The following is a 56,923-nucleotide window of genomic DNA, read 5'->3' on the forward strand; positions in this document are numbered from 1 at the left end:
ACGACAACGGCAAGGGCCTGTGGAGCGCCGAGCTCTATCACGGCGACGCCATGCACGTGTCGGACCTGGACCCCACCCATCCAGGCCTCGAGAAGTTCGGGGTCCACGAGAGCCCGGGCAAGAACGGCGGCATCGGCGCGGCCATGCTCGACGCCCGCACCGGCAAGGTGCTGTGGACCACGCCGACCCAGACCGACACCGGGCGCGGCCTGACCGCCGACATCGATCCGCGCTTCCCCGGCGAAGAGGCCTGGGGCAGCAACCAGGACACCCTCTACACCGCCCAGGGCAAGCCCATCGAAGGGGTCAAGCACCCCCGCCAGATGAACTTCGCCGTCTGGTGGGACGGCGACGACCTGCGCGAACTGCTGGACAAGAACCAGATCAGCAAGTGGGACTGGAAGACCAGCGAGGCCAAGCCCCTGCTGGTCGCCGAGGGCATGATCTCCAACAACGGCACCAAGGCCACCCCGACCCTGTCGGCCGACATCCTGGGCGACTGGCGAGAGGAAGTGATCTGGCGGGCCGAGGACAACCGCTCGCTGCGGATCTATGCCACGCCCTACGCCACGGAGCGCCGCCTGGTCACCCTGATGCACGATCCGCAGTATCGGGTGTCGATCGCCTGGCAGAACACGGCCTACAACCAGCCGCCGCACACCAGCTTCTATCTGGGCGAAGGCATGAAGACCCCGCCGCGCGCCGCCATCCGGACGAAGTGAGACCTCCGATGAAAGCCCCTCTCCTCTCCGCCCTGGCCTTGGCGCTCATGGTGCTGGCGCCGTCCGCCCAGGCCCAGGACGCCGTGACCGCGCCCAAGCCCGGCGCGACCGAACCGCCGCGCGAATGGGTCGACAAGGACACCGGCCACCGCGTGATCCGCCTGTCGGACAAGCCCGGCAGCGGCAGCCTCTATTTCAACTTCAACGGCTACACCCCCGACGGGTCGATGCTGATGATCAGCACGCCGGACGGCGTCTCGGCGGTCGACCTGAAGACCCATGCCCTCAAGCCGATCATCGAGGGCAAGGGCCGGCTGTTGTTCGTCGGCCGCAAGACCGGCCAGGTCTATTTCCAGCGCACCGCCGAAGACGGGACCGCGACGGTCGAGGCGGTCGATCCCAAGACGAAGAAGGCCCGCGTGGTCGCCAGGCTGCCCAAGGGCGTCGGCATCCAGACCATCAACGCCGACGAGACCCTGCTGGCCGGGGTGGCCAACCGCACCGACGTACCGATCCCGCCGAACCTCGCCGACGCCCTGCCCAAGAACCCCGACGACGTGAAAAGCGCCGACGGCCGCGAGCTCTCCTACGCCGAGGGCCGCGAGGTGCAGCTGAACGCCCGTCTGGACAGCCGCATCCCGATGGAGATCTTCACGATCGACACGGCGACCGGCGAGCGCAAGGTCGTGCACCAGGCGACCGACTGGCTGAACCACCTGCAGTTCTCGCCCACCGACCCGCACCTGCTGATGTTCTGCCACGAGGGTCCCTGGCACAAGGTCGACCGCCTGTGGCTGGTCCGCACTGACAAGACGGGCGACACGCCCGTCAAGATCCACACCCGGACCATGAACATGGAGATCGCCGGCCACGAGTGGTTCAGCGCCGACGGCAAGACCGTCTGGTACGACCTGCAGACCCCGCGCGGCGAGGACTTCTGGGTGGCCGGCTACGAGATCGCCACCGGCAAGCGCACCTGGCTGCACCTGGAGCGCAACGCCTGGTCGGTGCACTTCAACACCGCCCCGGACGGCAAGCTGTTCGTCGGCGACGGCGGCGACAGCGAGATGGTCGCCCACGCCCCCGACGGCAAATGGCTGTGGCTGATGCACCCTCGCGCCATCCCGGACGTGGCCGGCATCCACGCCCCAGGCTCGGAGACCCTGATCCAGCCGGGCGTGCTGGACGCCGAGCACCTGGTCAACATGAAGGCCCACGACTACCGCCTGGAGCCGAACGTCAACTTCACGCCGGACGGCAAGTGGGTGGTGTTCCGCTCGAACATGCACGGGGCCAACCACGTGTATGCGGTGGAGGTGGCGAAGGCGGCCCGATAGGCCGCGCCACTTGCCCCCTTCGGGCCTTCGGCCCTCCTTCCCCCATAGGGGGAAGAGGACCCGCGTTTGCGTCCTCCGCCCCCTACGGGGGCGGACAGACCGCGAAGCGGTCAGGTGGGGGCAAGTCGGTGCGCTACCGCCCCCTCAGCCGCCCCGCGATCCAGCGATCCACCGCCTCCGTATAAGCCCCCGGCAATCCCAGCGTCCGGTTGACGTCGGCATGGGTCAGAGCCTGGGGCAACACCGGCATATCCCGCCCGGACGCCCGAGCCTTGGCCGCGAACCGTTTGGCGTCGTCGCAGGGGTCGTCGGGCCGCTTGGTCGAGCAGACCAGCATCATCGGCACGGCATTGGGCGTCCACTGGTCCATCGGCGAGGCCTTGGCCCAATAGGCCGGATCGGGCCCGAACGCCTGGTCGTAGAACCGGGGATGCCGCCCGGCCATGGTCGCCGAGATCTGCATGGCGGCCGAGTCCAGCACCACCGTCCCCGCCCAAGGCTTGCCCACCATCTCGGGTCGCGACGAGACCAGCGCCACCAGGTGCGCGCCGGCCGAGTGACCCATCAGGACGATCTGCCCCGGATCGCCGCCCCAGCCCTCGGCATGGCCCTGCACCCATTGCACGGCCTCGGCCACGTCCTCGCCCTGCTCGTAGGCCATCGCCCCCGGCAGCATGCGGTAGTTCACGCTGACCACGATCCAGCCCTTGGTCAGCCAGTGCTTGAGCTTGTTCTCGACCGAGCCGGTATTGGCCTTGTCGCCGATCATCCAGGCCCCGCCGTGCACCATGATCAGGATCGGCGCGCCCTTCGGATTGGGCGGCAGATAGACGTCCAGGCGCTGGGCCGGGTCGGTCCCGTAGGCGTCGGTCCGCTTGCGGGCGCCGGGCTGGATGGCCTGCAGGTCGATCGGGCGCTCTTCCTCGGCCTTCTTCTCGGCCAGGCGCTGGCGCAGCTTGCCGCGCATGCCCAGGCCCAGCTGGGCGGCCTCCACGGCCGGGGCGCCGGCCAGCAGCGCGGCCATCAGGGCGATCAGCGCGGTCTTGCGTCGGTTGGATGTCATGTCGGGCTCTCGGTCGGGTCATCAATAACGGCGAAACGCCCGCCGCGCCTCTCCGCATCGGGGGAGGAGGGAGACGCGCGGCGGGCCGGGACGGATTCGATCAGGGACGGGTTACCGTGCCGCTGACCGAACGCGTCGAGCCGTCGTAGCCGGTGCGCGAATGGTCGTAGCTGACCGTGCCGTCGCCGTTGTTGACGACATCGGTCGAGCGGCTGGCCGAGGCGCCGTTGTTGAACGTGCGGGTCGCGCCCGAGCTGAACGCACCGTCGCCCCAGGTCGCGCCGCGCGTGCTGGCCACGCCCCGGCCGGAATTGGTCTGGGTTCCGCGCGACACCGAGACGGCGCCAGGCTGGCGGCTGACGTTGCGACTGTGGACATAGCCGTGGCCGCGCGCGCCCTGGACGCTGACGAAACGGCCGTGCTGGCCGGCCTGGGCCGGGACGGCGATCATGGCGGTCAGCACCGCCAGGGACGAGAGGCCGGTGGCCAGAATGGAAGTTTTACGCATGATGGCTCCATGGATATGGGTCGGTGTCCCTCGACGCCGTCACCTGACCACGCCCCGGCGCCCTGGCGTTTGCGCGCGTCCGACGAACTGTATCGAAGTGTAAACGGCCCCCGAGGCGGCTTTCGCCCGGCCCCGGCTTGAGGCATCTGCTGGACCATGGCCGACAACACCCTGATCGCGGTCGTGGAAGACGACGCCGAAATCCGAGACCTGACCCTGGGGCTGCTGCGCCGCGAGGGCTACGAGGTCGCGGGCTGCGAGAACGCCGAGGCCTTCGACCGCCTGGCCGCCCGCCGCCGGGTGGACCTGGTGCTGATGGACATCATGATGCCGGGCGAGGACGGCCTGTCGGTCTGCCGTCGCCTGCGGGCGGCCGGCGACACCGCCATACTGATGGTCACCGCCAAGGGCGACGACATCGACCGGGTCATCGGTCTGGAGATCGGCGCCGACGACTACCTGCCCAAGCCCTACAATCCGCGCGAGCTGCTGGCGCGGGTGAAGGCGATCCTGCGCCGCACGCGGGAGGTCCACCGCGTGGCCGCCGCCCCGCCCGGCGAGATCCTGGGCTTTTCCGGCTGGCGGCTCGACACGGCCAGCCGCGACCTGACCGACCCGTCGGGCCAGGCCGTGGTCCTGACCGGCGGAGAGCACGACCTGCTGATGGCCTTCCTGCGCCATCCTCAGCGGGTGCTGAGCCGCGACCAGTTGCTGGACTGGACCCGGGGCCGCAGCGCCGAGCCGTTCGACCGCGCCATCGACGTGCTGCTGAGCCGCCTGCGCCGCAAACTGGGCGACGAGGGCCTAATCAAGACCGTACGCGGCGGCGGCTATCTGTTCAGCGCCCCGGCCGAGCGGCTGTCGTCATGATGCTGGCCGACAATCTCTCCACCCGGATGACGGCAATCCTGCTGGCCGGGCTGGCGGCTATGCTGCTGATCGGGGCGGTGCTGCTGGTCTGGCCGCAGGGCAAGGGCGAGGGCGGGGTGCGGTTCTATCAGCTGCCGCGTCCGGCCGAGGCCCGGGCCATCGTCGAGGCCGTGGAGGCCAGCCCGCCGGTCGCCCGCGCCAAGGTGGTGGCGGCGCTGGACACCGGGGTGATCCGCACCAGCCTCGCCCCCGACTATCCGCCCGTGCCGCTGCGCGCCCGGGTCGCCGACGGCCGCGATCCCGGCTTCAAGGCCTACCGCCAGGCCCTGGGCGGCCGCGACCTGCGCATCGACATCCGGCGCGGCGGGCGGCTGAAGGACGGCGCCCTGCCCGGCCGCCACGCCTTGAAGCTGTCGGTGCGCCTGGCTGACGGCGAGGTGCTGGTCCTGCATCGCCGCGCCCCCGAGGTGGCCCGCCGGTTCTTCGGCCGGGTGTCGCTGGCTTTCGCCTCGCTGCTGGTCGTCACCCTGCTGATGCTGACCCTGGCGGTGCGCCAGACCACCCGTCCGGTCAGCCTGCTAGCCCGCGAGGTGGCCCGGTTCGGCGACGACCTGGACGCCAAGGCCCTCCCCCTGCGCGGCCCCCGCGAATTGCGCCAGCTGTCGGCCGCCTTCAACACCCTGCAGGGGCGGATCCGGGGCCTGATGGACGAGCGCACGCGGATGCTGGCCGCCATCGCCCACGACCTGCGCACCTATCTCACCCGCCTGACCCTGCGGGCCGAGTTCATCGCCGACGAAGCCCAGCGCGCCAAGGCCGCCCGCGACCTCTCCGAGATGTCCCAACTGCTGGACGACACCCTGCTGTTCGCCCGCCAGGACGCCGGGCGCGGCGACGGGGCGCGGCCGATCGACCTGCGCCGCGAGCTGGAGACCCTGGCCGCCCTGCGCCGCGAGATGGGACAGTCGGTGACCCTTTCTTCCCAGGCGGCCGGCGTGGCCTGGGTCTCGCCCCTGGCCCTGCGCCGGATGGTCGACAACCTGGTCGACAACGCCGCGCGCTACGGCGGCCACGTCACCCTCGACGCTCGCCCCTTGGGCCGCCGGGTCGAGATCATGGTGCTGGACGACGGCCCGGGCCTGCCGGTCGGAGCGCTGGAGACCTTGACAGCCCCCTTCGAACGCGGCGAGGCCTCGCGCAACCGCGCCACCGGCGGGGCGGGACTGGGCCTGTCCATCGTCCAGGCCCTGGCCAAGGCGCAGGGCGGGAGCTTGGTCCTGGCGAACCGGCCGGAGGGGGGCCTGGCGGCGACCATCGAGTTGCCGGGTCATGCCCCAGGCGCCTGACCGCCGGGCAACTCAATCGACACGTTTCGCCGAAACCGTCACAACCTTGTAGAGAACAATGTTATATGAGTAGCGCCAAAGGGGGCCTGCTCATGATGATCCAATCTCTGATCGACGACGCCGAACTGCGCGCCGAACTGGTCGCGAGCAAGTCCGCGCCGGCGCCGGAACTGACCCAGGAACAGGTTGTCGACCAGATCGTCCACCGCGCGCGATCCGGCGCCGGCGTCGACTTCGACGTGCTCGAGGCGCTGATCGGAAACAACGACCTGGTCGAGGTCAATTATCTGGAACGCGGGCTGATGGCCGCCCGCGCCGTGTGCCGGATCAACGTGCCGGCCGCGCGGGGCGACGGCGGCGAGTGGGGCTCGGGCTTCCTGGTCGGCCCGCGCCTGCTGCTGACCAACAACCACGTCATTCCCGACAAGGACGCCGCCTCGCGCGCCACCGCCGAGTTCGGCTACGAGCTGAACGGCGAGGGCCGCCTTCGCCGCACCACGCGCTTTCGCCTGGCGCCCCAGGACGGCTTCATCGCCAGCCCGCCCGGCGCCCTGGACTACACCCTGGTGGCCATCGCCGAGATCGACGAGGACGGCCTGACCCCGCTGGCCAACCTGGGCTACCTGCGGCTGGATCCGAAGATCAACAAGACCGAGGTCGGGCAGTACGTCACGATCATCCAGCACCCCGACGCCAAGACCAAGCGGATCGCCCTGCGGGAAAACCGGGTCGTCAAGCTGGGCGACGCGGTCTACCCCGACCGCGACAACTTCCTCTGGTACTCGTCCGACACCGCGCCGGGCTCGTCGGGCGCGCCGGTGACCAACGACGCCTGGCAGGTGGTGTGCCTGCACCACGCCGGCATTCCCGAGCGCGATATCCAGGGCGGGGTAGAGCAGTGGCGTCTGGCGAGCGGCGACTGGGCGCCCGCCGAACTGGCCGTTCGCCTGCCCTCCGACAAGATCCGCTGGATCGCCAACGAAGGCGTGCGCGTCTCCAAGCTGGTCGCCGACGTGGAGCGGCAGACCCTGGATCCGGCCATGGCGCCGATCCGCCCGCTGATCGCCGCTTTCGTCGACGACGCCGTCGGCCGCCAGCCCTTCCCCGGCACGATCGCCGGCCAGAGCCTGATCGGCCCTCCGATCATCGGGGGTGCGCCGACCACGCCGGCCACGCCGACGATCCTGGCGCTCGGCGTCGCCGAAGCCGCCCGCAAGCCGGCCATCCACCGCCGTCCGGCCAACTATTTCGACGGACGGGAAGGCTATGTCGACAGCTTCCTCGGCACGAAGGTTCGCCTGCCCGAACTGGGGTCCGACGCCCTGCGCCACGGCGAACCGGCCCTGCCGGCCGGCGGTCGCGACGAGGTCCTGCGCTACCTGCACTTCTCGCTGGTGCTCAACAGCGCCCCCGAACGGCGGATGGCGTTCTTCACGGCGGTCAATATCGACGGCGCCAAGTGGGGCGGCCTGAAGCGCGGCAGCGACACCTGGTACTACGATCCGCGCCTGCCCGAGGAGCTGCAGGTCGGTGACGAGCTCTACGGCAACGAGCCGGGCGCGTCGAAGAACTACTTCGATCGCGGCCATCTGGTGCGGCGTCTGGATCCGGTCTGGGGCACCGAGCTGGAAGCGGCCCAGGCCGACGAGGACACCTTCTACTGGACCAACTGCTCGCCGCAGTACTTCGGCTTCAACCAGGGCAGCGACCTCTGGCAGGGCCTGGAGAACTTCCTGCTCTACAATACCGACGAGGAGAACGTCAGGGCCTCGGTCTTCTCGGGACCGATCTTCCGCGACGACGACGAGCGGCACCGGGGCATCAAGATTCCGCAGGAATTCTGGAAGGTGATCGTCGTCGCCGACCAGACCGGCAAGCTCTATTCCAGCGGCTATGTCGTCAGCCAGAAGAAGTACGCGCTCAACATCCCGTTCGAGAAGCTGCCGGTCGGTCCCAACAGCACCGTGGACAGCCAGAACTTCCAGGTGCCGGTCAGCCGCATCCAGGCCGACACCGGCTTGGTCTTCGATCCCGTGGTGCTGGCCGCGGACGTCTATACCGGCCCGGACAACGGTCGCACCCTGAGGGGCCTGACGGACATCCAGCATCCGAGGCGGTAGCCGCCCGCGCCCTCACGGCCTGCGATAAAGCTCCGCCTCGATGATCCCCAGCCGGCCGCCGGTCGCCACCTTCTCGGCGCCGGTATCCAGCCCCGCGCGGGCGCCGGTGATCTCGACGATCTTGCCGAAGGCGTCGCGGTCGACCGTGGGGCCGGTCAGGGCGATGCGCAGGCGGGTACCCTTCACCGGCTTCAGCGGCAGGGTCACATAGCCCAGGCTCTTGGTCGGCTCGCCCTCCCACACCGTGACGCCGTCCACGGTCACCCGCAGCGGGTACGAGCGCAGGCGCCAGCCGATCAGTTTCAGCACCAGCTCGTCGACGACCTGGGACTTGGCGAGGCGGTATTCGATCCAGGCGTTCTCCAGCTTGCCGTCGCTGGCCCAGTGGGTGGTCTCGTCGTCGTCGCGGGTCAGGCGCGCCTCGACCGCGCTGGAGCCTGCCAGGATCTCGACCGGGTCGAGCGCCACCCGGCGAACCTTGAACGACGGCGTCGTGGGCGTGGGACCGCGCGACAGGTTTACCGGCAGCGGCGTCTCGACCGCCGGCGGCGGGGCGACGTCGAGGGTCAGGCTGGCGGCCTTCAGGCCCTCGGCCCTGGCCGTGACGGTCACCTTGCCGGCCGCCAGGGTCGAGCGCAGGGCCACGCGGTTGATCCCGCCCTCGACCGGCAGGGTCCTGGATCCGATGAAGTTGTCGTCGCCGCGATTGGTCCCCTCGTAGTGGGTGACCGCGTCCTTGCCGGCAGCCTGGGTTATGATGTTCACCGCCGGCCCCGTGACCTCGACCGGCTTCTTGCCGGTGGAGTCGCCCTGGGCGATGCCGCCGCGCCAGTCGGCCGGGCCGTCGACATCGAAGCTGACCGTGTCGAGCGCCGTCGGCACGCGGCGGCCCTGGGCGTCCACCGCCTCGACGTCGACCAGGGCGATGTCGGACGCGTCGGCGCGCCAGCCTTGCGGCCCCACGTGCGGCGTCAGGCGCAGGGCCACGGCGGGGCCGGTGGTGACGACCTCGGCGGTCGAGACCACCTTGCCGGCCGCATCGCGGCCGATCGCCCGCAAGGTTCCTGGCGCCCAGGCCACCTTGGCGAAGGTGAAGAGGAAGCCGTTCGACTTCACGCCCCGGCCTAGCGACTTGCCGTCCAGGGTCAGCTCGACGCTGTCGGCGGTGGAGACCACCAGCACGTCCTTCATCGTGCCCGGCGCGTAGTTCCAGTGGCCGACGATATGGCTGCGCGGATGCTCGACATCGACCCAGCCGTCCCACATCGCCTGGTGGACGAAGAAGGCGTCCTTGGGCAGGCGCATGGCGTCCACCTCGCCGCTGCGGCGATAGTTGTTGTCGCCCCGGAAGTGGGTGTTGCTGTCAGTGAAGTTGATGTTCACCCCGCCCGAGCTGACCCGCGCGCCGCCGCCCGGCCGCTCCCGCCAGTAGTCGTACCAGCGGCGCACGGCCTCGGCCGAATTGCTGTCCTGGTTGCGGTTGTAGTCGGGGCTGTCCTTGTGGAACGGCGGAGTCAGTTCGTCCTGGAACTTCCGCGCCGCCTCGTCGCGCATGTACTCCATGGCCCAGACGGGCTTGCCGGCGCTCTTGTTGATGTAAAGCATCTCGCCGCCGTACTCGGCGACCTTGCTGGCCAGCATCTCGCGCGAGCCGACGGCGCGGCCGCCATGCGGGTCGAACTGGTCGCGCACGGCCTTCATGTCGGCCATGTGTTCTTCGGAAATCCCCTTGTTGCCGCTCTCGTAGAACAGCACCGAGGGGTTGTTGCGGAAGGCCACGATGCTGTCGCGCATCAGCTCGACCCGCTGTTCCCACCGGCGACCGCTGGTGTCGCCCTCGGCGTCGCCGGCCGGCAGGGCCTGGAGCAGGCCCACGCGGTCGGACGACGCCACGTCCTGGGCGGCGGGCGTCACGTGCATCCAGCGCACCAGATTGCCACCGCTCCGCACCATCAGGCCGTTGGAGAAATCGCTGATCCAGGGCGGCACGTCGGTCCCGAGCGCCGGCCATTCGTTGGTGCTGCGCTGGGCGTAGCCGTGCACCTGGATGACCCGGTCGTTCAGCCAGATCATGCCGTCCTTGAAGGCGGTCTTGCGGAAGCCCGTGCGGGTGGCGACCTGGTCGACCACCGCGCCGTTCTCCACCAGGTCGGTCTTGACCGTGTAGAGATAGCCGTAGCCCCAGCTCCAGAAGTTCAGGCCTTTCAGCCGGGCCTGGGCCGTGACGGTGCGGGTCTCGCCCGGGGCCAGGGTCACGGTCGGGCCCGTGAACGTTCCGGCGGGCTTGCTGTCGACGTCGGTCAGGCTGACGCGATAGGCGAAGGTGCGCGGTCGGGCGGAGTCGTTGCGCACCTCGGACTCGGCGTGGACGGTGGCGGCGCGGCCCTTGATGTCGAAGCCGTCGGCCCAGACATAGACGCCCGTCGTGCCCAGGCTGGAATAGAGCGGCAGGGTCTGGTGCAGGCTGTCGGTGACGTGCAGCCGGACCGACTGGTTGATGCCGCCGTAGTTGGCGTGGAAGTTCTTGTTGTTCCACTGAAACGGCGCGCCGGTCGCGCGCTCCTTGTAGGTCCAGCTGCTGTCGACCCGCACGGCCACCACGTTCTGGAACGGCGCGGGTTTGACGTAGGCCGTGGCGTCGGCGCCGAAGCCCGAGACGCCGTTCTCGTGGGCCGCCACCTTCACGCCGTTGACGAAGACGTCGGCCGCCTGGCGCACGCCGGTGAACTCCAGGATCGTCCGGCTATCGGGCGCGGCGTCGGCCGGCAGCACGAAGGTCTTGCGATACCAGGTCACGCCGTCGCGCTGGTCGGCGCTGGCCACCTTGAAGGCCTCGTCCTCGTTGAAGGCGCGCGGCAGGGTGACGGGCTTCCAGGCGGCGTCGTCGAAGGCGGACTGTTCGGCGCCGGCCAGATCGCCCACGGCCATGCGCCAGCCGTCGTTGAAGGGCTTGTCGACACGGGGCGCGGCGCTCGCGACGCCGCCCAAGACCAAGGCCGCGCACAGCCCATTCAGGATCGCCCGTCGCATCGTCGCCCTCCGAAATTGGCCAGGCCAATTTAGGCCTTTCGCCACCTGTGGCTTGACATCGTGCCCATGTCAACGCATTCTCACAATATCGGACAGTATCTCATATTTTGAGAAATTGATCGTGAGGCCGACCCCGGTCCGCCTCCCCCACACACGTCAACTCGCCCGCCTCTTCCCCCCATCCGGGCCAGCGGAGCGCCTCCGGCGCTCCGCTATTTCTTTGCTCGAAGAGTGGGGAGCGCCACGAGGCGCTCCGCTATTTCTTTGCCTAACGCCCCAGGCAGCGCGGACCGCCGAGGATCGGCTGAACGCCCGTCGTCTGCGGATGCACATAGGCCGAGACCGGCAGCCCCAGGAACGACAGCCGCCCGGCCACCAGCGACGCGGCCAGGCGCGCCCCGCCCTCGTTGATGTGGGTGGTGTCGCTATTGCCCTGCGGGTAGCGGGCGACGTGGTCCTCGGGCGTATAGATCAGATAGAAGCCGCGCGAACCGGCCTCGCCCCGCACCTGCTGGGCGCCCATCATGTCGGCGTCCAGGTCGATCAGCGGCGTCTGGGTAGCCTTGGCCACGGCGCGCACCGCCTCGGCGTAGGGACCGTGGGTCTCCTGCACCTTGTCGTCCAGGAAGACGTGCTTGGCGATGGGCGTCATCAGCACCGGCTGGGCGCCCTTGGCCCGTACATCGGCGACAAAGCGGGTCAGGTTGGCGGTGTAGGCGCCCTTGGGATCGGTGAAGCGGACGATCTTCACCCGATCGGCGTCGTTGTGGCCGAACTGGATCAGCACCGTGTCGCCGGGCTGGAGCTTGGCCAGCAGGCCATCCCACAGACCTTCCTCGATGAAGGTCTTGGTCGAGCGGCCGCCGCGCGCCAGGTTCACCACCTCCACGCGTGGATCCAGCGAGCACTTCAACACCATGCCCCAGCCCATCTGCGGATAGGCAGACGCGCCGTAGTTGGCGGCGGTGGAATCGCTGGCGATCAGGATGCGGGCGACCGGCGCGGCCACCGGCGGCGGGGCCGGAACATCGGTCAGGTCGGGCGACGGCGCGCCCGGAGCGCTCTGGAGCGCCAGGGCCGCGAGGAAGGCCAGCGCGCTCATCGTGTCACCTCGGCCAGGATGGAGCGGTCGATCTGGTCCAGGGTGTTGACCCCGGTCAGGGCCATGGCCACGCGCATTTCCTTCTCGATCAGGTCCAGCAGTTGGCTCACGCCCGGCCCGCCGCGCGCGGCCAGGGCGTAGACCCACGCCCGGCCCAGCAGCACGCCCTTGGCGCCCAGGGCCAGCATCCGCACCACGTCCAGGCCCGAGCGCACGCCGCTGTCGGCCAGCACGGTCAGGCGGTCGCCCATGGCCTCGGCGATGGCGGGCAAGGCACGGGCCGAGGACAGCACCCCATCCAGTTGCCGGCCGCCGTGGTTGGAGACCACGATGCCCTCGGCCCCGATGTCGGCGGCGGCCTTGGCGTCCTCGGGATCGAGCACGCCCTTGATGATCAGCGGGCCTTTCCACTGGTCGCGGATCCAGTCGAGGTCCTTCCACTGGATGGAGGGATCGAAGTTCGCCCCCAGCCAGCCCATGAAGTCCTCAAGGCCCGAGTTCTTGCCCAGCACCGGCGCGACATTGCCCAGGGTGTGGGGCCGGCCCATCAGGCCGACGTCCCAGGCCCACGAGGGCTTCAGCGCCGCCTGCACTAGCCGGCGCGCGGCGGCGTTGGGACCGCTCATGCCCGAATGGGCGTCGCGGTAGCGGGCGCCGGGCACGGGCATGTCGACGGTGAACACCAGGGCCGTGGCCCCCGCGTCGGCCGCCTTGGCCAGCAGGTCACGCATGAAGCCCCGGTCGCGCAGCACGTAGAGCTGGAACCAGATCGGCGCGGGGCTGGCCTTGGACACTTCGTTCACGTCGCAGACCGAGACGGTGGACAGGCAGAACGGCACGCCCTTGGCGGCCGCCGCCTTCGCCGCCTGGCACTCGCCGCGCCGCGCGTACATGCCCGTCAGACCCACCGGCGCCAGGGCCACCGGCAGGGCCTGGTAGTGGCCGAACAGGGTCGTGGAGGTGTCGACCTTGGAGACGTCCTTCAGCACCCGCTGACGCAGGGAGAGGTCGGCGAGGTCGGAGACGTTGCGGGCCAGGGTCCGCTCGGCATAGGCGCCGCCGTCGATATAGTCGAACAGGAAGCGGGGCAGCTTGCGCCGCGCCGCCTCGCGGAAGTCCGTCGTCGATGAAACGATCATTGGGAGACGATCATCGGACTACTGCAGGTTCACGAACGCGCCGCCGTCGACCAGCAGGGCCGCGCCGGTCACGTACTTGGCCAGGTCCGAGGCCAGGAACACGATCGGCCCGGCCAGGTCGTCGGGCTCGCCCAGGCGACCCAGCGGAATGCGGCCGGACATGTATTCGCGCTTGGCGACGTCGGCCAGGTCTTCCTTGTTGATGGCGGTCTCGATGGTGCCCGGCAGCACCGAGTTGCAGCGGATGCCGTACTTGCCCAGCGCGATGGCGGTCGACTGCATCAGGCTGTGCACCCCGGCCTTGGTGGGGGTGTAGTGGGTCTGCATGCCGCCGCCGACCAGGGCGCTGATCGAGCTGACGGCGATGATCGCGCCGCCGTGGCCCTGCTTGACCATCTGGTTGGCCGCCGCCTGCACCATGTAATAGGCGCCGTGCAGATTGACCTTCATGGTCCGCTCCAGAACTTCGGGCGGCATGTCGAGGAAGGCGTGGAAGGGGCAGATGCCGGCGTTGTTGACGAAGACGTCGACCTTGCCGAACGCATCGACGGCCGCCTGGACGAAAGCGGCGGCGGTCTCGACCTCGGCCACGTCGCCCTTCACGGCGATGGCGCGGCGGCCCAGGGCCTCGATCTGGGCGACGGCGTCGGCCGCGCCCGCTTCGTCGGAGTGGTAGTTGATGGCCACGTCCGCGCCGTGCTGCGCGGCGCCGATGGCGGCGGCCTTGCCGATCCCGCCCGAGGCGCCGGTCACCAGCACCACCTTGTCCTTCAGAAGCATCGTTCCTCCACTCCGTACTCTTAAGGCGCCTACCGCTTGGCGGGCGTCCTCTTCTCGTTCCAGCCCAGCTCGACGCCGATGGCGTTGGCGCAGTCGCGCACCGTCGCCGTCAGGTCCGCCATGCGGGCGTCGTCCATGTATTGCGCCGCGCCGGACACGCTGATGGCCGCGACGATCCCGCCGCTGGGCCCGCGGATCGGCGCCGCCACGCAGCGGATGCGGTCCTCGTTCTCTTCCAAGTCGAAGGCCACGCCCTTCTTGGCGTAGTCGTGCATCCAGGCGATCCACTGCTCCTCGTCGGGGCCGTGCGCCGAGCGCGGGCCTTCCTTGCGATAGAGCTCGCGCCAGCGCGCCTCGGTGTCGTCCAGCACCAGGGCCTTGCCCAGGCCCGTCGAGCGGATCGGCTGGCGGTCGCCCACGCGCGAAGAGATATTGATGCGGCGGCGGCCGGTCAGCTTGTCCAGATAGTGGGCGCGGTCGTCTTCCAGGACGCCCAGGTGGACGGTGTCCTCCAGCTCTTCCCACAGCTTTTCCAGGTGGGGACGCGCCACGCGCGGCAGGTCCATCTGCTGGCCGGCCAGGTAGCCCAACTCCAGCAACTTGGAGCCCAGGCTGTAGCCCTCGCGCGGGGTCTGGGCCAGCAGCCGGCGCTCGACCAGGGCGGTGGCCAGGCGGTGCGTGGTGCTGCGGGTCAATCCCAGCTTGGCGGCCAGGCCCGGAAGGCCGATCGTGCCGGAGTCGGCGACCACGTCGAGCAGGTCCAGCCCCCGGAAGAGCGTCTGGCTGCCGCTGGGCGCCTTACCGCTTGAGTTGTCTTCCTTGGCCACCGTTCCGGCTCCCCTTGACGCGTCACGTTTCATTTTGTAGCACTCTCTCTCATAATATGGTACCTAGCGCAAGCGGCGACGGCGACGATCCGGTCACCAAAAGCAGGGCGCGCCACCGTGTCATAGGACGTCTTGGGGAGGTAGGCGCGGCCTTTGAAGGTTTCGCCAAGCATGTCGAAGGCCTTTGCCTAACGATACGCCCTCTTCTTCCTTTAAGTAGACCGCTTCCTCTTGGAAGCGTTTGGGCTGGAGCAGGTTTTTCCCATGCCGTTTCCCCTTATCCGGCAAGTTCGGGCCTATGTCGTACGCGGCGGCGGGGCCGACTATCACGACCAGGGCGAAGGCCACTGGATCGACGACCACATCGCGACCCCCATGTCGCGCTACCCTGAGTATCGCCAGAGTCGCCAGAGTTTCGGAATCAACGTTCTGGGCACGCTGGTCGTCGAGATCGAGGCCGCCGACGGCACGATCGGCTTCGCGGTGACCACCGGCGGCGAGCCCGCCGCCTACATCGTCGAAAAGCACCTGGCCCGCTTCCTGGAAGGCCGCGATCCGGCCGAGATCGAGAAGATCTGGGACCAGATGTACTTCTCGACCCAATACTACGGCCGCAAGGGCCTGGTGGTGAACGCCCTGTCGGGCGTCGATCTGGCGCTGTGGGACCTACTGGGCAAGCTGCGTCAGGAGCCGGTCTATCACCTGCTGGGCGGCAAGGTTCGCGACGAACTGACCTTCTACGCCACGGGCGCGCGTCCGGACCTGGCCCAGAAGATGGGCTTCATCGGCGGCAAGATGCCCCTGCACCACGGCCCGGCCGAGGGCGAGGAAGGCCTGCGCAAGAACCTGGAAGAACTGGCCACCATGCGCGAGCGCACGGGCGAGGACTTCTGGCTGATGTTCGACTGCTGGATGGCGCTGGACCTGAACTACGCCACCAAGCTGGCCCACAAGGCCCACGAATATGGCCTGAAGTGGATCGAGGAGGCGCTGAGCCCCGACGACTACTGGGGCTATCGCGACCTGAAGAAGAACGCCCCTCCCGGCATGCTGGTCACCACCGGCGAGCACGAAGCCACCCGCTGGGGCTTCCGCATGCTGCTGGAGATGGAGTGCTGCGACATCATCCAGCCGGACGTGGGCTGGTGCGGCGGCATGACCGAGCTGGTGAAGATCTCCAACCTGGCCGACAGCCGCGGCGTGCTGTGCATCCCGCACGGCTCCAGCGTCTACAGCTACCACTTCGTCACCACGCGCCATAACAGCCCATTCGCCGAGTTCCTGATGATGGCCCCCAAGGCCGACGAGGTGGTGCCGATGTTCCACCCGCAGCTGATCGGCGAGCCCGTCCCGGTGAACGGCAAGCTCAAGCTCGGCGACGCGCCGGGCTTTGGCGTCGAACTCAATCGCGAGGTCGGTCTGCACCGGCCTTACGCCCGCTAATCCCCCGAAAGCGTATCCCATGAAACTCCTGCGTTACGGCCCCCGCGGCGCCGAAAAGCCCGGCCTCCTCGACGCCGACGGCAAGATCCGCGACCTGTCGGGCGTGGTCGCCGACATCACCGGCGCCGAGCTGTCGCCCGAGGGCCTGGCCAAGCTGGCCGCCATCGATCCGACCACCCTGCCGCTGGTCGAGGGCTCGCCCCGCCACGGCGTGCCGGTGGGCAGCGTCGGCAAGTTCCTGGCCATCGGCCTGAACTTCGCCGACCACGCCAAGGAGGCCGGCCTGGAGCCGCCGCCCGAGCCGATCTTCTTCACCAAGGCGATCAGCTGCCTGAACGGCCCTAACGACGACGTCATGCTGCCCAAGGGCGCCGAGAAGGGCGACTGGGAAGTCGAGCTGGGCGTGGTGATCGGCAAGCGCGCCCGCTATGTCGAGCAGGCGAACGCCCTGGACTACGTCGCCGGCTACGTGCTGGTGAACGACGTCTCCGAACGCGCCTTCCAGAAGGAGCTCGGTTCCCAGTGGGACAAGGGCAAGGGCTGCGACACCTTCGGCCCGGTCGGCCCGTGGCTGGTCACCGCCGACGAGGTGGGCGACTGCCAGGACCTGGACATGTGGCTGGACCTGAACGGCAAGCGCATGCAGACCGGCAACAGCAAGACCATGATCTTCGGCGTGGCCGAGCTGATCGCCTATATGAGCCGCTTCGTCACCCTGGAGCCGGGCGACATCCTGACCACCGGCACCCCGCCCGGCGTCGGCGAAGGCCAGAAGCCCGAGAAGATCTTCCTGAAGGCCGGCGACGTCATGGAGCTGGGCATCGAGAAGCTGGGCAGCCAGCGCCAGAACGTCGTCGCCTGGACCCAGGAAGGCGTCGCGTGACCACTCCCTACGCCAATCGCTTCGCGAACCGCGCCGCCGTCGTCACCGGCGGGGCCTCGGGCCTGGGCCGGGCCGTGGCCGCCCGCATCGTCGCCGAGGGCGGCCAGGTCTCGCTGTGGGACCTGGACGCCGCCGCTCTGAAGGACGCCGTCGCCGAAGTGGGCGCCGCCCACAGCGTGGCCCTCGACGTCTCCGACCACGACGCCGTGGCCGCCGCCGCCAAGGCCTCGCACGGGGCCCTCGGCAAGATCGACATCCTGGTGGCCTCGGCCGGCATCACCGGCGCCACCGTGCCCGTGCACGAGTTCCCGCTCGACAGCTGGCGGCGCGTGATCGACATCAACCTGAACGGCATCTTCTACTGCTGCCGCGAAGTGGCGCCGTTCATGATCGCCCAGGGCTACGGCCGGATCGTCAACGTCTCGTCCGTGGCCGGCAAGGAAGGCAATCCCAACGCCAGCGCCTATTCGGCGTCGAAGGCGGGCGTGATCGGCCTGACCAAATCGCTGGGCAAGGAGCTGGCCACCAAGGGCGTGATCGCCAACAGCATCACCCCGGCCACCTTCGAGAGCCCGATCCTGGAGCAGTTGCCCCAGAGCCAGGTCGACTACATGCGCGGCAAGATCCCGATGGGTCGCCTGGGCGAGGTCCATGAAAGCGCCGCCATGGTCTGCTTCATGGCCAGCGAGGAGTGCAGCTTCACCACCGCCGCCACCTTCGACACCTCCGGCGGCCGCACGACCTTCTAGGGAGCCGAGTGATGGCCTGGCTCGGCCCGATCATCGACCCGCACATGCACCTGTGGGACCTGGACCGGCACTACTACGCCTGGCTCCAGGACCGCCCGCTGCCGAACAATCCGGCCGGCGACATGTCGTCGATCGCCTATCGTTCGTACGGACTGGACGACTATCTGGCCGACACCGCCGGCTGGAACGTCGCCGCGACGGTGCATGTCGAGTGCGGCCTGCCGCCCAAGGATCAGCTGTCTGAGACCGACTGGCTGCAGGGCCTGGCCGATACGCGCGGCGTGATCGGCGGGATCGTGGCTGGCGCCAATCTGGACGATCCGGGCGTCGAGGCGCTGCTGGAGGCGCAAGCCGCGCGGGCCAACGTCCGGGGCGTGCGACAGATCGTCAACTGGCATGCCGACCCGGCCAAGACCTATGGCCCAAGCGACCTCTTGCTGAACGCCCAGTGGCGGACCGGCTACGGCCTGCTGGCCAAGCATGGCCTGTCGTTCGACCTGCAGCTCTACCCGTCGCAAATGGCAGTGGCCGCCGAACTGGCCGCCGCCCATCCGGACACGCCGGTGATCGTCAACCACGCCGGCATGCCGACCGACCGCGACGAGGCGGGCCTGCAAGCCTGGCGCGAGGGCCTGGCCCTGCTGGCCGAGCGGCCGAACGTCAGTTGCAAGATCTCGGGCCTGGCCATGGTCGACCGCGCCTGGACGACCGACAGCCTGCGCCCCTTCGTGATGCGCGTGATCGAAACCTTCGGCCCGGCCCGCTGCATGTTCGCCAGCAACTTCCCGGTCGAGAAGGTGCACGGCGCGTTCGGCGCTTTCTACGAAGCCTATGACGCGATCACGGCCGACTTCTCGGAGACCGAGCGACTGGCCCTGTTCGCCGGGACCGCCCGGCGGGTCTACCGCCTGGCCGATCGATAAGAACAAGAAACGGGAGGACACGATGAGCACTGAGGACCGGCCGATCGCCTTCCGCATGCAGCTGAAGCCCGGCGTCGCCGCCGAGTACGAGCGCCGCCACGACGAACTGTGGCCCGACCTGGCCGACGCCCTGCGCGAGGCGGGGATCCACGACTATTCGATCTTCCTGGACGAGGAGACCATGAGCCTCTTCGCCGTCCTGCGCCTGCGCCCCGACAACAAGAAGGACGCCCTGCCGCTGCAGCCGGTGATGAAGCGCTGGTGGGACTTCATGGCCGACCTGATGGAGGTCCATCCGGACAACAAACCCGTCGAGTGGCCGCTCAAGCCCGTCTTCTACTTCGAGGGTTGAGGATGCGCCCCCTCCTCCCCGCACTGAGCCTTGCGGCCGCCCTCCTGGCGACCTCGGCCCCCATTCAGTCGTTTGGCGCCGAGCCCGCGCGCTACACGATGACGGCGTTCACCAACGCCAGCCAGTCGAACATGAGCGTCTACGACTCGGCCGACGGCACGCGCTTCACCCTGAAGAAGCCGCTGGCCTACACCCCGCCCAAGGGGCTGATCCGCGATCCCAGCGTGATCAAGCACACCGACGGCTGGTACTACGTCGCCTACACCACCGGCTGGGCCGGCAGCACCATCGGCCTGGCCCGCAGCAAGGACCTGGCCGACTGGACCTTCCTGCGCGACGTCACCATCGACGTGCCCGGCGTCACCAACAGCTGGGCGCCGGAATGGTTCGTCGACCAGGACGGCGCGGTGAACCTGATCCTGTCGGTCTCGACCACGGGCCAGCAGGGCGACTTCAAGCCCTATCGCCTCGTCGCCGCCGACGCCTCGCTGGCGACCTGGAGCGCGCCCAAGCCCCTCGCGGGTCTGGGTCCCAACTTCATCGACACCTTCGTGGTGCGCGAGGGCGGCCTCTACAACGCCTTCGCCAAGAACGAGACCAGCAAGTTCGTCGAGCTGTGGACCGCCCCGTCGCTGGACGGGCCCTGGCAGGCCAAGGGTACGGGCGACTGGGCCGGCTGGGGCAAGTTCCTGGAAGGCCCCGCCCTGACCCGCGCGCCCGACGGCGCCTGGCGGATCTATTTCGACGAGTACATGTCCAAGCGGTACTGGTACTCCGACAGCCGGGACGGCTTCCGCACCTGGACCAAGAAGACCGAGCTGCCGGAACTGTCGGGCACGGTGCGCCACTTCACGGTGCTGAAGGAAGGCGGCGACCAGGCCGTCGCCACCAAGCCCGCCGAAGCGCACAAGATCACCTGGGACAAGTATTCGCTGAAGGTCGACGGCGAACGCGTCTTCTCGTGGGGCGGCGAGTTCCACCCCTTCCGCGTGCCCAGCCCGGACCTGTGGCGCGACATCCTCCAGAAGATGAAGGCCAGCGGCTACAACACCGTCGCCATCTATTTCGACTGGGGCTACCACTCGCCCAAGCAGGGGGTCTACGACTTCAGCGGCGTGCGCGACATGGACCGCGTGCTGACCATGGCCAAGGAAGAAGGCCTCTACGTCATCACCCGCGCCGGGCCTTACGTGAACGCCGAGCTGACGCGCGGCGGCTTCCCCGGCTGGCTGGTCAACCAGCAGGCCCGGGCCCGCACCGACAATCCCGAATACGTCACCGCCGCCGACGAGTGGCTGACCCGGATCAACGCCGTGGTCGCCCGCCACCAGCTGACCACCGGCCAGGGCACGGTGATCGCCCACCAGATCGAGAACGAGCTGGACGTCGTGGGCGCCCCGCAACAGCGCTACATGCAGTGGCTGGCCGACAAGGCTCGCGCGGACGGGATCACCGTCCCGATCTTCCACAACGACAAGGGCCGCAACGGCTATTGGGTGCCCAAGGATTCCAAGGTCCCCGGCACGGTGGAAGGGCCGGCCGACCTCTACGCCTTCGACGGCTATCCGGGCGGCAACTGCAAGGTCGACTCCACGCCCGCCAGCCCCGGCGTCGCGCCCGACTGGGGTCTCTACGGCCCCGGCGGCTCCAGGGGCGGCGCCTCGGCCAGCCCCAACACCCCCGGCTTCGCGGCCGAGTTCGGCGGCGGCTGGTTCGACTACTGGGGCAGCAACGGCGACTACGACTGCACCGCCATCCATCGCGGCGTCGGCTACCAGCGGGTGTTCTACGGGACCAACATCGCCAACGGCCTGACGATCCAGAGCTTCTACATGACCTATGGCGGCACCAGCTGGGGCTGGCTGCCGGCCCCGGTGGTGTTCACCTCGTACGACTACGGCTCGGCCATCGACGAGGCCCGGGGCCTGCGCGACAAGGCCCGCGTCATGAAGCAGATGGGCGAGTTCATCGCCGCCGTGCCGGACCTCACCCGCATGGACAAGGGCCCCGCCGTGGTCCCGGCCAACGACAAGGTCCGCGTCTACCACAACGTCAATTCCGAGACCGGCAGCCACCTCTATGTGGTGGTCCACAATCCCAGCAGCGCCACGGGCGACGAGGCCTTCACCTTCAAGGTCTCCACGCGCGACGGCGACTATGTCGTCCCCTCGCGGATCAAGGGCCAGGACAGCAAGATGCTGATGGCGTCCTACGACCTGGGCGGCCAGCGGCTGGTCTATTCGACGTCCGAGATCCAGACGCACCTGAAGTGGAACGACGGCGATCTGGCTCTGCTCTACGGCCGCGCCGGCGAGGCGGGCGAGACGGTGCTGCGCTACGCCTCCGCGCCCAAGGTCGAGGTTCTGGAGGGCGAGGTCGCTTCGACCTTCGACGCCGCCAAGGGCGACCTGAAGCTGACCTATGCCCATAAGGGCCTGGCCCGCGTGCGGATCACCGGCGGCAGTCGCCCGCCCCTGACCCTGCTGCTGGCCGACGCCGAGACCGCCCAGACCTTCTGGCGGCGCGATACCGCCCTGGTGCGCGGCCCGGGCCTGGTGCGCAGCGACGCGACCAAGGGCGGGGTCCTGTCCCTGACCGGCGACACCGAGACCGACAGCCCGCTGGAGGTCTTCGCGCCCAAGGCCGTGACGGCGATCCGTTGGAACGGCGCCAAGGTCGCGGCCAAGCCGACGGCTTCGGGTAGCCTGCTGGCCGACAAGTCCCTGGCCGGTCCGGCGGCGATCACCGTGCCCGATCTCGCCAAGCTGGACTGGAAGACCGCCCCCGGCTCGCCCGAGTCCGATCCGGCCTTCGACGACTCCGCCTGGCTCAAGACCGAGGGGCGCCGCAGCGGCTCGACCGTGCGTGGCCCCACCGGCCAGCCGGCGCTCGACATGAGCGCCTACGGCTTCCACCAGGGCGACGTCTGGTATCGCGGCCGCTACACGGGCAAGGCCGACATCGACACCCTGACCCTGCACTACGGCGCCGGCGGCGCGGGCATGCTGCAGGTCTGGCTGGACGGCCGCTTCCTGGGCCAGCACGAGCTGGACGGCGGCCTGCCCCGTCCGATCACCACGGGCGTCGCCACCTTCAAACTGCCCGAAGACCTGCGTGGAACCGGCGAGCACCTGATCTCGGTCATGGTCCGCAACAACGGCCACAACTGGGACCTGGACGCCGACGACTTCCACAAGGAAGCCCGCGGCCTGGTCTCGGCCTCGCTGTCGGGTCCAGGCAGCTACAGCTTCGCCGTGCCGATCGCCTGGAAGATCCAGGGCAATCTGGGCGGCGAGGACATCCAGGACCCGGTGCGCGGCAACGCCAACAACGGCGGCCAGTTCGGTGAACGCAGCGGCTGGCACCTGCCCGGCTTCCCGGACGCGGCCTGGGCCAAGGCCGACATGGCGGCGACCCAGCCCTATGCCGGCACGACCTGGTATCGCACCAGCTTCGACCTGAACCTGCCCAAGGACCAGGACACCACCCTGGGCCTGACCATCGGCGATCCGAACGTCCCGCGCTCGCCCGGCCGCTACCGGGTGCTGATCTTCGTCAATGGCTGGAACATGGGCCAGTTCATCGCCAATGTCGGCCCCCAGCGGACTTTCGTCCTGCCACCCGGCATCGTCGACCTGCACGGCAAGAACACCCTGGCCCTGGCCGTCACCAGCGACGGCGAACCCGGCGACGCCCTGGAGGCCGTCAAGCTCGTCAACCTGCGCACGGTGCGCGGCGGCATCCCCGTCGCCCGCGTGCCCGCCCCCGACTTCAAACCCTAGACCGGACTACTGGAGACTATCGTGCCCAATCTCGCTCACGGCCTCGAGGCCAAGGACATCAAGGCCAAGATCGCCCTGCTGATCAGCAATCTGGTCGACATCCAGGACGAGACCGGCGAGTTCCTGCTGCGCCTCGAAGACGGCCGCGTCATCGACACCAAGGGCTGGAACGACTGGGAGTGGACCCACGGCGTGGGCCTCTACGGCCTGTGGAAGCAGTACGAGATGACCGCCGATCCGCGGGCGTTCGAGATCATGACCCAGTGGTTCGCCGACCGCTTCGAGGCCGGCACCCCGACCAAGAACATCAACACCGTCTCGCCGTTCCTGACCCTGGCCTATCTGTACGAGGCCACCGGCGACCACACCTACCTGCCCTATCTGGAAACCTGGGCCGACTACGTGATGTACGAGGGTCCGCGCACCGAGGAAGGCGGCTTCCAGCACATCGTCTTCAACAGCGAGAACCCCCAGCAGCTGTGGGACGACACGCTGATGATGAGCGTCCTGCCACTGGCCAAGATCGGCCTCTTGCTAGGCCGCGACGACTTCGTCGAGGAGGCCAAGCGCCAGTTCATGGTGCACATCAAGTACCTGGCCGACCGCAAGACCGGCATGTGGTTCCACGGCTGGACGTTCGAGGGCCGGCATAACTTCGCCGACGCCCTGTGGGCGCGCGGCAACTGCTGGGTGACGATCGCCATCCCCGAGTTCATCGAGCTTTTGGACCTGCCGCCCGGCGACGCCCTGCGCGACTTCCTGATCGACACCCTGGAAGCCCAGATCAAGGCCCTGGACCGCTATCAGGACGCCGAGACGGGTCTGTGGCACACCCTGGTCGACGACAAGACCTCGTACCTGGAAGCCTCGGCCACGGCCGGCTTCGCCTACGGCGTGCTGAAGGCCGTGCGCAAACGCTATGTCGGCCGCGAGTACCAGGAACTGGGCGTCAAGGCGCTGAAGGGCGTCCTGGCCAATATCGACGACAAGGGCGAGCTGCAGCAGGTGTCGTTCGGCACCCCGGTGTTCGACACCCTGCAGGGCTACAAGGACATCCCCCTGACCTCGATGCCCTACGGCCAGTCCCTGGCGATCCTCGCCCTGGGCGAATTCCAGCGCGCCTTCATCTAGGCCCGCTTCCGGGGCCGCCGCTCATCAGGGCGGCGGCCTCCAAGACCAAGACTTCGTGCATTCGGGAAGACACCACATGGCCACGTCGGAAATCCGCAAGCCCACCTGGCTCACCTATTGGAGCTGGGGTTCCGGCGACATGCTGGGGGCCGGCGCGCAAGCCGTGATCACCGGCTGGCTGGCCTATTTCTTCATCACCTTCTGCGGGCTGTCGCCGATCGAGACCGGCCTGATCCTGGGCCTGCCGCGCCTGCTGGAAGCGATCACCTGCCCGCTGATCGGCTATGTCTCCGACAACCTGCGCCACACCTGGGTCGGACGGCATATCGGGCGGCGCAAGATCTTCCTGATCGTCACGATCCCGCTGCTGCCCGCCTTCGCCCTGATCTTCGTGACGGGCCAGACCTTCGCCTACTACCTGACGACCTTCATCTTCTTCGAGTTCGTCTACACGATGTTCCTGATCCCGTGGGAAACCCTCGCGGCGGAAATGACCAAGGATTACAAGGAAAAGGCCAAGTTCGCCGGCGTGCGGATGCTGATCGCCCAGACCTCGGCGATCCTGGCCTCGTACCTGCCGACCCTGATCATCAACCACTTCGGCGGCAAGGACTCGCCCGGCACCTTCCTGATCATGGCCGCCATCTTCGGCGGGCTGTTCAGCCTGGTGGTGCTGCTGGTGGTGCTGTTCACCTGGGAGCGCCCCTACACCGACGCCGAGAAGCTGATCCAGCCCGAGCCGATGGACTGGGGCCGGGCGGCGATGATCCCGGTCAACATGTTCCGCGACCTGTTCTCGACCCTGCGCATCAAGGCCTTCCGCCAGCACCTGTCACTGTATCTGGGCGGCTATATCAGCCAGGACATCTTCAACACCGCCTTCCCGCTGTTCGTGGCCACGGTGATGATGGGCGCCACCCTGGTGATCTCCAAGCTGATGACCACCATGTACGTCGCCCAGCTGATCTCGGTGATGATCGCCATCAACGTGGTGATCCGTACGGGCCCGACCATGGCCTACCGCATCGCCATCGGCTTCGTCGGCGCGGCCCTGCTGCTGTACCTGGGTCTCTACCTGCACCGTCCGGCGGGCTTCACGCCCGGCGGCGACCTGAACGCCGTCACGGCCTTTTGGCTGTTCGCCCCGATCATCCTGGCGGGCCTGGGCCGGGGCACGCTGAACTTCGTGCCGTGGAGCGTCTACAACTACCTGCCCGACGTCGACGAGGCCGTAACCGGCCAGCGGCGCGAGGGGATCTTCGCCGGGGTCATGACCTTCGTGCGCAAGATCGCCCAGTCGGGAGCGATCCTGGTCACCACCAGCCTGATCGGCCTGGGCGGCTATGTGGCCGCCGACAAGGCCCATCCGGGCGCGGTCGTCCAGTCGCCGGAAGCGGTGCGCGCCGTGGTGCTGGTGATGGTGGCCGGACCGATCCTGGTGATGCTGTGGGGCCTGTGGGTCTCGTGGTCGTTCCGCCTCAACGCCCGCACCCACGAGGTGCTGATCCACGAGGTCGAGCGCCTGCGCGACGGCGCGACGGAGGCCGAAAGCCCCGAGTCCAAGGCCATCGTCGAGGACCTGACCGGCTGGCGCTACGAGCGGCTGTGGGGGCGCTAGCCCCCTCCCCTCACTGCCCGGGGATCGGCAACCGCTCCATGATCTCCACCGAGTCCCCGGGGAAGATCGCGAAGTGGGGATGGTTCTCGAACATCGCCGCCGCCGCCTCATGGGACTCCGCCTTCACGACGACGAAGCCGCCGACCAGGTTGCGGATGTCGGCGACGCCGGTCTTGGACACCTTCTTGGTCTTGCCCAGCGGCCCGCCGTGCTCGACGATCGAGGCGGCGTGGTCGGCCATCCACTGGCCCCAGGCGGCCATGCCCTTGGCCTTGGTCTCTTCGCTCAGCGAATTGGGATCGATCGGCTCGCCGGAGCCCATGTAGAGGGCCAGGAACGTCTTCATCGGCATTTCCTCCTTGGACCTCCAGGGGCCGGGAGCGAGCATAGCCCGCTCCCGGCCCGGAGTCGCGAGGGTCAGCCGCGCGCCACCAACACCTCGGCGATCTGCACCGCGTTCAGGGCTGCGCCCTTGCGCAGGTTGTCGCCCGAGACGAACAGCGCCAGGCCGTGCTCGACCGTCGGATCGGGACGCACCCGGCCGACGAACACCGGGTCCTGCCCCGTGGCTTCCAGCGGGTTGGGCACAGCGGTCACCACCACGCCCGGCGCCTGGCCCAGCAGTTCCAGCGCCTTGGCCGGCGAGAGGGCGCGCTCGAACTCGGCGTTGATCGACAGCGAGTGGCCCGTATAGACCGGCACGCGCACACAGGTGCCCGAGACCGGCAGGCCGGGGATCTCGAGGATCTTGCGGCTCTCGTCGCGCAGCTTCAGCTCCTCCTCGGTGTAGTCGTCCTCACCCAGCACGTAGTTCAGCGGCACCACGTTGAAGGCGATGGGCACGGCCCACTTCTCGGGCGGCGGCAGGGCCACAGCCTGGTTGTCGCGCGCCAGGCCGGCGCCGCCGCCATTTCCATTTTGGGCCGCCGCGCGCAGCTGGCTCTCCAGCACGCTGATGCCGGCCAGGCCGCCGCCCGACACGGCCTGGTAGGTCGAGACCACCAGCTTCTTCAGGCCCGCGGCCTCGTGCAGGGGCTTGAGCACCGGCATGGCGGCCATGGTGGTGCAGTTGGGATTGGCGACGATGCCCTTGGGGATCGTGTCCAGGGCGTGGGGGTTCACCTCGGCCACCACCAGCGGCACCTGCGGATCGTCGCGCCAGGCCGAGGAGTTGTCGATCACCACCGCCCCGGCGGCGGCCACCTTCGGGGCCAGGGCCCGCGAGGTCGAACCACCGGCCGAGAAGAACACGATGTCCAGGCCGGCATAGTCGGCGGTGGCGGCGTCCTCGACCACGATCTCCTGGCCGTTCCAAACCAGGGTCGAACCTGCCGACCGCGCCGAGGCGAACAGGCGCAGCGACTTCAGCGGGAAGTTCCGCTCGGCCAGCAGGGTGCGCATCATCTCGCCGACGAGGCCGGTGGCCCCGACGATGCCGACGGCGGGAGGATTGGCGGAAGAGAAGGTCTGGCTCACGGTATTGCGTCTCCTGTGGGTGCGGAGGCGCGGGTTCGTGCTGGTCTGGAAAAGACGAGCCCCGCGCATCGGCGGGGCTTGGTCCGGGTGTCGTGTCTAGACGCACATACCCGCACACGCCCCGCGGAAGCGGGTCGGTTTGCGGGTAATAATCTTGGTCGCGACGACGAACATGCGGGCTCTCTAGGGGCGAACGACGCCGATGTAAACGGCCACGCTCTGAAGGCGCTTAGAGTTTTCTTGAGGCCTGTTGCGCGGCTGGGGACAGGCGCATGCGCCTGTCCCCGGCTTCGGCCTAGTTCAGGTCCAGCACCACCACCGACTTGCTCGGCAGGGTCGCGGTCAGGGTGTCGCCCTTGATCGAGGCCGCCGTGAAAGCCGCCGGCTTGACCGCGTTAGGCGCGTCGAAGCTGTTATGGGCCGCCATGGTCGGGCCCGTCAGCACCCGGCCCTTGGCGGTCTTGCCCGCCACGCCGGCCAGCTTGATCGTCACGGTCGCCGACTTGTTGGGGTCGAGATTGACCAGGGCAACGTGGACCACGCCCGCCATGTCCTTGCCCGCCGAGGCGCTGACCGCCGGCACGCTGGACTTGCCCAGCGCATAGGCCGGGCTGTTGACCTCGACCGGCAGCGAGGTCGCGCCCTGGAACGGCTTGTAGAGGTCGTAGACCCAGTAGGTCGGGGTCAGCACCATCTTGTCGCCGTCGGTCAGGATCATGGCCTGCAGCACGTTGATCATCTGGGCGATGGCGGTCAGCCGCACCCGGTCGGCGTGCTTGTGGAAGATGTTCAGCGTCGCGCCCGCCACGACCGCGTCGCGCATGGTGTTCTGCTGGTAGAGGAAGCCCGGATTGGTGCCCGGCTCGACGTCGTACCAGATGCCCCATTCGTCGACATACAGGCCGACCTTCTTCTGGGGATCGTACTTGTCCATGATGGCGCTGTGCTTGGTGACCAGCTCGTCCATCTTCAGGGCCTGGACCATGGTGTCGGCCCACTCCTGCTCGTCGAACACCAGGGCCGAGCCCTTCTTGCCCCAGTGGCCGGTGGGGATGGTGTAGTAGTGCAGGCTCAGCGCGTTCATGTTCTTGGCCGCGCCGGCCATCAGAGTCTCGGTCCAGGCGTAGTCCTCGGCGTTGGGGCCGCTGGCCACCTTGACCGGCCGGTTACCCTGGGGCGCGCGCACGAACTCGGCGAAGTTGCGATAGAGGTTGGTGTAGTGGGCCGCCGTCATCTGGCCGCCGCAGCCCCAGTTCTCGTTGCCGACGCCGAAGTAGTCCAGCTTCCACGGCTTGTCGCGACCGTTGGCGCGACGCAGGTTGGCGATGGACGACTGGGTGGGCGAGGTCATGTACTCGACCCACTCGCTCATTTCCTGCGGCGTGCCGGTGCCGACATTGCCGGCGACGTAGGTCTTGGTGCCGATCAGCTCGGCGAAGTCCATGAACTCGTGGGTGCCGAAGCTGTTGGGCTCCTCGACGCCGCCCCACATCACGTTGACCTTCACGGGGCGCTTGTCGCGGGGACCGATCCCCTCGCGCCAGTGATAGTCGTCGGCGAAGCAGCCGCCGGGCCAGCGCACGACCGGCACCTTGATGGCCTTCAGGGCGGCGACCACGTCGTTGCGGTAGCCCTTGGTGTTGGGGATCTTGCTGTCCTCGCCGACCCACACGCCCTCGTAGATGCCCCGGCCCAGGTGCTCGGCGAACTGGCCGTAGACCTCGGGCTGGATCACCGCGCCCGGCTGGTCTGCGTGCAGGACGCCGGTGACGGCGGTCTGGGCGCTTGCGGCGCCCGCGAGCATGGCGGTGGCGAGGCCCGCGACGAGCGCGCGCTTCAGCGTGGTCAGCTTCACGTTTATTCCCTCCAGGTTCTTGTCGCCGGTTGGCCGGCTCGTTTGGCGGTCGCGACGGGGGCGAGCCCCCTCGCCCCCTAGTGGTTGTCGCGCGGCAGGCCCTTGGTCTGGGCGATGCGCTGGTACTTCACCGCCAGCTCCAGCACCGCGCCGGTCTCCATCTGGCCGACGATCGACCGCTGGATCTCCTGCCAGGGCGTCTGGCTTTCCGGGTACTTGTAGCCGCCGGCCGCCTCGAGCGCCTTGCGCCGCTCGACGATCTCCTCGGGCGTGATCAGCACGTCGACGCGCGACTTGCGCAGGTCGAAGCGGACCTTGTCGCCGGTCTTCAGCAGGGCCAGGCCGCCGCCCGCCGCCGCTTCCGGCGAGGCGTTGAGGATCGAGGGCGAGCCCGACGTGCCCGACTGGCGGCCGTCGCCGATGCAGGGCAGCTGATGGATACCCTGCTTGATCAGGTAGTCGGGGGCCCGCATGTTCACGACCTCGGCCGCGCCGGGATAGCCCACCGGGCCCGCGCCGCGCATGAACAGGATGCTGCGCTCGTTGATGCCCAGGGCCGGATCGTCGATCCGGTGGTGGTAGTCCTCGGGCCCGTCGAACACCACGGCCTCGCCCTCGAAGGCGTCCGGATCGTTCGGGTCCGACAGATAGCGCTCGCGGAACTCCGGCTTGATCACGCTGGTCTTCATGATCGCCGAATTGAAGAGGTTGCCGCGCATCACCACGAAGCCGGCGCGCTCGACCAGGGGCTTGTCGAACGGACGGATCACCGCCTCGTCCTCGATCTCGACGCCCTTGCAGGCCTGGCCGATCGTCTTGCCCGACACGGTCAGGGCGTCCTCGCGGATCAGGCCCTGGCCGATCAGCTGGCCCACCACCGCCGGCACGCCGCCGGCGTGGTAGTAGTCCTCGCCCAGATATTCGCCGGCCGGCTGCAGGTTGACCAGCAGCGGCACGTCCTCGCCACGGGTCTGCCAGTCGTCGACCGTCAGTTCCACGCCCATGTGGCGGGCCAGGCCGTTCAGGTGGATCGGGGCGTTGGTCGAACCGCCGATGGCCGAGTTGACAACGATGGCGTTGAGGAACGCGTCGCGGGTCAGGATGTCGGACGGCTTGAGGTCTTCCTTGACCATGTCGACGATCCGCAGGCCGGTGCGGTAGGCGTTCTCCTGCCGGTCGCGATACGGGGCCGGGATCGCGGCCGAGCCGGTCAGCGACATGCCCAGCGCCTCGGTCAGCGAGTTCATGGTCGTGGCCGTGCCCATGGTGTTGCAGTAGCCGGTCGAGGGGGCCGAGCTGGCCACCAGCTTGATGAAGCCGGCGCGGTCGATCTCGCCGGCCGCCAGCATCTCGCGGGCCTTCCAGACGATGGTGCCCGAGCCGGTGCGCTGGCCCTTGTGCCAACCGTTCAGCATCGGGCCGACCGACAGGGCGATGGCCGGGATGTTGACCGTCGCGGCGGCCATCAGGCAGGCCGGGGTGGTCTTGTCGCAGCCGATGGTCAGCACCACGCCGTCGATGGGATAGCCGTACAGGGTCTCGACCAGGCCGAGGTACGACAGGTTGCGGTCCAGACCCGCGGTCGGGCGCTTGCCGGTCTCCTGGATCGGGTGGACCGGGAACTCCAGGGCGATGCCGCCGGCCTCGCGGATGCCTTCGCGGATGCGCTCGGCCAGCACCAGGTGGTGGCGGTTGCAGGGCGACAGGTCCGAACCCGTCTGGGCGATGCCGATGATCGGCTTGCCCGACTGCAGCTCCTCCAGCGACAGGCCGAAGTTCAGATAGCGCTCCAGGTACAGCGCCGTCATGTCCACATTGTCCGGGTTGTCGAACCAGGCGCGCGAGCGAAGGGCGCGGGGCGGGACGGCGGCAGAGCTCATGACGGTCCTTGATAGGCGGCCCTGTAACGGCGGCAGGGCGTTGGATTCGGCTGGGACCTGGCGGACGCCGCCGTGCGGCGGTTCGCCATTCGAACGGAGCGCTCGACACCGCGCTCGCCCCGTCTCTCCCTATTTGTCTGACTATACCTACAAATGCCCTGCGTCAACGCGCGAGGCCGCTCGCTCCCGTCCCGAGGAAGGGGCGTTCGCGGTCGAGGCAAGAGCCTCGAAGACGTGACGTCGTCAGGAGATTCGGCGAGGCGTCGTCGCCGGGCGGAAGCGGCTAGTCGTCCGCCTCGATCGAGGCCCGGGTGTCCTCCAGCGCCAGCCCCACCAGCCGCTCCATGGCGGTCCGCGCCTGGTCCGGGCGGCCCGCGGCGATGGCGTCGAACACCTTCCAGTGGTCGGGCATGGGATTGCGGGGCAGCTCGCGCTTGCGCTGCTTGTAGATGGTGGTCCAGCGCACGGCGGCGCCGATGCTGCTGGACAGGGTGAACAGCGGCGCGTTGCCGGTGGCCTCCAGCACGGTGTCGTGGAAGTCGCGGTCGGCGGCCTGGCCGGCCTCGGTGGCCAGGGTCTGGCTCTCCATCTGGATCAGCGCCTGGCGCATGCGCTCCAGCTGGCCGTCGTCGCGACGCTCGGCGGCCAGGGCGGCGGCGGCCGGCTCGACGATCATCCGCAGTTCGTACAGTCCCTGGAGGAATTCTTCGCTGGGCTCGGTGGCGAAGCACCAGGCCAGCACCTCGGGGTCCAGCAGGCTCCAGCGGGTGCGCTCGGTGACCCGGGTGCCGGTCTTGGGGCGGCTCTCGACCAGGCCCTTGGCCGACAGGATGCGGATGGCCTCGCGATAGGCGCTGCGCGACACCTGCAGCTGCTCGCTGGCGTCGATCTCGTTGTTGAGGATGTCGCCCGGCGCGTACTGGCCCGAGACGATGGCCACGCCCAGGGTGCGGGCGATGGAGCCGTGGATCCGGCTGCCGGACGCCTGCTCACCGTCCGCCGCCTTGCCCTTCTTCTTCGCCACGCCCGCTCCGTCTCCCGCCGATCCCGACGCAGGGCGAGACTAGAGACAGTTTGTCCGACCACAAGGGGTTTCGGGACAGCGGCTTCGCCCATCGACGCGGCGAAAAACACACCGCTTTCAGGTGTGCGATCGAATAGGCCAGGCACCGTTCCGGGTTTGACAGGCGATCTTGGATCGCTATTTGTCTGACTAAATAATCCATTTCGTCGAGAGGTCGCGACAGCCATGGTGCTGCGGTTCGTGCAACTGAAGGAACAGGACGGGTCGCGGATCCTCGCGGCGGTCAACGACGCGGGCCTGGCCCGGCGCGTCGAGGTGGCCGACACCCTGCTGGACCTGGCCCAGGCGGCGATCAAGGTCGGCGCCACCCTGGCCGAGACCGCCCAGTCCAGCCCGCTCGGCGCCGAGATCGACATCCCCGCCGCCCTGGCCGAGGGCCGCGTCCTGGCGCCCATCGACCATCCCGATCCGGCCCACCTGGTCCTGACCGGCACGGGCCTGACCCACCTCGGCTCGGCCGAGGGCCGGGACAAGATGCACAAGGCCGCGCAAGCTGGGGAAAACCTCACCGACTCCATGCGGATGTTCCTGATGGGCGTCGAGGGCGGCAAGCCGACCGACGGCCAGGTCGGCGCCCAACCGGAGTGGTTCTACAAGGGCGACGGCTCGCACGTGGTCGGCCACGGCGCGGCCCTCACCTCCCCCGCCTTCGCCAAGGACGGCGGCGAGGAGCCCGAGATCGCCGGGATCTATGTCATCGGTCCGGACGGCACGCCCCATCGCCTGGGCTTCTGCCTGGCCAACGAGTTCTCCGACCACGTGATCGAGCGCGGCAACTATCTGTGGCTGGCCCACTCCAAGCTGCGCCAGGCGGCCCTCGGCCCAGAACTGCTGACCGGCGAGCTGCCGGCCGACGTGCGCGGCGCCAGCCGCATCGTGCGCGGAGGCGAGACGGTGTGGGAAAAGTCCTTCCTGTCGGGCGAGGCGAACATGTCCCACACCATCGCCAATCTCGAGCATCACCACTTCAAGTACGACATCTTCCGAAAGCCGGGCGACGTGCACGTGCACTTCTTCGGCACGGCCACCCTGTCGTTCTCCGACGGCTTCCAGACGAAGGTCGGCGACGTGTTCGAGATCGAGGCCGCGCCGTTCCTCTATCCGGCCCACAACCCGCTGGCCCAAGCCGACGAAAAGCCGGTGACAGTCCGCAGCCTGTAGGGCCGCCCCGGCAGAGACCTTCAAGCGATCGCGTCGGAAGCCGGGCATGCTGGGCTTCCGACGCCCATCATCGACCCAAGCGAGGCTCCCGATGTCCGACACCGTCCTGCGCGCCCTCAACCCGGCCACCAACGAGGCCTTTGGTCCGGGCTATGCCGAGCCCGACGCGGCGGCGATCGAAGCCGCCTGCACGGCCGCCGCAGCGGCGTTCGATGTCTATCGCGAGACGGATCTCGAAACCCGCGCCGCCTTCCTGGAGGCCATCGCTGCCCAGATCGAGGCCCTGGGCGACGAACTGATCCAGACCGCCATGGCCGAGACCGGCCTGCCCCAGGCGCGCCTCACCGGCGAGCGTGGCCGCACCACCGGCCAGCTTCGGCTGTTCGCCCAGGTCGTGCGGCGCGGCGACTGGATCGGGGCGCGGATCGACCCGGCCCTGCCCGAGCGCACGCCCCTGCCCCGTTCGGACCTGCGCCAGCGCTTCATCCCGCTGGGACCGGTGGTGGTGTTCGGAGCCAGCAACTTTCCCCTGGCCTTCTCGACGGCCGGCGGCGACACCGCCTCGGCCCTGGCGGCCGGCTGTCCGGTGATCGTCAAAGGCCACCCGGCCCATCCCAACACCGCCGCCCTGGTCGGCGGGGCCATCGAGAAGGCGGTCGCCGCCAGCGGCCTGCCCAAGGGCGTCTTCGCTCAGCTGATCGGCGCCTCGCACGAGCTGGGCGGCGGCCTGGTGCGCGACCCGCGCGTCAAGGCCGTGGGCTTCACCGGCTCGCGGGCCGGCGGCATGGCCCTGGTGCGGATCGCCGCCGAGCGGCCCGAGCCGATCCCGGTGTTCGCCGAGATGAGCAGCGTCAATCCGGTGGTGCTGATGCCCGCCGCCCTGGCCGCCCGCGCCGAGGCGCTGGGAACGGCCTTCGTCGGATCCCTGACCCTGGGCGCGGGCCAGTTCTGCACCAATCCAGGCCTGATCTTCGCCCTGAAGGGTCCCGACCTCGACCGCTTCGAGGCCGCCGCCGTCGCCGCCCTGAACGCCGCCGCGCCGCACGTCATGCTGACCCCTGGCATCTTCGGCGCCTACGAGCAGGGCGTCGATCGCCTGGCCGAACGCGAGGGCGTCACCCTGCTGGCGCGCGGCTGCGTGGGCGACGGGGTCAACCAGGCGGTCGGGGCGCTGTTCGCCGTCGACGCCGAAACCTTCGCCCGCGACGCGGCGCTGAGCCACGAAGTGTTCGGTTCGTCGTCGGTGATCGTCCGGGTCGAGGATGCCGCCCAGTTGGCCGCCGTGCTGGAGGGGCTGGAGGGCCAGCTGACCGCCACCCTGCAGATGGACCCCGCCGACGCCGAGGCCGCCCGCGCCCTGCTGCCGATCCTGGAGCGCAAGGCCGGCCGCATCCTGGCCAACGGCTGGCCGACTGGGGTCGAGGTCAGCCACGCCATGGTCCACGGCGGTCCGTTCCCGGCCACCTCCGACCCGCGCGGCACCTCGGTGGGCACGCGCGCCCTCGAGCGCTTCCTGCGACCGGTCTGCTACCAGGACATCCCCGACACCCTGCTGCCGCCGGCCCTGAAGGCCGACAATCCGCTGGGCGTGAAGCGGGCCGTGGACGGCGTGCTCTAAGCCTCGATCTCGACCGCGTTGCACACCGCTTATTTGTCAGACTATATGGACAAATGAGCGGCCAGTCAGAGCCGCGCCGTCGTGCAACGAGGAAACCCATGAAGCTTTGCCTGACCCGCGCCCTCCTGGCCGCCGCCCTCGTCGCTGTTCCGGCCGGCGCCTTCGCGGCGGACTACACGCGGGCCGGGTTCGGCAAGACGCCGGACGGGGTCGAGGTCGAGGCCATTACCCTGACCAATGGCCACGGCGTCAGCGCCACGATCATCACCTACGGCGCCACCCTGCAGTCGCTGATCGCCCCCGGCCGCGACGGGACCAAGGCCGACATCGTGCTGGGCTTCAAGGATGCGGAAGCCTACGCCAAGAACGCCAGCTACTTCGGGGCCTCCATCGGCCGGTTCGGCAACCGCATCGGCAAGGGCAAGTTCGACCTGGACGGCAAGACCTACCAACTGGCCCTGAACGACCACGGCCTGGCCGCCCTGCACGGCGGGGCCAAGGGCTTCGACAAGCAGGTCTGGACGGTGTCGGAGGTCAAGCGCGGCCCGACGGCCTCGGTCACCTTCACCCGCGTCAGCCCCGACGGCGAGGAGGGCTATCCCGGAACCCTGACCGCCACGGCCACCTACGCCCTGGACGAGCAGGACAACCTGACGATCCGATACGGCGCCACCACCGACAAGCCGACCATCGTCAACATGACCAACCACGCCCTGTTCAACCTGGCCGGCGAAGGCTCTGCCGACGGGGCCATGGGCAACGTCCTGACCCTGGCCTCCGAAGGCTACACCCCCGTCGACGCCGAACTGATCCCGACCGGCGCGATCACGCCCGTGGCCGGCACCCCGTTCGACTTCCGCAAGCCCACGGCGGTAGGCGACCGCATCCGCGACGCCCGCGATCCGCAGATCGTCGTCGGCCGCGGCTACGACCACAACATGGTGCTGACCGGCAAGGCCGGCGGCGCCCCGCGCTTCAACGCCCGGCTGGCCGATCCCAAGAGCGGCCGGGTGCTGGAGATCCTCAGCGACCAGCCGGGCATCCAGTTCTATGCCGGCAACTTCATCGACGGCACGATGACGGGCAAGAGCGGCAAGCTCTACCGCCAGGGCGACGGCATCGCCCTGGAGCCCCAGCACTTCCCCGACGCTCCCAACAAGCCCGCCTTCGCCCCCGTGCGGCTGGACCCGGGCCAGACCTACAGCAACACGATGGTGTTCAAGCTGACGACGCAGAAGTAGTCGCCGACCTCAGCTCCGAGGCAGGACCTGGGGCGCGGCCTCACCCTTCCAGTGCAGTTCCAGGGCCTGCCCTTTGAAGGCCACCCGCAGGATGTCGATCCCGTCGACGGCGAACAGCCCGTCAGAGGTCAGCGCCATCAGGCGGCGGGGTTCGGGCCACAGCCGGTGACCCGGTCGGGCGATCCACAGGCCGTCCTTTTCGGCGGTGACCACGTACTTGCCGCCGTACGATCCGACCGCGCCCTTGGCCGCGGCTTCGGACACGATCACCGGATGCAGCCGAGCTTCGACCTCGGGCAGCGCCCAATCGTAGTCAGCCTGGATCTCCGGCGCGGGATGCTTGGCGGCCAGCGCCTTCAAAGCCAACGACTGGGCCATCTCCAGGGCCAAGGACGGCGAGATCGCAACGTCGGGCGCGACACCAGCCCCCTCCCAATTGGACTTGCTGACCGCATGCACGGGGCGGCCGGTCGAGACGCTCAGCATGTAACCGGGTGCGACGGGGAAGAAGTCGTTGTTGTTGGCCGCCCCCGCCGTGGACGCGCCGATCAGCGCACCCAACTTGAACTGCTGGACGTCGTAGGCGAACGACTCGGCGGCCGAACCCACACCCTTGTCGATCAGCACATAGAGCGACTTGCCGATCATCCTGCCGGCCGGAAGGTTGTCCAGGACACGCGTCTGCACCGGCTCCTCGCCGGCGTGCAGGAAGGTGATCTCCAGCGTCCCGGCCTTGAGGAAGTGGCTGATCGCGTACTGAACGGCCTCGGCGCTGCCGCCGCCGTTGCCGCGCAGGTCGATGACCACCGCGTCGCCGCCCTTCAGGAAGCGCATGGCCCCGTCGTAGGCCTGGCCTGCCTCGTCGGCCACCCATTCGAAGCCGGAGATTCTCAAGTAGCGGACGTTGCCCGGCAGGATGCGCGTTTCGACCAGGCCGTAATTGTCGCGCCGGGCGTTGGCGGCGTCGAAATCGCCGAGCCCCGCGCTTGGTCCCTCTCCCGGCGCGCCGGGCGGCGTGCTGATCGCGGCGGCGTAGCGCTGCGGATCGTACTGGATATAGGCGTGCCCATCATTCGCGGACTCGCGCAGGTCGGCGGAGATCAGGGCCGCCAGTTCGTTGGGATTGGCGACATTGTAGCGCCCGCTCGCCTTGCCCTTGTCCAGCCGGGCCAGGACGTTCGGGACCTTCTCGGGAAAGACGTAGCTCTTCTTGTAGGCGGCCTTGACGGCGGCGATCACCGCGTCGCGGTCCGCCGGCGACAGGACGGCGGCCCCTTGAGCCTCCGTGACAGGACTGCGGACCTGGGCCAGGACCGGCGCGGCCGACGACATCAAGGCAAGCGCCATCGCAGCGACGGGAAGAGACTTCAAGCGCATGGGTAACTCCGAAAACAGAAGAGGGGTCTAAGGCGCGGGTCGGCCGGCGACCGTTGCGGCGGCCTGCCTTATTCGCTCCCCGAAGGATTTGTGGCTGAGGGCCGCGATCGCCTCGGTCGCGATCTGGGTGAGCGGCGTCGACAGTTCGGCGTCCAGCTGGTCGGCGGCCGCGTTGACCGCCGACCATTGGACTTGCAAGGCCGGCATCATGGCCTCGGCGCGCGCCGTCAGCGCGACGATCCGCTCGCGAGCGTCGGCGCCGGGGCGCAGCTCGACCAGAGCGTCCTTAGCCATCTGCGAAACGGTCTGGCTGACGGCCGAGTGGCTGATCCCGATCTGCTGCGACAAAATACGGATCGAAGCTGGACCATGCGCCATCAAGGACCGCACGACCGGCGTATAGCGCGGCCGCCATGCCAAGCCGGCGGCCGCATAGGCCGCCTCGACCTCGCCATCCAGCAGATCGATCAGATGACGGAGCAAGGCGCCGAGCGTGGCCGTGGGGCGGTTCATGGCGATATGTATAAGCGCTGTTATATGTCCGTCAACCGGATACTGCGGCGCTTCCTCAAGGCGGCTTTACCCCACCCGCGCCGCCAGGAAATCCACGAACGCCCGCACCCGCGCGGGCGTCTGGGCGCCGCCGACGAACACGGCGTGGAAGGGTTCGCGCTCGCCGCCGTTGAACGGCTCCAGCAGGGCGACCAGCCGCCCCTCGGCCAGATCGCGGACCACGGCGTAGCGGCCGACGCGGGCGATCCCGGCGCCGTCCCGCGCCAGCTGGATGGCCGCGTCGCCGCTATTGACCTCGACCACATTGGGCACGGCCAGCTCGAACGCTTGGCCCTCGCGCCGGAACAGCCAGCCCTGGCGCGAACGGCGGAAGTTAAAGCCGATGCAGGCGTGATCCATCAGGTCCTCGGGCGCCTGGGGCGTTCCATGCCGCGCCAGATAGGCCGGCGAGGCCGCCACCACGCGGTCGCTGTCGCCCAGCTTGCGGGCGGTCAGGCCGCTGTCGGGCAAAGGGCCGATGCGGATCGCCACGTCCGCCTGGCCGCCGGTCAGATCGACCATGGCGTCGCTGAGGCTGAGGTCCAGCAGGATGCCGGGATAGAGGGCCAGGAACTCGCCGACCAGGGGCAAGATGTACATACGGCCATAGCCCGCCGACGATGAGACACGCAGGCGGCCGCGCGGGGCGGCCTGGTCCATCACCGCCTGCTCGGTCTCGGTCAGGTCTTCCAGGATGCGCAGGGCCGCGCGGTGATAGGCCTGCCCCTCCGGCGTCAGGGTCAGGGCGCGGGTGGTGCGGATCAGCAGGCGCACGCCCAGCCGGGCCTCCAGCCGCGCGATCACCCGGCTGACCGCCGAGGGCGTCAGCTCCAACCCACGCGCCGCGGCCGAGAAGCTGCCGGTGGCCACCACGCGGACCAGCACCTCCATGTCGCCAGCCCGATCCACCCACTCGCGCGCCATCTGTGCGCTCCGATCAAAAATGCTTGGCTCTCGCCCTATCTAATACGCCGAATTCTTCCCGCTACCTTTGCCTTTCGAACAAGGAGAGGTTTTCCATGCAAGTCTTCGTCACCGGCGCCAGCGGCTTCATCGGCGGTTCGGTCGCCGTCCGGCTGGTCCAGGCCGGCCATGCCGTGCGCGGCCTGATCCGCGATCCGTCCCGCGCCGACGAACTGCGCGCTCACGGGATCGAGCCGGTGATCGGGACCCTGGCCGACCACGACGTGCTGACCCGCGAAGCCGAAGCCGCCGACGCGACGATCAACGCCGCCAGCAGCGACGACCGCGCCGCCGCCGACACCCTGATCGCGGCCCTGGCCGGCAGCGGCAAGACCCTGATCCACACCAGCGGCTCCAGCATCGTCGGCGACGAGGCCATGGGCGAACCGTCCGAGCGGGTCTTCGACGAGGACACCCCGTTCAGGCCCGAGCCCGACAAGGAAGCCCGCGTGGCCCTGGACAACGCGGTCCTCGCCGCCCCCGGCGTGCGCTCGATCGTGCTGTGCAACACCCTGATCTACGGCACGGCCCTGGGCCCCAAGTCCAAGAGCGTGCAGCTGCCGCGCCTGATCGCCCAGGCCAAGGCTTCGGGCCAGGCGCCCTATATCGGCCGGGGCTTGAACCGCTGGTCCAACGTCCACATCGCCGACGTCGCCGACCTCTATCTGCTGGCCCTGGAGACGGCGCCCGACGGCCTGTTCGCCTTCGTCGAGAGCGGCGAGGCCTCTTACCTCGACATGGCCCAGGCCATCGGCGAGGCCATGGGCCTGCCGGCCGCGTCGCTGGACGCCGAGGCGGCCAACGCCCTGTGGGGCCGCGAAATGGCGGTCTTCGGCCTGGGCTCCAACAGTCGAGTGCGCGGCCACCGCGGCCGCGACCTGGGCTGGACGCCCAGCCGCCCGTCGGTGATCGACTGGATCAAGGCCGAGGTGCGCTGATCGCGATCGGGTCGGTCCGGCGAAAAAGGCGCTGGACTGACCCAAGGGCGCCGGAGTCCTCATCGGTTCAAACAACCGTTCTGGGAGGACGCCGCAATGCCCGAAGCCCTGATCATCGACGCCTGCCGCACGCCGCGCGGCATCGGCAAGGTCGGCAAGGGAGCCCTCGCCGACTTCCATCCCCAGCACCTGGCCGCCACCGTGTTGAAGGCCCTGGCCGAGCGGAATCAGCTGAACACCGCCGAGGTCGACGACATCGTCTGGGGCACCAGCACCCAGCGCGGCAAGCAGGGCGCGGACCTGGGCCGCATGGCGGCGCTGGACGCCGGTTACGACGTGCGGGCCAGCGGCATGACCCTGGACCGCTTCTGCGGCTCGGGCATCACCACGGTGAACATCGCCACCGCCTCGATCATGTCGGGCATGGAGGACCTGGTCATCGCCGGCGGGACCGAGATGATGTCCTACACCGCCGCCACGGCCGACCGCACCTCGGTGGGGCTGCTGGACAGCGGCAATCTCAGCCTCCGCGCCAAGCATCCGCAAAGCCACCAGGGCGTCTGCGCCGACGCCATCGCCACCCTGGAAGGCATCCCCCGCCAAGCCCTGGACGAGCTGGCCCTGCTGAGCCAGCAGCGCGCCGACCAGGCCATCCGCGAGGGCCGCTTCGACCGCGCCTTGGTTCCGGTCTTCCGCGAGGACGGCTCGGTGGCCCTGGACCGCGAGGAGTTCCCGCGCCCCGAGACCACCCTGGAGGGCCTGTCGTCGCTGAAGGCCTCGTTCGAGGTGATGGCCGGCGTGCCCATCGACGAGAACGGCATGACCCTGGGCGGCCTGATCCGGCAAGTCTATCCGGACCTGAAAATCAACCACGTCCACCATGCCGGCAACTCCTCGGGCGTGGTCGACGGGGCGGCGGCGGTGCTGCTGGCCTCGCCTGACTACGCCGCCAAGCATGGTCTGAAGCCTCGCGCCCGGATCGTGGCCATGGCCAACATGGGCGACAGTCCCACCCTGATGCTGAACGCCCCCGTCCCCGCCGCCCGCAAGGTGCTGGCCAAGGTCGGCCTGACGGTCGACGACATCGACCTGTGGGAGATCAACGAGGCCTTCGCCGTGGTGGCCGAGAAGTTCATCCGCGACCTGGGCCTCGACCGCGACAAGGTCAATGTGAACGGCGGGGCCATGGCCCTGGGCCACCCGATCGGCGCCACCGGCTCGATCCTGATCGGCACCATGCTGGACGAGCTGGAGCGCCGCGACCTCAAGCGGGGTCTGGTGACCATGTGCGCGGCCGGCGGCATGGCCCCGGCGGTGATCATCGAGCGGATCTAAGGCCTTCGCCTTCAGAAGGCGGACGAAAAGCACGCGAACGCTACGGCCCGTCGAAAGACCGGTCGTGGCGTTCGTCGTTTCGCGTTCCTGTTTCCAGCCACGAAACACACGCGCTTGGGCTCGTTGCACCTTGCGGGTCACGATCAGCTCAAGTACGACAACGTTGTCAGTCGGCTCTGTATTTCTTCGTTTAGTTAAATCGACCGTTCGAGAACGCGAGCTTTAGCCAAACATCGCGCCGAACCGGACAAAATCGAAGCAAAGCCCGAAACGTGGCGCGGTGTCCTAGGGAAGGAACAACGGAATGAAGCGACAGCCCCTGCGAGGCCTGGCCCTGGCCCTGATGCTGACCACCGCCCTGCCGGCCGCCGCCGCGCACGCTCAGGCCGCCGCGCCCGCCGTCGCGTCCAAACCCTGGATGAACGCCAAGCTTTCCGCCGACCAGCGCGCCGACCTGATCGTCGCCCAGATGACCCAGGACGAGAAGCTGGCCCTGGTGTTCGGCTTCTTCGGCTCCAACCAGAAAAAGCCGCAGTTCACCCCCTCGCCCGAGGCCCGGATGGGCTCGGCCGGCTACATCCCCGGCATCGCGCGCCTGGGCGTGCCGCCGCTGTGGGAGACCGACGCCGGCGTGGGCGTGGCCTCGCAGCGCGAGTCGAGCGATCCCTATCGCGAGCGCACCTCCCTGCCCTCGGGCCTGGCCACCGCCGCCACCTGGAACCCCGAGCTGGCCTACAAGGGCGGGGCGATGATCGGCTCGGAGGCCCGTTCGTCGGGCTTCAACGTCCAGCTGGCCGGCGGCATCAACCTGGCCCGCGAGCCGCGCAACGGCCGCAACTTCGAATACGGCGGCGAAGACCCTCTGCTGGCCGGCGTCATCGTCGGGGCCCAGATCAAGGGCATCCAGTCCAACAAGATCATGTCGACCATCAAGCACTGGGCCCTGAACGCCCAGGAGACCGGCCGCATGACCGTCAGCTCCAACATCGACGACGCGGCCGCCCGCCAGTCCGACTTCCTGGCCTTCGAGATCGCCATCGAGCAGTCGGATCCGGGCTCGGTGATGTGCGCCTATAACCGCATCAACGGGACCTATGCCTGCGAGAGCGACTATCTGCTGAACGAGGTGCTCAAGAAGGACTGGGGCTACAAGGGCTTCGTGATGTCGGACTGGGGGGCGGTGCACTCCACCGCCAAGGCCGCCAATGCGGGCCTGGACCAGGAGTCGGCCTGGACCTTCGACAAGCAACCCTTCTTCGGCGCGCCGCTGAAGGCGGCCGTGGCCGATGGCTCCGTGCCCCAGGCGCGGCTGGACGACATGGCCCGCCGCATCACCCGCTCGATGTTCGCCCACGGCCTGTTCGACCATCCGGTGACGACGGCCAAGGGCCCCATCGACTTCGCCGCCCACGCCAAGGTCACCCAGGCCGACGCCGAAGAAGCCATCGTCCTGTTGAAGAACGACGGCGGTCTGCTCCCCATCGCCAAGAGCGCCAAGAAGATCGTGGTCATCGGCTCGCATTCCGACGTCGGCGTGCTGTCGGGCGGCGGCTCCTCGCAGGTGTTCCCGGTCGGCGGCATGGCGGTGAAGGGCCTGGGCCCCAAGGGCTTCCCCGGCCCCATCGTCTATCACCCCTCCTCGCCGCTGAAGGCGCTGCAGGCCCGCAATCCCGGCACGACCTTCGTCTACGATGACGGCGCCGACCCGGCCGCCGCCGCCAAGGCCGCGGCCGGCGCCGACCTGGTGCTGGTCTTCGCCCACCAGTGGGCCGCCGAGTCCCAGGACTATTCCCTGACCCTGGCCGACAACCAGGACGCCCTGATCGACGCCGTGGCTTTGGCCAATCCCAAGACCGCCGTGGTGCTGGAGACCGGCGGGCCGGTGCTGATGCCGTGGCTGGCCAAGGTAAGCGCCGTGGTCGAGGCCTGGTACCCGGGCACCAACGGCGGCGAGGCCATCGCCCGCGTCCTGACCGGCGAGGTCAATCCGTCGGGCCGCCTGCCGATCACCTTCCCGCAGAGCGCCGAGCAGCTGCCGCGTCCGGTCATCGACTGCGACCCGGCCAAGCCGGAGGACTTCTGCGACGCCGCCTACAGCGAAGGCGCGGCGGTCGGCTACAAGTGGTTCGACCTTAAGGGCCACGCGCCGCTGTTCGCCTTCGGCCACGGCCTGTCCTACTCGACCTTCGGCTACGGCGACCTGAAGACCAGCGTCGTCGGCGACAAGCTGACCGTCAGCTTCAAGGTCACCAACACCGGCAAGACCGCCGGCAAGGATGTGGCCCAGGTCTATGTGGGTCCCAAGGGCGGTTCGGGCTGGGAGGCGCCGCGCCGCCTGGGCGGCTTCAAGAAAGTCGATCTCGCGCCCGGCGCCAGCACCACCGTCAGCGTCACCGTCGATCCGCGCCTGCTGGCGACCTTCGACTCCAAGGCCAAGACCTGGACCATCGCCGCCGGGACCTACGAGGTCTCGCTGGGGGCGTCGTCCCGCGACCTGAAGGCCAAGGCCGATACGACCCTGGCGGCGAAGACACTGCCGGTGTCGTACGACGGGAATTAGCCACGGCTGGGGACAGGCGCATGCGCCTGTCCCCGACCTCGTCCACGACCTACCGTCCCACCGGCCCCGTCGAGGCCCGCACGGTCAGTTCGAACGGCGCCAGCGTGCTGCCCGAGATCGATTTCTCCCCCGCCGCGCTGGCCTTGATCAGCAGGTCGGCCGCCGCCTCGGCCATCTTGGCCACCGGCTGGCGGACGGCGGTCAGCGGCGGGGTGCTGAGCCGCACGCCGATGGTGTCGTCGAAGCTGAGGATCGACAGGTCGCCCGGCACGGACAGACCCCGCGCCTGGGCGACGCTGACCACGCCGAGCGCCATCTGGTCGTTGGAGGCCATGATCGCGGTCGGCGGCTGGGCGAGATCGAGCAAGGCCTGCGCCCCGGCCACCCCGGCCTCGAAGGTGAAGTCGCCCTTGTAGACCCGCTCCTCGGGTACGGGATGTCCCGCCGCCTCCATCGTCGCCAGGAAGGCCTCGACCCGCTGGATCGAGGACGAGAACCGGTAGTCGCCGGCGATCATGCCGATGGCCGTATGGCCCAGGCCCAGCAGATGCTTGGTGGCCTGCCGCGCGGCGGCGCGGTCGTCCATATAGACCCGCGCGCCCTGCCCTCGCGCCGGGGTGTTCAGCCGCACGAACGGGATGTTCCGTTTCTTCAGCACGCCCAGCACCACGGGGTCCTCGCAATTGGGTGGCGTCAGGATCACGCCGTCGGGCTGCAGCGACGACAGGACGGCGGTGATCTGGCGCTCCAGCTGGTCGGACTCGCGGTCGACCAGTTCGAACATCAGGTGGTAGCCCGACCGCTCGCAGCGCAGCATGGCGCCGTACAGCATCTGGTCGATCCACTCGTTGCCGCGCTCGCTGCGCCAGTTGTCCAGGGTCAGGCGGCGGTCGTTGAAGGCCACCAGCAGGTAGGAGCGCGAACCGGCCATGGTCCGGGCGGCCTTGCTGGGGCTGTAGCCCAGCTTGTCGACCGCTTCGAGCACCCGCGCCTTCAGGTCGGGCGTGACGTTGGGCTCGTCGTTGAGGACCCGCGACACCGTCTTGACCGACACGCGCGCCCGTTCGGCGACATGGATGATCGTGGCCGGCCGCTTGGCCATTCGGGCTCCGTTACACCGGTTCGCGGCGACCGTAGCGAGCGGGAAAGAGTCTGTCTTCCTCCATGCCGCTTGACGACAATGGGAGCGCTATCATCTAAGACCGTCCCAACGACACGACATGAGGGATCGCGCCATGAGCATCACCGGTGAACTTCTGATCGACGGCGGCGCGCGCGCCGGGACCGGCGGCCCGATCCTGGCGGTCGACCCCAGCACGGGCGAGACCCTGCCCGTCACCTTCGGCGGCGCGACCAAGGCCGACCTGGACGAGGCGGCGGCCCTGGCGGCGGCGGCGTTCGGCCCCTATCGCTCGACCTCGCCCGAAGCCCGCGCGGCGTTCCTGGAAACCATCGCCGCCAAGATCGAAGCGATCGGCGACGACCTGATCGTGCGCGCCATGGCCGAGACCGGCCTGCCCCGCGTGCGCCTCGAAGGCGAGCGCGGCCGCACCATGGGCCAGCTGAAGATGTTCGCCGGCGTGCTGCGCGACGGCGGCTGGCTGGAAGCCCGCATCGACCCGGCCATGCCGGAACGCAAGCCCCTGCCGCGTCCGGACCTGCGCCTGCGCAACGTGCCGCTGGGCCCGGTGGCGGTGTTCGGCGCCAGCAACTTCCCGCTGGCCTTCTCGGTGGCCGGCGGCGACACCGCCTCGGCCCTGGCGGCCGGCTGCCCGGTGGTGGTCAAGGCCCACCCGGCCCACCCCGGCACCTCGGAACTGGTCGGCCGCGCCATCCAGGACGCCGTCAAGGAAGCCGGCCTGCCCAGCGGCGTCTTCGCCCTGCTGCACGACGCGGGCATCGAGATCTCGCAAGGCCTGGTGGCCGACGCCCGCATCAAGGCGGCCGGCTTCACCGGTTCGCGCCGCGCTGGCCTGGCTCTGCTGGCCATCGCTCAAGGCCGTCCCGAGCCGATCCCGTTCTATGCCGAGATGAGCAGCATCAACCCGGTGCTGTTGCTGCCCAACGCTCTGAAGGCGCGCGGCGCGGCCATCGCCCCGGACTTCGTCGCCGCCTTGACCCAGGGCGCGGGCCAGTTCTGCACCAATCCCGGCCTGATCCTGGCCATCGACGGCCCCGAGCTGGACGCCTTCCTGGCCGCCACCGCCGAGGTCGTGGCCAAGGCTCCCGCCGGCCAGATGCTGACCCCCGGCATCTGCAAGGCCTACACCGGCGGCGTCAAAGCGCTGTCGGAGACCTCGGGCGTCGCCGAAGTCGCCCACGGCCTGGAAGGCGGCCACGGCCAGGGCCGCGCGGCCCTGTTCAGCGTCGACGCCAAGACCTTCCTGGCCACGCCGCACCTGCAGGACGAAGTGTTCGGCGCCGCCTCGCTGGTGGTCCGCGCCAAGGACCTGGCCGAACTGACGGCGGTGATCACCGCCCTGGAAGGCCAGCTGACCATCGCCGTGCACATGGACGAGGCCGACACCGACCTGGCCCGCGCCCTGCTGCCGGCCCTGGAGCTCAAGGCCGGCCGCGTACTGATCAACGGCTTCGGCACCGGCGTCGAGGTGGGCCACGCCATGGTCCACGGCGGCCCGTTCCCCTCGACCTCGGACGCCCGCACCACCTCGGTCGGCTCGCTGGCGATCTTCCGCTTCCTGCGGCCGGTTTCGTACCAGAACCTGCCGGCGGCGCTGCTGCCGGTGGAGCTGCAGGATGGCAACCCGCTGGGCATCGCGCGTCGGGTGGACGGGAAGGTTCAGCTGGCGTAGGCGCCGCGTTTGCTGCTGGGGACAGGCGCATGCGCCTGTCCCCAAGTCGCGCTATTCCCCTCAGTCGCTCCGCGACAGCTCCCCCAGAGGGGGAGCATCTACTCGGAAAATCCTCCCCCTTTGGGGGAGGTGGCCCGGAGGGCCGGAGGGGGCTCAGGCGGTCCCATACCCCCCGCCGCCCGGCGTCTCGATCACGATCGCATCGCCCGCCGCGACCTCCACCGCATCGGTCGCGCCCAGCACCTGCACCGAGCCATCCGCCCGCTCGACCCGGGCCTTGCCCAGCGCCCCGACACAACCACCCGCCAAACCAAACGGCGCCACCCGCCGCCGGTTGGACAGCAGAGTCGCCGTCATCGGCTCCCTGAACCCGATCTTCCGCACCACGCCGTCACCGCCGCGATGCGCCCCCGCCCCGCCCGAGCCGCGCCGGATCGAGAAGGCCTGGACCAGCACCGGATAGCGGCTCTCCAGCACCTCCGGATCGGTCAGGCGGCTGTTGGTCATGTGGGTTTGGACCGCGTCAGCGCCGTCGAAGTCGGGCCCCGCGCCAGCCCCGCCGCAGATGGTCTCGTAGTACTGCCGCCGGTCGTCCCCGAACGTGAAGTTGTTCATCGTCCCCTGTGCGCCGGCCATCACGCCCAGCGCGCCGTAGAGCGCGTCGACCACCACCTGGCTTGTCTCGACGTTTCCAGCCACCACCGCCGCCGGGTAGCGCGGCCGCAGCATCGAGCCTTCGGGGATCACCAGCTCGACCGGCCGCAGGCAGCCGTCGTTCATCGGTATCTCGTCGTCCACCAGGGTGCGGAAGACATACAGCGCCGCTGCCCGGCAGATCGAAGCCGGGGCGTTGAAGTTGGTCGGGACCTGGTCGCTGGTGCCGGTGAAGTCCACCCGGGCCGTGCGGGCCTCGCGGTCCACGGTGATCGCCACCTTCACCACCGAACCGTCGTCCAGCTCGTAGGCGAAGTCGCCGTCGGCCAGGGTGGCCAAAACCCGCCGCACGGCCTCCTCGGCGTTGTCCTGCACGTGGGCCATATAGGCCTCGACCACGTCCTGGCCGAACTCGGCGACGAGGCCGGTCAGGCTCTCCGCGCCGCGCGCGCAGGCCGCGACCTGGGCCTTGAGGTCGCCGATGTTCTGGTCGGGATTACGGGCCGGCCATCTGCCCGAGGCCAACAGGGCGCGAACCTCGGCCTCCAGGAAACGCCCGCCCTCGACCAGCAGGAAGTTCTCGATGAGGACGCCTTCCTCCTCGACCGTGCGGCTGTTGGGCGGCATCGAGCCCGGGGTGATCCCGCCGATGTCGCCTTGGTGGCCACGCGCAGCGACGTAGAAGGTCAGCACGCCCGCCGCGTCGAACACCGGCATCACCACCGTCACGTCCGGCAGGTGGGTGCCGCCGTTGTAGGGGGCGTTGAGCATGTAGACGTCGCCGGGCTTGAGCCCCCGGCCGTCGTGCAGCCGCCCGTCGCGGATGGCCCGCACGCTGTCCCCCATCGAGCCCAGGTGCACGGGCATGTGCGGGGCGTTGGCGATCAGGTTTCCGTCGCGGTCGAACAGGGCGCAGGAGAAATCCAGCCGCTCCTTGATGTTGACCGAATAGGCGGTGTTCTGCAGGGCGAAACCCATCTCCTCGGCCACGGCCATGAAGAGGTTGTTGAACACCTCCAGCATCACCGGATCGGCCTTGGTCCCGGCCGCCTGGCGCGGCGCGAGGGCGGCCACGCGGTCGATGATCAGGTTCAGGTGACGGTCGACCGTGGCCCGCCAACCGGGCTCGATCACCGTGGTGCCGGTTTCCTCGCGGACGATGGCCGGCCCCGGAACCTCCCAGGCGATGGGCAGGGAGGCGCGGTCGTAGACGGGCGCTTGGTGCTCGGCGCCCGCCATGCGGACAGGCAGGGTCGCCAGCGGCTCGGGACGCTCCTGCGCGCCAAGGCCCAGGTCCGGCGCGTCGCCCGCGTCGGTGTGGCCGATGGCCTCCACGGCCAGGGCCTCGACCACCAGGGCCGTGCTGGGCGAGACGAAGCCGAAGCGGCGCTGGTGCAGGACCTCGAACGCCTCGCGCACGGCTTCCGAGTCGCCCAGGGGCACGCGCAGCGGCGTGTCGGTCCCGGCGTACTTCACGAGCAGGCTGGCGACCGTCTCGACACGAAGCAGCGGCACGTTCTGGGCGCGCAGGGCCGCTTCCGCCTCCCCCGCCAAGGTCGCGGCGCGAGCGACCAGGTCGCCCGCCGCCTCGGCGAGCGGCCGCTCAACAGTCGCCTCGCGCATCGTCCGCAAGTCAGCCAGGCCCATGCCGTAGGCGCTGAGCACGCCCGCGAACGGGTGGATCATCACCTCGGTCATGCCCAGGGCGTCGGCCACCAGGCAGGCATGCTGGCCGCCCGCCCCGCCGAAACAGGCCAGGACGTAGCGGGTGACATCGTAGCCGCGCTGGATCGAGATCTGCCGCACGGCCTTGGCCATGTTCTCCACGGCGATGGTCACGAAGCCCTCGGCGATCTCCTGCGGGGTCATGACCTTGCCGGTGGCGGCCAGGATCTCGTCGGCCATCGCCTCGAAGCGCGCCACGACGATGTCGCGGTCCAGGCGCTGGTCGGCGTTGGGGCCGAACACCGCCGGGAAGAAGTCGGGCGACAGCTTGCCCAGCATGACGTTGCAGTCGGTCACCGTCAGCGGCCCGCCGCGCCGGTAGCAGGCCGGACCCGGATTGGCGCCCGCCGAGGCCGGTCCCACCCGAAACCGCGCGCCGTCGAACGAACAGATCGAACCGCCGCCGGCCGCGACGGTGTGGATGTTCATCATCGGCGCGCGCATGCGCACGCCGGCCACCACCGTCTCGTAGGCCCGCTCGTACTCGCCGGCGAAATGGCAGACGTCGGTGGAGGTGCCGCCCATGTCGAAGCCGATCACCCGCTCGAACCCGGCCTGGGCCGCCGTCCGCGCCATGCCGACCACGCCGCCGGCCGGACCGGATAGGATGGCGTCCTTGCCCCGGAAGGCATGGGCGTCGGTCAGGCCGCCGTTGGATTGCATGAAGAGGAGCCGGGTTTCGCGCCCCAGCGCATCGGCCATCTTGTCGACATAGCGGCGCAGGATCGGCGACAGATAGGCGTCGACCACCGTGGTGTCGCCCCGCCCGACCAGCTTCATCAGCGGGCTGACCTCGTGGCTGACCGACACCTGGGTGAAGCCGATCTCGCGGGCGATGGTCGCGACGCGGGCCTCGTGATCGGTGAAGCGGAAGCCATGCAGCAGCACGATGGCTACGGCGCGAAAGCCTTCGTCGAAGGCCGCCTGGAGATCCGCGCGTGCGGCGGTCTCGTCCAGCGGACGCAGCACGCTGCCCTCGACGCTCATCCGCTCGTCGATCTCGACCACGCGGGTGTAGAGGGCCTCGGGCTTGACGATGTTGCGGTCGAACAGCTTGGGCCGGGCCTGGTAGCCGATGCGCAGGGCGTCGGCGTGGCCTTTCGTGATCGCCAACACCGTCGGCTCGCCCGCCCGTTCCAGCAGGGCGTTGGTGGCCACGGTGGTGCCCATCTTCACCGCGTCGACGCCGCCGCCCTCCAGCAGGGCCCGGACACCGGCCACGGCGGCGTCGTCATACTGCTCGGGGTTTTCCGACAGCAGCTTGTGGGTCAGCAAGGACCCGTCCGGCCGTCGCGCGACGATGTCGGTGAAGGTGCCGCCGCGGTCGATCCAGAACTCCCAGCCGCGCTGCGTCATCAAGGTCCCCTTTGCCGGGAACCCTTTTGGCGCTGAGGTCCGCTCGCATCAAGGGCGAGCGGACCTCGAGAGCTCCGCGTCAGCCTCGGAACGCCTCGACGCCCGCCCAGACGCCCAGTCCCAGGAAGACCAGGGCCGCGCCGATGCGGACGTACTTCAGAGGCACGATCTTGGTCACCGCCTCGCCGAAATAGACCGCCGGGACGTTGGCCAGCATCATGCCCAGGGTGGTGCCGGCCGCGACCAGCAGCACGTTGTGGAAGCGCGCGCCCAGGGCGACCGTGGCGATCTGGGTCTTGTCGCCCATCTCGACCAGGAAGAAGGCGATGGTGGTGGTCAGGAACACGCCGTAGCGGCCCTTGCCGCCGGGCATGTCGTCGTCGGCCTTGTCGGGGATCAGGGCCCAGGCGGCCATGGCGATGAACGAGATGGCGATGGCCCAGCGGAACCAGGCGCCGTCCAGGAAGCGCGAGGCCTCCGAGCCGACCAGGGCCGCCAGGGCGTGGTTGGCCAGGGTGGCGACGAGGATGCCCAGGATGATCGGGATAGGCTTCTTGAAGCGGGTGGCCAGGATGATGGCCAGCAGTTGGGTCTTGTCGCCGATTTCGGCGATGGCCACCACGAGGGCCGAAACGAACAAGGATTCCATTTTAGAAAAACACCATCCGGGCCGAGCGCATGCCAATAGCGTCGGAGACCCCGCCCAGCCCGGAACGGAAACCGACGCCATTGGTCTCGCCGCGGAAGCTAGAACATCGCTTCCTTCATCCGCGCCATGCCTCGAAAGGCAAGTGTGTTGACGGCGGGTCCCACTGATCGTTGCGGGCGGCTACTCCCCAAAGGTGCGGGGTGAGTAGCCGCCCGAGGAAGCGGGGTCAACCGCCGACTACACCGCCGCCGGTGCGTCGAAGCGCATCAGGTGCATCGAGACCCGCACCTTGCCGCCGGTGAAGCTGGCGCCCGCGGCGGTGATCACCACCGGCGTATCGGCATAGTAGGCCGTCGGACCGATCACCCCGACATTGCTGGCGTTCTTGGCGATCCCCAGGGCCGAGCCGAACTTGTTGCCGTCGCCCGAGACCCCGCAGCTGTAGGCGGTGGCGCCGGTGATCGCGACGGTGGTGCGGGTGGTGACGCCCAGCACGATCGACCGCGCCGGGATCGGGGTGGTGGTGGCCACCGAGGCGCCCGACAGGGTCAGCTCCTGCTCGAGGATCTCGAAGCGGGTCGAGGCCAGGAACGGCGAGCGGGCCGCCGTCAGGGCCTTGAAGGTCGAGGACAGCGGGGTCCAGCCGGCGCCGTCGTGGATCAGGGCCAGGCCCTCGTCGACGATCCAGGCCAGCCAGCCGGCCTTGGGCGTCAGGGCTTCCCAGGCCCCGTCGGCGTGACGGGCCAGCAGGCCGGCGGCCATGTCGAGCCAGGCCGAACCGGTGGCCCCGCTGGGCAGGATGTGGATCGTCCCGTCGGCGGGCGAAGCCGGCTGGGCGGCGACGGTGCGGCTCTGCACCGCCAGCTGGACCAGGCCGTCCAGCTTGCCGAGGGCTTCGTTGACGGTGATGTGCTTCTGGGCCTGGCCGGCGGCCACGAAGGGCAGCGACAGGCGGGGCGTGGCGTCGTTGGACATGGAGGCTCCTGGAGGGTTTCGAACCCCTCCAGTGTCGCCCCGCCCGGAGTCCCGGGGGACCGACGCGCGCCGGTCCCCCGTCTATCCCCGTCTACTGGGCCGCGAAGGCCAGGTGGCTTCCCGAAGTCAGGGCGGTCTTGGCCGCCAGCTCCGCCTTGGCGTCCTCGTATTGCTCCGCGAACTTGGCGATCAGTTCGCCGGCCGACAGCACCGCGTCGATGGCGCCCACGCCCTGGCCCGAGCCCCAGATGTCGCGCCAGGCCTTGGCTTCCTGGTTGCCGCCCGAGCCGAAGTTCATGGCCGACGGATCGCTGACCGGCAGGTTCTCCGGGTCCAGGCCCGCCCGCACGATCGACTGGCGCAGATAGTTGCCGTGCACGCCGGTGAAGAGGTTGGAATAGACGATGTCGTTGGCCGAGGCCTCGACGATGGTGTCCTTGTAGGCCTGGGGCGCGTTGGCTTCCTTCGTGGCGATGAAGGCCGAGCCGATATAGGCCAGGTCAGCCCCCATGGCCTGGGCGGCCAGGATCGAGCGGCCCGAGGCGATCGAGCCCGACAGCACCACCGGCCCGTCGAACCACTGGCGGATCTCCTGCACCAGGGCGAACGGCGACAGGGCGCCGGCGTGGCCGCCCGCGCCGGCCGCGACCGGGATCAGGCCGTCGGCGCCCTTCTCGATGGCCTTGTGGGCGTGCTTGTCGTTGATCACGTCGTGCAGGGTGACGCCGCCGTAGCTGTGGATCGCGCCGTTCAGGTCCTCGCGCGCCCCCAGCGAGGTGATCACCACCGGGACCTTGTATTTCACGCAGAGGGCGACGTCCTCCTCCAGCCGGTTGTTGGTCCGATGGACGATCTGGTTGACCGCGAACGGCGCCGAGGGGGCGTCCGGATTGGCCTTGTCGTAGGCCGCCAGCTCCTCGGTGATCCGGGCCAGCCACTCGTCCAATTGAGATATCGGCCTGGCGTTAAGCGCCGGAAACGAGCCGACAATGCCCGCTTTGCACTGGGCGATGACCAGATCTGGATTACTGATGATGAACAGTGGAGACGCGATGACGGGCAGGCGCAGGCGGTCGCGCAGGATCGGCGGCAAGGCCATGAAGGTGGTCTCCTCTGGGGCGGCGAAGGGGGGCCGCTCATGTAAACAGCGTTAGCTTAAACGCTCGTTCGCGCCATGCGCAAGCGCTTGACCTCCCCAAGGGTAGGGGCGCATCTGCTGGCCAAAACAAGAAAATATTGCACTGCAGGAGAAGAGACGTCGTGACTCAGGCGATCACGCCACTGGCCGAGGATTTCGGTCCGGGGGACCACATCAAGGACGGGGCCCGGTGGATGGCCCTGGTCGAGAAGACCTTGAAAGGCCAGGCGTTCGAAGACGCCCTGATCACGCGCACCCCCGACGGAATCGCCATCCAGCCGCTCTACATCGCCAAGGACGGCGTGGCCGTGGCGCGCGACCTGCGGGCCCGCGACGCCGACCGCCCCTGGGACCTGCGCATGCGCGCCGCCCATCCCGATCCGCGCCGGACGGCCGCCGAGATCATGAAGGACCTGGAAGGCGGCGCGGCCTCGGTGCTGCTGGCCATCGATCCCACCGGCCGGGCCGGCGTGGCGGTCGGCTCGCAGGACGACCTGGCCAAGGCCCTGGATGGCGTCTTGCTGGACCTGGCCCCCGTCGCCCTCGACGCCGGGTTCCTGGGCCCCAAGGCCGCCGACTGGCTGGGCGCCCTGGCCAAGGCCGCGCCCAACGCGCCGCTGGCCTTCCACATGGACCCGCTGACCGCCTTCGCCCAGGCCGGCGCCAGCCCCGGCCCCATCGAAAGCCACCTGGTCTCGGCCGCCACGGTCGGCGCCCGCCTGGCGGGCACCTACGCCAAGGCCGGCCTGTTCCTGGCCACCGGCCGCGCCGCGCATGAGGCCGGCGGGTCGAACACCGAGGAACTGGCGGTGATGGCCGCCAGCGCTCTCGCCTACGCCAAGGCTCTGGTCCGCGCGGGTCTTTCCATGGAAGAGGCTTTCTCGCGCATCGTCCTGGGCGTCAGCCTGGACGCCGAATACTTCACGGGCGTCTCCAAGGTGCGCGCCGCCAAGGCCGTGTGGGCGCGGATCACCCAGGCCTGCGGCGTGTCGGTTCCGGCCGTGATCGAGGCCCGCACCTCGCAGCGCATGCTGGCCAAGGCCGACGCCTGGACCAACCTGCTGCGCCTGACCTCCGCGGGCTTCGCCGGCGCGGTCGGCGGGGCCGACGCCATCGTGCTGGGCGCCTTCACCGACGCCCTGGGCCTGCCCACCGCCTTCGGCCGCCGCCAGTCGCGCAACACCCAGCTGGTGCTGATGGAAGAGAGCAACCTGGGCCGCGTCGCCGATCCGGCCGGCGGCTCGTGGTATCTCGACAGCCTGACCGACCAGCTAGCTCGCGCCGCCTGGGGCGGTTTCCAGGCCATCGAAGCGGCCGGCGGCATCGTCAAGGCGCTGGAGAGCGGCCTGGTTTCCGACATCGTCGGCGCCACCCGCGCGGTGCAAGAAGCCGAATACGCCGACAAGCGCCGCAAGATCCTGGGCGTCACCGTCTTCCCCAACGCCGACGACAAGCCCATCGAGGTGGCCACGCCCGACGCTTCGGCCTTCGCCGTCGAGGGCCCCAACGCCCGCCTGCCGGGACCGGATTCTCACTGCCCGCCCCTGACCCCCATCCGCTTCGCCGCCGCCTTCGAGGGAGCGACCGCATGAGCCAGTTCCCCGATTTCAAGGACGTCGCCTTCGAAGCCGCCGCCACCGCGCCCGCCGCCGGCGGCGCGGTCTGGTCCACGCCCGAGGGCGTCGACGTGGCTCCCGCCTTCACCGCCGAGGACACGGCGGGTCTGGACTTCACCGACGGCTATCCCGGCGTCGCGCCCTATCTGCGCGGCCCCTACCCGACCATGTACGTGACCAATCCATGGACGGTGCGGCAGTACGCGGGCTTCTCGACCGCCGAGGACTCCAACGCCTTCTATCGCCGCAACCTCGCGGCCGGTCAGATGGGCCTGTCGGTGGCCTTCGACCTGGCCACGCACCGGGGCTACGACAGCGACCACGAGCGGGTGAAGGGCGACGTCGGCATGGCGGGCGTGGCCATCGACTCCATCCTCGACATGCGCACCCTGTTCAGCGGTATCCCGCTCGACAAGATGAGCGTGTCGATGACCATGAACGGCGCGGTGCTGCCGATCCTGGCGCTCTACATCGTCGCCGCCGAGGAACAGGGCGTCACGCCCGACAAGCTGTCCGGGACCATCCAGAACGACATCCTCAAGGAGTTCATGGTCCGCAACACCTACATCTACCCGCCCGGTCCCTCGATGCGGATCATCTCGGACATTTTCTCGTTCACCGCGCAGAAGATGCCGAAGTTCAACTCGATCTCGATCAGCGGCTACCACATGCAGGAGGCCGGGGCCTCGGCCGACCTGGAGCTGGCCTACACCCTGGCCGACGGCATCGAATACGGCCGGGCCGGCGTCGCAGCCGGCATGAGCATCGACGCCTTCGCCCCACGCCTGTCGTTCTTCTGGGCGATCGGCATGAACTACTTCATGGAAGTGGCGAAGATGCGCGCCGCCCGCCTGCTGTGGGCCCGGCTGATGAAGCGCGAGTTCGATCCCAAGGACGACCGCAGCCTCTCCCTGCGCACCCACAGCCAGACCTCCGGCTGGTCGCTGGCGGCCCAGGACGTGTTCAACAACGTCTCGCGGACCTGCGTGGAGGCCATGGCGGCGGTCAACGGCCAGACCCAGAGCCTGCACACCAACGCCCTGGACGAAGCCCTGGCCCTACCGACCGACTTCTCGGCCCGCATCGCCCGCAACACCCAGCTGTTCCTGCAGATGGAAAGCGGCACCACCCGCGTCGCTGACCCGTGGGGCGGCAGCTACTATGTCGAGCGCCTGACCCACGACCTGGCGGTCAAGGCCCTGGCCCATATCGAGGAGGTCGAGGCCGCAGGCGGCATGGCCAAGGCCATCGAGGCGGGCATCCCCAAGCTGCGCATCGAGGAAGCCGCCGCCAAGACCCAGGCCCGCATCGACGCCAATCGCCAGAGCGTGGTCGGCGTCAACCGCTACAAGCCCGAGGTCGCCGACGACATCCCGATGCTGAAGGTCGACAACACCTCGGTGCGCAACCAGCAACTGGAAAAGCTGGCCCGCCTGAAGGCCGAGCGCGATCCGGCCGAGACGGCGGCGGCGCTGAAGGCCTTGGAAGACGGCGCTCGCGGTACGGGCAATCTCCTGGCCCTGGCCGTCGACGCGGCCCGCGCCAAGGCCACGGTCGGCGAGATCAGCATGGCCATGGAGAACGTCTTCGGCCGTCACCGCGCCACGATCCAGTCGATCCAGGGGGTCTATATGAAGGAAGCCGGCAACGACCCGGCGGCCGCCCGCGCCAAGGCGATGGTCGAGGCCTTCGAACAGGCCGACGGCCGCCGGCCGCGCATCCTGGTCGCCAAGATGGGCCAGGACGGCCACGACCGGGGCCAGAAGGTGATCGCCACCGCCTTCGCCGACCTGGGCTTCGACGTCGACATCGGCCCACTGTTCCAGACTCCGGCCGAGGCCGCCAAGCAGGCGGTCGAGAACGACGTCCACATCGTCGGCGCCAGCTCCCTGGCGGCCGGCCACCTGACGCTGGCTCCGGAACTGAAGGCCGAACTCGCCAAGCAAGGTCGCGGCGACATCATGATGGTGGTCGGCGGCGTGATCCCGCCCCAGGACTTCCAGGCCCTCCGCGACGCCGGCGCCGCCGCCATCTTCCCGCCCGGCACGGTGATCGCCGAAGCGGTGATCGAGCTGCTGGACAAGCTGAACAAGCAGCTGGGCTATACGCAGGGCGAGGCGGCGTAGGACTGACCTCGGGGCTTGTGCGAGCGGCTCACTTGCCCCCTACGGACCGCTTCGCGGTCGTCTTCCCCCGTAGGGGGAAGAGGTGCGATAGCGCGGCGTCCTCCGC

At 69.2% G+C, this 56,923-nt stretch carries 42 protein-coding genes (1 of these 42 only partly in view); 22 read left to right on the forward strand and 20 right to left on the reverse strand.

The features are described 5' to 3' along the window. A protein-coding gene (locus AC07OA_RS13175) for a rhamnogalacturonan lyase (protein WP_494664258.1) crosses the window boundary here: on the forward strand, positions 1-722 show its 3' portion. The gene continues 1,261 nt to the left of window position 1, outside the view; 722 of the gene's 1,983 nt are visible here — the last part of the coding sequence; its start codon lies beyond the left edge, outside the window; the stop codon is at positions 720-722. An 8-nt stretch (positions 723-730) separates the two neighbouring features. Continuing rightward, the gene (locus AC07OA_RS13180) at positions 731-2,059 is read left to right on the forward strand and encodes an oligogalacturonate lyase family protein (RefSeq protein ID WP_494664259.1); all 1,329 of its coding nucleotides are present in this window, start codon (positions 731-733) and stop codon (positions 2,057-2,059) included. 133 nt (positions 2,060-2,192) lie between these two features. On the opposite strand, the gene AC07OA_RS13185 is transcribed toward AC07OA_RS13180, so the two are convergent. Both AC07OA_RS13185 and AC07OA_RS13190 read right to left on the reverse strand, forming a co-directional pair. Further along, a complete protein-coding gene (locus AC07OA_RS13185; RefSeq protein ID WP_494664260.1) occupies positions 2,193-3,122 on the reverse strand; it encodes a carboxylesterase family protein in 930 nt (309 codons plus the stop codon). Positions 3,123-3,222: 100 nt separating this feature from the next. Next, a complete protein-coding gene (locus AC07OA_RS13190) occupies positions 3,223-3,630 on the reverse strand; it encodes a hypothetical protein (RefSeq protein WP_494664261.1) in 408 nt (135 codons plus the stop codon). 156 nt (positions 3,631-3,786) lie between these two features. Here AC07OA_RS13190 and AC07OA_RS13195 point away from each other — a divergent pair, with 156 nt between their 5' ends. The 3 genes from AC07OA_RS13195 (at position 3,787) to AC07OA_RS13205 (ending at position 7,966) form a co-directional block, all read left to right on the forward strand. Continuing rightward, complete coding sequence (locus AC07OA_RS13195; RefSeq protein WP_494664262.1) at positions 3,787-4,500, forward strand: response regulator; 714 nt, start codon at positions 3,787-3,789, stop codon at positions 4,498-4,500. Next, positions 4,497-5,846, forward strand: coding sequence for an ATP-binding protein (locus AC07OA_RS13200; RefSeq protein WP_494664263.1), 1,350 nt, complete (start codon positions 4,497-4,499; stop codon positions 5,844-5,846). Before AC07OA_RS13195 ends, AC07OA_RS13200 begins: the two co-directional genes overlap by 4 nt. Before the next feature lie 92 nt (positions 5,847-5,938). Continuing rightward, entirely contained in the window at positions 5,939-7,966 is a 2,028-nt protein-coding gene (locus AC07OA_RS13205; protein WP_494664264.1) for a DNA/RNA non-specific endonuclease, read from the forward strand. A gap of 12 nt (positions 7,967-7,978) precedes the next feature. Here the strand turns inward: AC07OA_RS13205 and AC07OA_RS13210 are convergent, their stop codons facing one another. From AC07OA_RS13210 to AC07OA_RS13230, 5 genes are all read right to left on the reverse strand, one after another. Beyond that, positions 7,979-10,996, reverse strand: coding sequence for a glycoside hydrolase family 2 protein (locus AC07OA_RS13210; protein WP_494664265.1), 3,018 nt, complete (start codon positions 10,994-10,996; stop codon positions 7,979-7,981). A gap of 268 nt (positions 10,997-11,264) precedes the next feature. Beyond that, a complete protein-coding gene (locus AC07OA_RS13215; RefSeq protein ID WP_494664266.1) occupies positions 11,265-12,098 on the reverse strand; it encodes a rhamnogalacturonan acetylesterase in 834 nt (277 codons plus the stop codon). Further along, positions 12,095-13,237: an FMN-dependent L-lactate dehydrogenase LldD gene (gene lldD / locus AC07OA_RS13220; protein ID WP_494664267.1), complete on the reverse strand. Its 1,143-nt coding sequence runs from the start codon at positions 13,235-13,237 to the stop codon at positions 12,095-12,097. Before lldD ends, AC07OA_RS13215 begins: the two co-directional genes overlap by 4 nt. A gap of 18 nt (positions 13,238-13,255) precedes the next feature. Then, positions 13,256-14,017 carry an L-rhamnose 1-dehydrogenase Lra1 gene (lra1, locus tag AC07OA_RS13225; protein ID WP_494664268.1) on the reverse strand — a complete coding sequence of 254 codons (762 nt, stop codon included), beginning with the start codon at positions 14,015-14,017 and terminating at the stop codon, positions 13,256-13,258. Between the two features lie 29 nt (positions 14,018-14,046). Then, positions 14,047-14,877, reverse strand: a complete 831-nt coding sequence (locus tag AC07OA_RS13230) for an IclR family transcriptional regulator (RefSeq protein WP_494664269.1) — start codon at positions 14,875-14,877, stop codon at positions 14,047-14,049. 231 nt (positions 14,878-15,108) lie between these two features. Here AC07OA_RS13230 and rhmD point away from each other — a divergent pair, with 231 nt between their 5' ends. From rhmD to AC07OA_RS13270, 8 genes are all read left to right on the forward strand, one after another. Further along, a complete protein-coding gene (gene rhmD, locus AC07OA_RS13235) occupies positions 15,109-16,287 on the forward strand; it encodes an L-rhamnonate dehydratase (protein WP_494664270.1) in 1,179 nt (392 codons plus the stop codon). A gap of 19 nt (positions 16,288-16,306) precedes the next feature. Next, positions 16,307-17,170: a 2,4-didehydro-3-deoxy-L-rhamnonate hydrolase gene (locus tag AC07OA_RS13240; protein WP_494664271.1), complete on the forward strand. Its 864-nt coding sequence runs from the start codon at positions 16,307-16,309 to the stop codon at positions 17,168-17,170. Continuing rightward, positions 17,167-17,919 carry an SDR family NAD(P)-dependent oxidoreductase gene (locus AC07OA_RS13245; RefSeq protein ID WP_494664272.1) on the forward strand — a complete coding sequence of 251 codons (753 nt, stop codon included), beginning with the start codon at positions 17,167-17,169 and terminating at the stop codon, positions 17,917-17,919. The genes AC07OA_RS13240 and AC07OA_RS13245 overlap by 4 nt, the downstream gene beginning before the upstream one ends. 11 nt (positions 17,920-17,930) lie before the next feature. Then, positions 17,931-18,842, forward strand: a complete 912-nt coding sequence (locus tag AC07OA_RS13250; protein ID WP_494664273.1) for an amidohydrolase family protein — start codon at positions 17,931-17,933, stop codon at positions 18,840-18,842. A 22-nt stretch (positions 18,843-18,864) separates the two neighbouring features. Then, positions 18,865-19,194: an L-rhamnose mutarotase gene (gene rhaM, locus AC07OA_RS13255; RefSeq protein ID WP_494664274.1), complete on the forward strand. Its 330-nt coding sequence runs from the start codon at positions 18,865-18,867 to the stop codon at positions 19,192-19,194. A gap of 2 nt (positions 19,195-19,196) precedes the next feature. Beyond that, a complete protein-coding gene (locus AC07OA_RS13260; protein WP_494664275.1) occupies positions 19,197-22,976 on the forward strand; it encodes a beta-galactosidase in 3,780 nt (1,259 codons plus the stop codon). Positions 22,977-22,997: 21 nt separating this feature from the next. Next, on the forward strand, positions 22,998-24,107 hold the full coding sequence (bglB, locus tag AC07OA_RS13265) for a beta-galactosidase BglB (RefSeq protein WP_494664276.1): 1,110 nt from the start codon (positions 22,998-23,000) through the stop codon (positions 24,105-24,107). A 76-nt stretch (positions 24,108-24,183) separates the two neighbouring features. Next, complete coding sequence (locus AC07OA_RS13270) at positions 24,184-25,725, forward strand: MFS transporter (RefSeq protein ID WP_494664277.1); 1,542 nt, start codon at positions 24,184-24,186, stop codon at positions 25,723-25,725. A 10-nt stretch (positions 25,726-25,735) separates the two neighbouring features. Here the strand turns inward: AC07OA_RS13270 and AC07OA_RS13275 are convergent, their stop codons facing one another. The 5 genes from AC07OA_RS13275 to AC07OA_RS13295 form a co-directional block, all read right to left on the reverse strand. Continuing rightward, the gene (locus AC07OA_RS13275; protein ID WP_494664278.1) at positions 25,736-26,071 is read right to left on the reverse strand and encodes a YciI family protein; all 336 of its coding nucleotides are present in this window, start codon (positions 26,069-26,071) and stop codon (positions 25,736-25,738) included. Between the two features lie 71 nt (positions 26,072-26,142). Continuing rightward, positions 26,143-27,201: an aspartate-semialdehyde dehydrogenase gene (locus AC07OA_RS13280; protein WP_494664279.1), complete on the reverse strand. Its 1,059-nt coding sequence runs from the start codon at positions 27,199-27,201 to the stop codon at positions 26,143-26,145. Positions 27,202-27,496: 295 nt separating this feature from the next. Beyond that, positions 27,497-29,005 (reverse strand): alpha-N-arabinofuranosidase, encoded by a 1,509-nt coding sequence (locus tag AC07OA_RS13285; RefSeq protein ID WP_494664310.1) that lies wholly within the window; start codon positions 29,003-29,005, stop codon positions 27,497-27,499. A 128-nt stretch (positions 29,006-29,133) separates the two neighbouring features. Continuing rightward, positions 29,134-30,936: an IlvD/Edd family dehydratase gene (locus tag AC07OA_RS13290; RefSeq protein ID WP_494664280.1), complete on the reverse strand. Its 1,803-nt coding sequence runs from the start codon at positions 30,934-30,936 to the stop codon at positions 29,134-29,136. A gap of 283 nt (positions 30,937-31,219) precedes the next feature. Beyond that, positions 31,220-31,960: a FadR/GntR family transcriptional regulator gene (locus AC07OA_RS13295; protein WP_494664281.1), complete on the reverse strand. Its 741-nt coding sequence runs from the start codon at positions 31,958-31,960 to the stop codon at positions 31,220-31,222. Positions 31,961-32,185: 225 nt separating this feature from the next. On the opposite strand from AC07OA_RS13295, the gene araD1 reads away from it, so the two are divergent. The 3 genes from araD1 to AC07OA_RS13310 all read left to right on the forward strand — a co-directional run bounded on the left by araD1 (position 32,186) and on the right by AC07OA_RS13310 (position 36,040). Next, a complete protein-coding gene (gene araD1 / locus AC07OA_RS13300; RefSeq protein ID WP_494664282.1) occupies positions 32,186-33,181 on the forward strand; it encodes an AraD1 family protein in 996 nt (331 codons plus the stop codon). A gap of 91 nt (positions 33,182-33,272) precedes the next feature. Further along, positions 33,273-34,799: an aldehyde dehydrogenase (NADP(+)) gene (locus tag AC07OA_RS13305; protein WP_494664283.1), complete on the forward strand. Its 1,527-nt coding sequence runs from the start codon at positions 33,273-33,275 to the stop codon at positions 34,797-34,799. Between the two features lie 98 nt (positions 34,800-34,897). Beyond that, positions 34,898-36,040, forward strand: a complete 1,143-nt coding sequence (locus tag AC07OA_RS13310) for an aldose epimerase family protein (protein ID WP_494664284.1) — start codon at positions 34,898-34,900, stop codon at positions 36,038-36,040. Between the two features lie 9 nt (positions 36,041-36,049). Here AC07OA_RS13310 and AC07OA_RS13315 read toward each other — a convergent pair whose 3' ends face one another. The 3 genes from AC07OA_RS13315 to AC07OA_RS13325 all read right to left on the reverse strand — a co-directional run bounded on the left by AC07OA_RS13315 (position 36,050) and on the right by AC07OA_RS13325 (position 38,893). After that, positions 36,050-37,372 carry a S41 family peptidase gene (locus AC07OA_RS13315; protein ID WP_494664285.1) on the reverse strand — a complete coding sequence of 441 codons (1,323 nt, stop codon included), beginning with the start codon at positions 37,370-37,372 and terminating at the stop codon, positions 36,050-36,052. A 72-nt stretch (positions 37,373-37,444) separates the two neighbouring features. Next, positions 37,445-37,930 (reverse strand): winged helix DNA-binding protein, encoded by a 486-nt coding sequence (locus AC07OA_RS13320; RefSeq protein WP_494664286.1) that lies wholly within the window; start codon positions 37,928-37,930, stop codon positions 37,445-37,447. 66 nt (positions 37,931-37,996) lie between these two features. Continuing rightward, positions 37,997-38,893: a LysR family transcriptional regulator gene (locus tag AC07OA_RS13325; RefSeq protein WP_494664287.1), complete on the reverse strand. Its 897-nt coding sequence runs from the start codon at positions 38,891-38,893 to the stop codon at positions 37,997-37,999. Positions 38,894-38,988: 95 nt separating this feature from the next. On the opposite strand from AC07OA_RS13325, the gene AC07OA_RS13330 reads away from it, so the two are divergent. The 3 genes from AC07OA_RS13330 to AC07OA_RS13340 all read left to right on the forward strand — a co-directional run bounded on the left by AC07OA_RS13330 (position 38,989) and on the right by AC07OA_RS13340 (position 43,765). Continuing rightward, positions 38,989-39,870, forward strand: coding sequence for an NAD-dependent epimerase/dehydratase family protein (locus tag AC07OA_RS13330; protein WP_494664288.1), 882 nt, complete (start codon positions 38,989-38,991; stop codon positions 39,868-39,870). Positions 39,871-39,966: 96 nt separating this feature from the next. Beyond that, on the forward strand, positions 39,967-41,205 hold the full coding sequence (locus tag AC07OA_RS13335) for an acetyl-CoA C-acetyltransferase (RefSeq protein WP_494664289.1): 1,239 nt from the start codon (positions 39,967-39,969) through the stop codon (positions 41,203-41,205). Positions 41,206-41,509: 304 nt separating this feature from the next. Beyond that, entirely contained in the window at positions 41,510-43,765 is a 2,256-nt protein-coding gene (locus tag AC07OA_RS13340) for a beta-glucosidase (protein ID WP_494664290.1), read from the forward strand. Positions 43,766-43,814: 49 nt separating this feature from the next. On the opposite strand, the gene AC07OA_RS13345 is transcribed toward AC07OA_RS13340, so the two are convergent. Then, complete coding sequence (locus AC07OA_RS13345) at positions 43,815-44,867, reverse strand: LacI family DNA-binding transcriptional regulator (RefSeq protein ID WP_494664291.1); 1,053 nt, start codon at positions 44,865-44,867, stop codon at positions 43,815-43,817. 133 nt (positions 44,868-45,000) lie between these two features. Here AC07OA_RS13345 and AC07OA_RS13350 point away from each other — a divergent pair, with 133 nt between their 5' ends. Further along, positions 45,001-46,578, forward strand: coding sequence for an aldehyde dehydrogenase (NADP(+)) (locus AC07OA_RS13350; protein WP_494664292.1), 1,578 nt, complete (start codon positions 45,001-45,003; stop codon positions 46,576-46,578). 153 nt (positions 46,579-46,731) lie between these two features. On the opposite strand, the gene AC07OA_RS13355 is transcribed toward AC07OA_RS13350, so the two are convergent. From AC07OA_RS13355 to AC07OA_RS13370, 4 genes are all read right to left on the reverse strand, one after another. After that, positions 46,732-50,313, reverse strand: coding sequence for a hydantoinase B/oxoprolinase family protein (locus tag AC07OA_RS13355; RefSeq protein WP_494664293.1), 3,582 nt, complete (start codon positions 50,311-50,313; stop codon positions 46,732-46,734). Between the two features lie 79 nt (positions 50,314-50,392). Further along, complete coding sequence (locus tag AC07OA_RS13360) at positions 50,393-50,962, reverse strand: TMEM165/GDT1 family protein (RefSeq protein ID WP_494664294.1); 570 nt, start codon at positions 50,960-50,962, stop codon at positions 50,393-50,395. 237 nt (positions 50,963-51,199) lie between these two features. After that, positions 51,200-51,937 carry a DUF2793 domain-containing protein gene (locus AC07OA_RS13365; RefSeq protein WP_494664295.1) on the reverse strand — a complete coding sequence of 246 codons (738 nt, stop codon included), beginning with the start codon at positions 51,935-51,937 and terminating at the stop codon, positions 51,200-51,202. 91 nt (positions 51,938-52,028) lie between these two features. Continuing rightward, the gene (locus tag AC07OA_RS13370; RefSeq protein WP_494664296.1) at positions 52,029-53,036 is read right to left on the reverse strand and encodes an NAD(P)H-dependent flavin oxidoreductase; all 1,008 of its coding nucleotides are present in this window, start codon (positions 53,034-53,036) and stop codon (positions 52,029-52,031) included. A gap of 173 nt (positions 53,037-53,209) precedes the next feature. On the opposite strand from AC07OA_RS13370, the gene AC07OA_RS13375 reads away from it, so the two are divergent. After that, positions 53,210-54,667 carry a methylmalonyl-CoA mutase family protein gene (locus AC07OA_RS13375; RefSeq protein WP_494664311.1) on the forward strand — a complete coding sequence of 486 codons (1,458 nt, stop codon included), beginning with the start codon at positions 53,210-53,212 and terminating at the stop codon, positions 54,665-54,667. Further along, positions 54,664-56,817: a methylmalonyl-CoA mutase gene (gene scpA, locus AC07OA_RS13380; protein ID WP_494664297.1), complete on the forward strand. Its 2,154-nt coding sequence runs from the start codon at positions 54,664-54,666 to the stop codon at positions 56,815-56,817. The genes AC07OA_RS13375 and scpA overlap by 4 nt, the downstream gene beginning before the upstream one ends. Positions 56,818-56,923: the final 106 nt, after the last annotated feature.

Source organism: Caulobacter sp. GW821-FHT09B08, from assembly GCF_059418225.1.

Excerpts from the sequence above, each read along its gene's own strand:
- scpA (WP_494664297.1), top strand. The coding sequence starts at position 54,664 with ATGAGCCAGTTCCCCGATTTCAAGGACGTCGCCTTCGAAGCCGCCGCC.
- AC07OA_RS13275 (WP_494664278.1), bottom strand. The coding sequence starts at position 26,071 with ATGAAGACGTTCCTGGCCCTCTACATGGGCTCCGGCGAGCCGATCGAT.
- AC07OA_RS13195 (WP_494664262.1), top strand. The coding sequence starts at position 3,787 with ATGGCCGACAACACCCTGATCGCGGTCGTGGAAGACGACGCCGAAATC.
- AC07OA_RS13340 (WP_494664290.1), top strand. The coding sequence starts at position 41,510 with ATGAAGCGACAGCCCCTGCGAGGCCTGGCCCTGGCCCTGATGCTGACC.
- AC07OA_RS13320 (WP_494664286.1), bottom strand. The coding sequence starts at position 37,930 with ATGAACCGCCCCACGGCCACGCTCGGCGCCTTGCTCCGTCATCTGATC.
- AC07OA_RS13365 (WP_494664295.1), bottom strand. The coding sequence starts at position 51,937 with ATGTCCAACGACGCCACGCCCCGCCTGTCGCTGCCCTTCGTGGCCGCC.
- AC07OA_RS13370 (WP_494664296.1), bottom strand. The coding sequence starts at position 53,036 with ATGGCCTTGCCGCCGATCCTGCGCGACCGCCTGCGCCTGCCCGTCATC.
- AC07OA_RS13330 (WP_494664288.1), top strand. The coding sequence starts at position 38,989 with ATGCAAGTCTTCGTCACCGGCGCCAGCGGCTTCATCGGCGGTTCGGTC.
- AC07OA_RS13200 (WP_494664263.1), top strand. The coding sequence starts at position 4,497 with ATGATGCTGGCCGACAATCTCTCCACCCGGATGACGGCAATCCTGCTG.
- AC07OA_RS13190 (WP_494664261.1), bottom strand. The coding sequence starts at position 3,630 with ATGCGTAAAACTTCCATTCTGGCCACCGGCCTCTCGTCCCTGGCGGTG.
- AC07OA_RS13350 (WP_494664292.1), top strand. The coding sequence starts at position 45,001 with ATGAGCATCACCGGTGAACTTCTGATCGACGGCGGCGCGCGCGCCGGG.
- AC07OA_RS13335 (WP_494664289.1), top strand. The coding sequence starts at position 39,967 with ATGCCCGAAGCCCTGATCATCGACGCCTGCCGCACGCCGCGCGGCATC.
- AC07OA_RS13240 (WP_494664271.1), top strand. The coding sequence starts at position 16,307 with ATGAAACTCCTGCGTTACGGCCCCCGCGGCGCCGAAAAGCCCGGCCTC.
- AC07OA_RS13215 (WP_494664266.1), bottom strand. The coding sequence starts at position 12,098 with ATGAGCGCGCTGGCCTTCCTCGCGGCCCTGGCGCTCCAGAGCGCTCCG.
- AC07OA_RS13355 (WP_494664293.1), bottom strand. The coding sequence starts at position 50,313 with ATGACGCAGCGCGGCTGGGAGTTCTGGATCGACCGCGGCGGCACCTTC.
- araD1 (WP_494664282.1), top strand. The coding sequence starts at position 32,186 with ATGGTGCTGCGGTTCGTGCAACTGAAGGAACAGGACGGGTCGCGGATC.
- AC07OA_RS13290 (WP_494664280.1), bottom strand. The coding sequence starts at position 30,936 with ATGAGCTCTGCCGCCGTCCCGCCCCGCGCCCTTCGCTCGCGCGCCTGG.
- AC07OA_RS13315 (WP_494664285.1), bottom strand. The coding sequence starts at position 37,372 with ATGTCGTCGGCCGCGCCGGTCCTGGCCCAGGTCCGCAGTCCTGTCACG.
- AC07OA_RS13185 (WP_494664260.1), bottom strand. The coding sequence starts at position 3,122 with ATGACATCCAACCGACGCAAGACCGCGCTGATCGCCCTGATGGCCGCG.
- AC07OA_RS13310 (WP_494664284.1), top strand. The coding sequence starts at position 34,898 with ATGAAGCTTTGCCTGACCCGCGCCCTCCTGGCCGCCGCCCTCGTCGCT.
- lra1 (WP_494664268.1), bottom strand. The coding sequence starts at position 14,017 with ATGCTTCTGAAGGACAAGGTGGTGCTGGTGACCGGCGCCTCGGGCGGG.
- AC07OA_RS13260 (WP_494664275.1), top strand. The coding sequence starts at position 19,197 with ATGCGCCCCCTCCTCCCCGCACTGAGCCTTGCGGCCGCCCTCCTGGCG.
- rhmD (WP_494664270.1), top strand. The coding sequence starts at position 15,109 with ATGCCGTTTCCCCTTATCCGGCAAGTTCGGGCCTATGTCGTACGCGGC.
- AC07OA_RS13180 (WP_494664259.1), top strand. The coding sequence starts at position 731 with ATGAAAGCCCCTCTCCTCTCCGCCCTGGCCTTGGCGCTCATGGTGCTG.
- AC07OA_RS13325 (WP_494664287.1), bottom strand. The coding sequence starts at position 38,893 with ATGGCGCGCGAGTGGGTGGATCGGGCTGGCGACATGGAGGTGCTGGTC.
- AC07OA_RS13270 (WP_494664277.1), top strand. The coding sequence starts at position 24,184 with ATGGCCACGTCGGAAATCCGCAAGCCCACCTGGCTCACCTATTGGAGC.
- lldD (WP_494664267.1), bottom strand. The coding sequence starts at position 13,237 with ATGATCGTTTCATCGACGACGGACTTCCGCGAGGCGGCGCGGCGCAAG.
- AC07OA_RS13250 (WP_494664273.1), top strand. The coding sequence starts at position 17,931 with ATGGCCTGGCTCGGCCCGATCATCGACCCGCACATGCACCTGTGGGAC.
- AC07OA_RS13360 (WP_494664294.1), bottom strand. The coding sequence starts at position 50,962 with ATGGAATCCTTGTTCGTTTCGGCCCTCGTGGTGGCCATCGCCGAAATC.
- AC07OA_RS13285 (WP_494664310.1), bottom strand. The coding sequence starts at position 29,005 with ATGCTCGCGGGCGCCGCAAGCGCCCAGACCGCCGTCACCGGCGTCCTG.
- AC07OA_RS13205 (WP_494664264.1), top strand. The coding sequence starts at position 5,939 with ATGATGATCCAATCTCTGATCGACGACGCCGAACTGCGCGCCGAACTG.
- AC07OA_RS13305 (WP_494664283.1), top strand. The coding sequence starts at position 33,273 with ATGTCCGACACCGTCCTGCGCGCCCTCAACCCGGCCACCAACGAGGCC.
- AC07OA_RS13345 (WP_494664291.1), bottom strand. The coding sequence starts at position 44,867 with ATGGCCAAGCGGCCGGCCACGATCATCCATGTCGCCGAACGGGCGCGC.
- rhaM (WP_494664274.1), top strand. The coding sequence starts at position 18,865 with ATGAGCACTGAGGACCGGCCGATCGCCTTCCGCATGCAGCTGAAGCCC.
- AC07OA_RS13230 (WP_494664269.1), bottom strand. The coding sequence starts at position 14,877 with ATGAAACGTGACGCGTCAAGGGGAGCCGGAACGGTGGCCAAGGAAGAC.
- AC07OA_RS13210 (WP_494664265.1), bottom strand. The coding sequence starts at position 10,996 with ATGCGACGGGCGATCCTGAATGGGCTGTGCGCGGCCTTGGTCTTGGGC.